We start from the raw sequence: 57,175 nt of genomic DNA on the forward strand, positions 1-57,175 counted from the left end.
CAACCGCGCTCTGTACCGGCAAAAATTTGATGCTGTGCTGGACATTCTCGGTGGCCCCCTTAAGGTATCCGCCCCGGCAGCGGGCTTCTATCTGTGGCCCAAAACGCCTATCAGTGATGAAGAATTCGCCAAACGCCTTCAGGCCGAGCAGAACGTCACCGTCCTCCCCGGCCGCTACCTGTCGCGAACTGTGGACGGCAAGAACCCAGGCGAAAAACGGATAAGAATGGCGCTGGTGGCACCGCTGGAAGAATGTATTGAAGGTGCACAGCGGATCAAGGCGTTGCTGGATACGTTGTGACATCACCGTAGGAGCGTCGCTCGCGGCGCGATTCAAAACCAGGACCAAGTACAATTTCACCACAGAGCACACAGAGGCACAGAGAAAACCCATTGTTTTATCTCAGTGAACTCTGTGGCCTCTGTGGTAAAACCGCTTTTAAATAACGGGTTATCGCGCCGCGAGCGACGCTCCTACGGAAAGATTTCGAAAGGAAAGAACATGGACCTGACAATCTTCGGTATCAAGAACTGCGATACCATGAAGAAAGCCATGAAATGGCTGGATGACAACGGCATTGCCTACCACTTCCACGACTACAAGAAGGAAGGCGTGCCGGAAGCGTCGCTCAAGCAGTGGCTGGATGCGCTGGGCTGGGAAACCGTGATCAACAAGCGCGGCACCACCTGGAAAAAACTGGACGACACTACAAAAGAGACCATGGATGCCAGCAAGGCTGTCACCGTGGCCCTGGAGAATCCGTCTATCATAAAGCGGCCGATTCTGCAGAACGACACCATTCTCACCGCCGGCTTCAAAGCCGATGAGTGGCAAGAGCTTTTGAAATAAGCGCTCAGAAGCGCAATTTGATTTCACCAGAGAGGATCTCATGAGCAACTATTTCGCCATCGCACTGGGCTGCGGCACCAAGAACCGCAACGACAACTGGCTGGAAGTGTACTACCCGGATCCGGCCATCAACCCGGACAACAAGCTGGTTGAAGTCATTCGTGAAGAGCTGGGTTATGAAGGCGGTAACGCGGCAATCGAACTGACGCATCGACAGATCCAGCACATTGCCCGCGAATGGCGTGAAGCCGGCTTCGAGCACGAAGCCAGCTACGCTGTGGCGTTCCAGGAATCCGAAAGCCCGGTAGTACTGACCGTACTGGAAACCGATGCCGAACCCGCTTCCACCCCCGAGGCCTACCTGAAGCTGCACCTGATTTCCCACCGCCTGGTGAAGCCCCATGGCGTCAATCTGTCCGGCATGTTCCCGCTACTGCCCAACGTGGCCTGGACCAACGAAGGCGCCGTTGATCTGGAAGAACTGCAGGAACGTCAGCTGATGGCGCGTCTGAATGGCAAAGTCCTGTCCGTGAACAGCGTGGACAAGTTCCCCAAGATGACCGACTACGTGGTACCCGCCGGCGTGCGCATCGCCGACACCTCCCGTGTGCGTCTGGGCGCCTACGTGGGCGAAGGCACCACCATCATGCACGAAGGCTTTATCAACTTTAATGCGGGCACCGAAGGCCCGGGCATGATCGAAGGTCGCATCTCTGCCGGCGTTTTCGTGGGCAAGGGTTCCGACATCGGCGGTGGCGCCTCCACCATGGGCACCCTGTCCGGCGGTGGCAACATCATCATCTCCCTGGGTGAAGGCTGCCTGCTTGGCGCCAACGCGGGCACCGGTATTCCGCTGGGTGACCGCTGCACCATCGAAGCCGGCCTTTACATCACTGCCGGCTCCAAGGTCCAGCTCATGGACGACAAGGGCGAGGTTGTCGAAACCGTAAAGGCCCGCGACCTGGCCGGCAAATCCGACCTGCTGTTCCGTCGCAACACCACCAACGGTGCCGTGCAATGCCTCACCAACAAGAGCGCCATTGCACTGAACGAAGAACTGCACAAGCATAATTAACGCAACACGCGGCACGCTTCACGCAACATGCTGGCGTGCCGCCTATTTTCTGTAGGAGCACCTCTTGAGGTGCGAACAAGGCCGGGTTGAACCTCGGGCGGGTTCGCACCTCGAGAGGTGCTCCTGCAGCTGCCCTGAACCACCGCTACTGGAAGATTCATGTCCCGCACTCTCGACTACACCAAGGAACTCATTCGCCGCGCGTCCGTGACTCCCGAGGACGAAGGCTGTCAGGACTGGATGATCGAAAAGCTGGAAGCCCTGGGCTTTCAGTGTGAAACCCTGTGGTTCGAGGAAGTGCGTAACCTGTGGGCCCGACGTGGCACCGAAGGGCCGGTGTTTGCCTTTGCCGGTCACACCGATGTGGTGCCCACTGGAGATATATCTGCCTGGAAGTACGATCCCTTTACTCCCACCGAGGAAGGCGATCTGCTGTACGGCCGCGGCACTGCGGACATGAAAGGTTCCATCGCCGCCATGATGGTGGCCATCGAGGACTTTGTGGCCGCCAACCCGGATCATCCCGGCAGCCTGGCCCTGCTGATCACCGCCGATGAAGAAGGCCCGTCCGTGAACGGTACTGTCAAGGTAGTGGAGACCCTGCAGGCGCGCAACGAGCACATCGACTACTGTCTGGTGGGCGAACCCTCCTCTACCGACACCGTAGGCGACGTGATCAAGAATGGTCGTCGTGGTTCACTGGGCGCCAAGCTGGTGGTCAAGGGGATCCAGGGCCATGTGGCCTACCCCCACCTGGCCCGCAACCCGGTGCACGATGCCGCTCCGGCACTGGCTGAACTGGCCGCTGCTGAATGGGATCAGGGCAACGAATTCTTCCCCGCCACCAGCTTCCAGATCTCCAACATCAACGCCGGCACCGGCGCTACCAACGTGATTCCCGGCACCTGCGAAGTAATTTTCAACTTCCGTTTTTCCACCGAGCTCACTGACGCCATCCTGCGCGAGCGCACCGAGGCGATCCTCCAAAAGCACGGGCTGGATTACGACTTGACCTGGACCCTGTCCGGCCAACCGTTCCTCACCGACCGTGGCGCCCTGGTAGATGCCACCGTGGACGCCATCCGTGACGTCACCGGCAAGGAAACGGAGCTTTCCACTGCCGGGGGTACCAGCGACGGTCGCTTCATTGCGCCCACCGGCAGCCAGGTGGTTGAACTCGGCCCTACCAATGCCACCATCCACAAGGTGGACGAACACACCAGCATCAGCGAACTGGAGACCCTGACGAAGATCTACAGCCGACTGCTGGAAAATTTGATGGGAACAACTCACGCCTGACGCAAGAAAGCCCGCCCGGTGATCCAGGCGACTGCGAGGCAGGAATTTCGAGTTGCGAGAAACGAGTTTCGAAAGGCAAAACCTCAAACCTCGTGCCGGGTTGTTGTTTTGGGATTCTGGAAACTCGTGACTCGCAACTCGCTTCTGTAATCCTTACCTCGCCAAGGCTCGGATCGCGAGCAGGCTCGTTATTCGCTTCGCTCACCCTTCGGGCCAGCCTTCGGCTGTTACCTCCGTTACACTCCGGTTCCTACAGCCACATCCAAATATCCGCTACCATGTCTGGACGTTATTAACCGGGAACTACAATGTGGCTCCATGAAATTCCCGTTGGCGGGTTGCTGGTCAGTCCCATGGTGCTGTTTGTGCTGGTGGCTCTGACATGCACGGCGGCCAGCGGGTTGCTGCTGCGGCAACTGGGCTGGCATCGGGCCATCTGGAAAGGCCCCTGGTTTTATCTCTCACTTTTTGTCTGCTACCTGGCCCTGACGCTGGGCCTGATGAGCTGAGGACCCACGGACCATGTCACAACCCCTTCGCATTCTGCTCACCGTAGCCGTAGTGGTACTGGCCATCATCGCTGGCAACTGGATCTGGAATTACTATCTCTACGCACCCTGGACCCGCGACGGCAAGGTGCGCGCGCAGATCATTACCCTGTCGCCGGATGTCTCTGGCTGGATTTCCGAACTGCCGGTCCACGACAATCAGGCCGTAAGCAGTGACAGCCTGTTGCTGCGAATCGACCCACAGCGCTATCAGGCCGCGGCGTCCCAGGCCCGTGCCAGATTGGAAGTAGCCCAGACCCGCCTCGCCATGGCAGAACTGCAGCGTGAAAAGGCTTCCGGCGAAACCCGGCAGCAAGCTTCGCTGGAAGTAAAACTGGCCAGCGCCGATCTGGACATGGCCCGCGCCGAACTCACCACCGCAGAACTGGATTTGCAGCGCACGGAAGTGCGTGCCCCGGCCGACGGTACGGTGGTCAATCTAACACTCCAGAAGGGCAATTTTGCCGAGCGTGGCATCCCGGTACTCTCCATGGTCAAGGCAGGGAGCTTCTACGTTACCGGCTATTTTGAAGAAACCAAGCTGCCGTTGGTGCACATCGGCCAACGCGCTACCGTGGTACTGATGAACGGCGCCCATAGCCTGCAGGGGAAGGTCACCAGCGTGGGCCAGGCTATCGCCAACGCCAACACCCGGACTGATCAGCAGTTGCTCCCGGAAGTGCAGCAGACTTTCAACTGGGTGCGGCTGGCACAGCGCATCCCCGTGCATATCGAGCTGGACAGTATTCCGGATGACATTCTTCTGGCCGCCGGCATGACTGCCACCGTCCGCCTGCATGACGATTAACCCGAAACTCGCCGCTATCCTGACCCCGGACAGACGTTCGGTAATCTTCGCCTGCAAGGGTATTCTCAGCATGGCGCTGGCCCTGTTTCTGGCCATGCATCTGCAGCTGGAACGCCCCTACTGGGCCTTGATTTCAGCGGTATTCCTGCAGATACGTCCGGAAACCGGACTGGTGATTGAAAAAGGAATTTGCCAGATCGGTGGCACCCTCATCGGGGGGGCTGTCGGCCTGCTTATTCTGGCCTGGCTTCTCCCCTACCCGGTGCTGGCCATTGCCGCCCTGACACTGTGGATCGGCCTGAACGCCGGTGCCTCAGCCTGGGTACGGCAGGCCAATTTTATCTATGGCTTCGCCATGGCCGGGGTCACCGCCACATTGATTGTGGTGATCCCTATTGCCAACCCTGATGCAACTTCCAGCATCGGCATTTTTCATGTGGCCACGGCACGGGTCAGTGAAATCATCCTCGGCGCCGTGTGCGCTACCCTGGTCAGCAATCTGCTCTGGCCTGCTCGTGTCGAAGGCCTGCTGCGCAGCCATGCCCGTAATGCGCTCAATCAGACCCTCGCCTATCTGGAACTGGAGCTGGACCCTACCGGCACCCATCACCGCCGACACAGTCAGGTGGACAGCCTGCTTCAGGACATCTTCGCTCTCAGCGATGACAGCTCCGCCGTGACCTACGAAGGGAGCCAGGGGCCTGGCCGCGCCCGCGCAGCCACCCTGATTTGCCACAAGACCCTGTCACTGGTGGCGCGCATCAGAGTGATCGGCCGGCTGATGCGCTACCACGATGACCTGATGACCGATGAAATGCGCAAATTGTTGGCGGTATTGCGCACTGCCTTCACTGCCATGCGCGAGACCACTTCCGCCGAGCAGGCCATGCAGGAAGCCCAGGCCCTGCGCCGCTACCTGAAACAGGCACGCCAGGAACAGTCCGAGGATGCAGCGCCGCTGCAACGGCGCCTCTTCCTTGTCGCCCGCAATCTCACCAGTGATCTGATTCTCGCCCTGGAGGCCAACCGGGCGCTTTATTCCGTAGAGGAGATGCAGCTGCGAGCCCCCACCCTGAAGCCCTATCGAGACTGGCAGGTGGCCACCGCCGTGGGCCTTCGCAGCGCCCTGGTATTTGTCATCGCCAGCACCCTCTGGATTGGCACCGCCAGCCCGATGGCGATCATGCTGATGGTCATGCCGGTGATCTTTACCATCATGTTTGCCCGGCTTGCGGAGCCGGATAAAGTGCTCAAACGCGCCACCATCACCTCGACACTGGCGGGCCCGGTGGCGCTGTTTCTGACTTTGCCGCTGCTTTCCATGGCCAACCACAATTTTCTGTTGCTGATTCTCGGACTAGCCGGGCCCATCTTTGTGGCACTGCTGGCCATCAGCAAGCGAGAAACGCTGCCCTATGGTCTTGGCTTCTGCACGCCATTCATCATTCTGGTTCAACCAGGCACCCAGATGGACTTCGACATCACCCGGGTGGCCAGCAATGCCCTTGCCATCACCCTCGGGCTCTTCCTGGCCTTCATGATGTTCCGTCTGATCACGCCTCCCAACGGCCCCGGCCTTCGGCGCCGGCTGGTGCGCGACACCGCCATCGACCTGCATACCCTGCTGGGCCGACCTGCCAACCTTCGCGAAGAATGGCTCAACTCGCGCATGGCGGACCGGCTGCGCTGGCTCACGGTCTGTGACAAGGCTTTGCCTGAATCACGCCGCCACTACACGGATCTTGGGCTTACCGGCCTGAATCTGGGGCAGGTGTCGCTGTGGATACACAGTCGTATTCCGGCCCAGCCCACGGATGCCTTGCGCTCTGCCGCTGCAGACTGGCAGCACGCCCTGGCCTCGGCTTATCAATTGTCTGCCTTCGGCGCCACGGACCTGCGCTTTGAGCAGGCATCCAACGCCCTGCTCGCCGCCATGGAAGGCACCCCTTCCATCACTTACCGTCAACGCCAACAAATCGCCGGTGCACTGGAACGCATCAACCTGACCTTCCCGCGGCTGGCGGAACGCCTGGGTGCTGACTGGCAGCCCGAAGAAGTGCCCACAGCTTCGGACCTGACCTCCTGAGCGGTTCGCACCTCAAGAGGGACTTCCCGGCTTGCCCAAGTGACGCCCGAAACGGCCCAAACAGCCCTAGCCATAGTGTCTACTCTATGGTCTTCTAGGTGCATTCCGGGCGACAGCCCGACCCGATCCCCCCCAACAGGCCACTGAGTGGCCTGTCGTTATGGAGCCAACCCCCATGACTGTTCAGGAACAGATTCAGACTGGTGTCGTCGTGGACACCAACCCGGCCACAGGATCCGCCGTGGCAGAATTGAGCGAGACCGATCTCAACCAGTTACCCGGAATTTTCGAGCAGGCCCGTCAGGCGCAAGCCGTCTGGGCGGCGAAATCATTCAAGGAGCGGGCCCGTCATATCCAGCTCATGCGTGAGTACATCGTAGATCGTGCCGATGACCTGGCTCGCACTGTGAGCGAGAGCAATGGCAAGACCCTCACCGATGCCCTGGCGACCGAAGTGCTGCCCTGCGCACTGGCCTGCAAGTGGTACGCGTCGAATGCCGAAAAATACCTGAAAGGACACAACCGTCCCGGTGGAAGTATCCTGTTCTTCAACAAACGCACCCATGTGATGCGCGTGCCGTTGGGCGTGGTGGGCATCATCAGCCCCTGGAACTACCCCCTGTCGATTCCCTTTGGGGAGATTGTCATGGGCCTGATGGCCGGCAATGCCATCATCCTGAAAGTGGCTGCCGCGACACCTGCGGTTGGCCGCGCCATCGAAAACATTCTTGCTGCCGGCGAATTACCGGAAGGCCTGTTTCATCATGTGGTGGGCTCCGGTGCCAAAGTGGCCACTGGCATGTTTGAAAACGGCGTGGACAAGCTGTTCTTCACCGGTAGCGTGCCCGCAGGCAAAACGCTCATGGCGCAGGCCGCAGAGACCCTGACACCGGTTTCCCTGGAGCTGGGCGGCAACGACCCCATGCTGGTGCTGGAAGATGCGGACCTTGAGCGGGCCACGAACGGCGCTGCCTGGGCAGGTTTCCAGAATGCCGGGCAAAGCTGTGGCGGCGTTGAACGTATCTACGTGGTGGATGCGGTCTATGATGAATTCGTCGATTTGCTGGCCCGCAAGACCCGTCAACTACGCCACGGCGTGGGCTGCAAGGGCTTCGATGTGGATATCGGCAGCCTGACCACCGCCGGCCAGCTACGCACCGTACAACAGCACGTGGAAGATGCCCTCAACAAGGGTGCCCGTATAGAAGCGCAATCCCGCCCGGTGGGTGATGTTGAGAGCGGTTTTTTCTTCCCCGCCACGGTGCTGACCCAGGTCACCGAAGACATGCTCACTGTCTGCGACGAGACCTTTGGCCCTGTTGTCGCCGTGCAGCGCGTTGCCAACGAGGAAGAAGCCATCCAGAAAGCCAACGCTTCGCACCTGGCACTGACGTCTTCCGTCTGGACCCGCAACAACAAGCGTGGCCGCGCCATTGCAGCCCGACTGCAGTCCGGCGTCACCACCGTCAACGATCACCTTTACACCCACGGCCTCTCAGAGACCCCATGGGGCGGCGGGAAGCAATCCGGTATCGGCCGAACCCACGGCCCTGAAGGCCTGGAAGAGATGACCCAGGCCAAGGCCATCAACTGGGATATCCTGCCCTCCAAACGCAATATCTTCTGGTACCCGTTCGACGAAGCCACCTATAACGGCCTCAAGAACGCCCTGCATTTCGTGTTCCCGAAAGGCATCGGCCAGATGCTGAGTGCATCCCTGAAACTTACGCCTTTCCTGCTGAAGAAAATGTTTACCCGCTGGAAGACAGACTGAAGAGGCAGTTGATAGTGAACAGTGACAGCGCACGAGCTTCGCTCGGGTCCGCTGAACGAATAGAGGCCGCGCCCATGTGATGGGCGCGGTCTCTTTGGTTTGAAAGGCGAATTACTTCTGGTTGCCGGGTTCTTCGTCGTTGGCGGCATCCAGCCAGATGAAGAGGGCGAAACAGCCGGCAAAAAGAAAAACCCCGCCAATTACTGCCAAGCTGGCAATCACCATTGTATCGGTATACATCACTGTCCCTCCTCTATCCTGATACCCCCAGAATAGGCCTACCGGCAAGCTGAGTCATGACCTGCATCAAGGTCGAGGATAGAAGATGCGATTTTGCCTGCAGGCAGGCTCCCAAAGTTCAATCCTGGTATTCTTGAACGCAAGAGGCCGCACCCAATGACTGGGCGCGGCCTCTTGTCTTCCAGCAAGCGCGAACGAGACCCGCGCGCTGCCACTGTCCACTATCAACTGTTAACTGATGCTGTCGAGCCAGTCCTGCGTCGGCACATACCACCACGAGCTCATCACCGGGCGGGAAAACTCCAGCAAGCGATCCTTGATGGAGTCATCTGCAATTCCGTACATGCGTCGCAGCAGGTAATCGTGACGGTCAAGCTCGCAGGCAAAGGACACGAAATAGAGGCCGTGCTCAGTGGTGTCACCGAACGGTACGGAACGTCGCCACATCTTCTGGGGGACGCCATCCCGGTCCACATCCGTGCGGCCCACATGTGAATTCGGCGGCATCTTGTCCTCATCAAACTCAATCGCATCCGCCTTGGTGCGGCCAAACACCCTCTCCTGCTCATCCACCGGCAACGCATTGAATGCCTTGAGGTCATGCACCCATTTCTGGGTCAGCAACCAGCTGCCGCCCGCACCGGGGTGCGAATCCGGAATGAAAGTGGCCAGTTCCGCCTTTTCGCCGGTGGGGTTGCCAATACCATCCACGAATCCGGTCAGGTCACGCATGTCATGATAGACAAAGCCGCTGAGCTCCAGCTGCACAGCCAGATCATCCCCCACGGCATCCCGCACCTGCATGGCCGTATCGAACACATCGCTACGACTCTTGCCCTGGACCCAGATCCACAGGTCGCCCTGGGTCGCGGGAACGTGGCCTTCCAGCGAAAATGGCGGGAACGAAAAACGCTTGTCCAGGCGCGCCCACAGATTGGGGCCAAACGCCAACATCACTGGCGTTCCAGCCTGTTTCAGTGCATTTACCCGGTGTACCAGATCGCACACCGCACTATCTGACAGGCCACTGGTCAGGCAAAACTCGAAAAAGAGGTGATACTGAAAACTGCGGTCAAAGATTCCCGCTTGCGGTGTCGACACCTGCAACTCCTTATTCGTCTGATCCCTGGTTCAAGTGTAGCAGCCCAAAACACGATTGCCCTGCAATTATATCCGGTATTTGACCGGCTCCTGCCAAGCTGGATCAACAGGGAATGTAAATTCCTGCTCTCTTGAAACAAAATGAAATATCCATTGGTGTCCTGCCAGCGGTGCATCCGATAAGATTGGCACACATTGGTTAACTGATACCCGATATGAATCCCTGGTTTGGTTTGGATCGTCTGGCCTTCTTCCTGATCCGTATTTTTCTTCGGCTGTGTACACGTGCTAACGCTCTGCCCGGCAATCCGGCGGATCTGCAGCTCAAGCCCAACACGCCGGTCGTCTATGTGTTGCGCGATCGTTCCGCCTCGGATGCAGCGGCCGCGGACCAATCCGCCCGGCAACTTGGCCTGTCATCTGCTCTGGGCGGACTGACATTGGGTAAAACCCGGCTCAGACACAGCTACTTTCAGCTGTATCGTCGTCAGTTCAGTAACCGCCGGGAGAGTGCACCGATCTCCCCGCCGCGGCTTGAGAAGATGGTCAGCGCTCTGCGTGAAAACCCGGATGCCGATGTGCAGCTGGTCCCGGTATCCGTGTTCTGGGGACGACGCCCGGAAAAGGAAAGTTCTTTCTGGCGGATTCTGTTCTCTGATAACTGGTCCCCGGCCGGCTTCATCAAGAAGTTTTTCATTATTGTCACCCAGGGCCGTCAGCTTTATGTGAAGTTCAATCAGCCCATGTCCCTGCGCACTCTGGTAGACCAGTGCCAGACTGACGAGCAGGCTGTGCGCAAGGCGTCGCGCATACTTCGAGTCCACTTCCGACGCCAGCGCGAAGCCGCCATTGGCCCCGACCTCTCACATCGCAGGACATTGGCCACCACGGTGGTGGAATCCCCGTCTGTTCAGGAAACCATCCGTGAGGAGGCCAAACGCCAGGAAACCAGCCCGGAAAAACTGGAAGCCAAGGCGCGCAGCTATGTCATGGAGATTGCGGCGGACTACTCGCACACAGTGATCCGTTTCCTGGAACTGTTCCTGAACTGGGTGTGGAACCGTCTGTATGGCGGGCTACGGATCTACAACATGGATAACCTCACCAGCGTAGCTGAGGATCATGAGGTGATCTATGTACCCTGCCACCGCAGCCATATCGACTATCTGCTACTGTCATTCCTGGTATATCGCAACGGTCTTGTGCCGCCTCATATTGCCGCCGGCATCAACCTGAACCTGCCGGTGGTGGGCACCATCCTGCGCCGCGGTGGGGCCTTCTTCATGCGCCGAAGCTTCCGCGACAATCCTCTCTACGCCAGTGTTTTCAGCGAATACCTGCACACCATCACCGCCCGCGGATTCTCCATTGAGTATTTTGTTGAAGGTGGCCGTAGTCGCAGTGGCCGCATGCTCAAGCCCCGTACCGGCATGCTAGCCATGACGCTACGCAGCTTCCTGCGCGATTCCCGCAAGCCTATTGCCTTTGTGCCGGTGTATATCGGCTATGAAAAGGTTATTGAAGCCGGATCGTATATCGGCGAGTTGCACGGCGAGAAAAAACAGAAGGAATCCGTTGGCGGGCTGATGAAATCCCTGGCCGTGCTGCGCAGTTATTTCGGCCAGGTACATGTAAATTTCGGTGAGCCTATCAAGCTGGTGGATTTCCTTGATGAGCACCACAACAATTGGCGCCAGGAAGCCCCGATTGCCGGTGAAACGCCGCCGTGGTTCAAGCATGTTGTCGATGAACTGGGCCAGCAGGTGGTGGAATCCATCAATGCCGCGGCCGTTGCAAACCCGGTTAACCTGCTTAGCCTGGCGCTGCTGGCATCGCCCAAGCACACCATGGATATCGCCCAGTTGCGGGAACAGCTTAACCTGTACATCTCTCTGCTGAAGAAAGCGCCCTACAGCCGCTGTGCTGCCATCGCCAATGAAGACGCTCAGGCCCTGATCGATTATGGCCTGGAAAACGATTTCCTTGATCGTATCCAGCACAAGCTCGGTGACGTCGTCACAACCGATGAAAAGACCGCACTGCAGATGGCCTATGTGCGCAACAACAGCGTCCACCTGTTCATTCTGCCAGGCTTGATCTGTTCTCTGGTGATGAATGCCAGGGCTATACCCCTGCAAGCCTTGAAAAGCATGGTGCAGTTGATCTATCCCTTCCTGCGCAATGAATATTTCCTGCACTGGCGGGAGGGAGAAGAACTGGCAAAGGCCGTGGATGAAATGGTTGCCGTGCTTGAAGAAAAGCAGCTGATCAGCCGTGAAGGTGACAACCTGGTCGGTGCGGCTCTGCATACCCATGAAGCGGACATGCTGGAACATCTGGGCCAGACAGTGATGCCTTCTCTGGAGCGTTACTACCTGACGATCCGGCTATTGGTCCAGTACGGTTCCGGCATGCTCAGCGCCGAACAGCTTGGTGAGCTGGCGCATCAGACCGCCCAACGCCTGTCCCTGCTGTACGAATTCAACTCACCGGAATTCTTCGACAAGGTCGTGCTCAAGAACTTCATCAGTCAGCTGTTTAGTACTGGCCTGGTCACCACTGACGGTGCGGGTGCTCTGGTGTTTGACCGTAAACTGGAATCTCTGGACGATGAAGCCAATCGGATTCTCAGCCCCGATATCAGTGACGCCATTCAACGCGTTACCCGCGTTGCCAGTCACATCTGATCTCTGACACAGCTCCGGGCCAGCCAGGCCCGGAAGCCCCTCGACAATATGCTCAGAACTGATACAACAAAGCCAGCCCGTAATTAAAGCTTTCCAGATCCAGGTCCATCCCTTCGGCAAACGGCACCGAAACGCCTTTCAGAAACGCCCGGTCTTCTGTGGTCACCGACCCGGCGTCGGTATAGGCAATGGACAGATCGGCACTCAGGTTGTCAGTCACCCAGTACATTAACCCGCCACCCAGCTTGAACGCCCAGTCGGTATCATCACTGTCGTTAATGGTGGCACTGGTGGTTGGAATCCGGCTGCTCACACTCTCAAAGCGGTTCACCGCAAGACCAATGCCGCCACCCATGTAGGGGTCAAACCGACCTGCGCCCCGCTCACCATTGAAATGAAAATAGCCATTGACCATAAAAAGCCGGCTATAGGCTTCCGCAGTCACTTCACCTGTCACGGAAGTCCCGCGGCTGTAGGTAACACGGTCGGTATTTTCACCAGCCAGCCCCATATCCAGCGCAAGTTCCACGCGAAAATGCGGGCTGACAAAATACCCCGCGCTGAACAACACCTGATCCGCCGAACCGGGATCGTAGTTGCTCAAGGTAATTTCAGGATAACCGTCGTGCTTGATCGACATGTCCTGACTTCGAAAATCAGAATAGCCATAGCCCAGACGAATGAAAGGTCCGGCGATCAACTGACCGGACAGTATCAACAAGCCGCACATCAACGCAAAAGCCTTCATTTCCCGCTCCTTGAGAAAAGTGACGCCGTTAACAAAACAAAGCCCCATTCAAACTATGGGAATGCACGGAAAGCCTGAACATTAGCCAATGGAAGGTTTTTGCTAGAGAGGCATACTAACCAAGTGGGTAGACATCAAAGCGAACCGCCTTACCTTTTTGGCTAAATCCCGGGGTCTGCCCCCCCAGATAAGGCGCCTTGGCGGGGCGTTTTACCACTATACGGTGTGGAGATTGAGCCCTCGCCCAATCCAGCATGGCCTGTTCTTCCTCCCGCTCCGGATAGTCATTCAGCCACTGCAACCAAAGCAGGTCTTTCTTAACGGCCGCACTTTTCTCACGGGAGGGGAACATGGGGTCCAGATAGACCGCATGCAAATCGACTTCTCTTGTTTCACGGCTGTCCTGGCAGGGCAACAGACACATACGCCCAGCCAGTGCGGCAGGCGCCCGGGAAAGGCCATCAGCAAGCAGGGCATGGACCAGTGGTGAGCGCTCGATAAGCAGCACCTGAAAACCCGCCTGGGCGATCAATGCTGCATCGCGACCCAGACCCGCTGTGGCATCCAGTACGCGCCAACGATCATCACGGGGTTTGCCCAGCGCCTTGATCAGGCGCTCATGACGGACCCGCTCAGGATCCAGGCGATAGCCTTGCTTGCCATGGTTGAAATCCACCGACAGCGGCGTCTCAGGCCCTTGCGGTATCCAAATACTCAGGCGCTCCTCATGGAACCCCATGACCAGCTTGCAGCCCGCCGCTTGTGCCTGGGCTTCACTCCCTACCGGATGCCCCGGCAAGCCCGCCGGGCAATCAGGAAGCAGCCCCACCACGGCACTCATGGTTCAGGCCATCCACGCCAGCAGAGCCACACCCAGTACCAGGCGGTAAATCACGAAAGGCAGCATGCCCAGACGCTCAAGCAAACGAATAAAGAACACGATAGTCAGGTAGGCTGTAACCGCACTCACCACGGCGCCCAGTGCCATCAATCCCCAATCCACAGGGACCTGAAGCTCAAGAAGGTCTTTGGTTTTCAGTAGACCGGCGCCAAGAATCACCGGGATCGACATCAGAAAGGAAAAACGGGCGGCCTCGTCTCGCCGAAATCCCAGCGCCAACGCGGCGGTAATGGTAATACCACTGCGGGAGGTCCCGGGAATCAATGCTACTGCCTGGGCAAAGCCAACCAGCAAGGCACCGGCAAAGCCCAGCTGGGCCAATGTCCGGGAACGGGAACCGAAGGCGTCTGCCAGCCACAACAGTCCGCCAAACACCAGTGTGGTGATGGCAATGACCAGGGCGGAGCGCAACTCGCGCTCAATGAAATCATCACCCCAAAAGCCGAACACCACAGCAGGAATAGTAGCCAATACCACCAGCAAACCCAGCCGAAGATCTTCATTCATACGGCGCTGCACCACCGCTTGCCCTGCTCCGCCAATCATGGCGCCAATATCCCTGCGGTAATAAGCCATGACCGCCATCAAGGTGCCCAGATGCACAGCCACATCAAAGGCCAGCCCCTGGTCAGGCCAACCGAGCACTTCCGACGGCAGAATAAGGTGTGCCGAGCTGGAGATCGGCAGGAATTCTGTGAGTCCCTGAATCAGCGCCAGTATGAGCGCCTGAAACCAGTCCATGGGTGTTCCTTGCAGCTAGAGATGAAAACGGGCTACGCCTCGGAGGCGGTTACCTGATAACCCTTGATGAATTCCGCAGGCATGCGCCTGGGCTTGCCGGAATCCAGCGCCACGCAAACCCAGTGGGTACGCCCGCGCAACAATGTCAGGCCATCCGACTCGCGGATGATTTGGTAGCGACGGGTAATACTGATCCGCTCGTCGTTCTCCACGATCCAGGTACCGATGAGTAACTTCTCACCCTCAAATGCCGGCGCCAGATAATCGACTTCGGTGCGACGGGCCACCATGGCGCGGTTGAGCTTCTGGTAAAGATCCCACCCCAATCCAAGCTCGGTGGTGTGATGCCAGGCAATCTGCTCCATGAAGCGCAAATATTCGGTGTTGTTCACATGCCCCATCACATCGATGGATTCGGCAGGAACAGTCACTTCCAGCACATGGACGTTGGCAAGGTCCCAGTTCATCGCACAGCTCCCTGAATCACTTGGTCGCGAAGATAGACAGGCTGCGCCTGCTCGGCACTGACAGCCTCTCCACGCTGGAATGCCAATAATGCCAGCTGGGCCACCGCATGCGCATGGGGGTGGGCGTCAGGCACACAGGCGCTTGCGTCATAGACTGCGGTAAGTGCTTCCTGATACACCAGCCCGGAACCGGCAATCAGCCACTGGCCATCCAGCGCCGGCAGTGCATCTGGCTTGAACAGGCCATCCGCCAGCGCTGTATCCAGCTGGTTGCCATGCACCCGATAGGCTCCCAGGTAAACTTCGCCCATGCGGGCATCAAAGCAGGCAATCACCTGCCCCGATGACTCCGGCAAAGGAACGCTGAGCGCGCAGGCCGCCAGTGTCGATACTCCCACCACTGGGAGATCGGCAGAAAAGGCCAACCCCTGGGCCACCGCTGCGGCAACACGGACACCGGTGAACGCACCAGGCCCATGACCGAAAGCGATACAGTCCATATCTTTTAGCGTAAGACCTGCCTCGCCCAGCATCGACTCCACCATCGGCAATGCCAATTCGGTTTGCTTGCGCGGCGCGATTTCAAAAGTTTCCCGGATTTGTTGCCCGGTTGGCAGGCTATCATCCAGCAACGCCACCGAGCAGGATTCACCTGCCGTTTCCAGTGCGAGAATTCTGGTCATGCTTCGCGTTGTCCTGTTGACGATCCTGTGGAGATTTCAGCGTGGGAGTCTGCCGCAGAACGCTGTTCGGGCTGTTGCTGTTCACTGCCCTGCCGGGCCAGATAGGCAAAAAACCGTTGTACCACATCCAGCTTCCGCGTACGCGTCATATTGGGCAGACTGTTTACAAACAGCTTGCCATAGCTCTTGGTCAGTAATCGCGGATCCGCCACCACCAACAAACCGGTATCCTGCGGATCCCGGATCAGACGCCCGGCTCCCTGGCGAAGGGCCAACACCGCCTGAGGTAACTGATAATCACGAAAGGCATTACCGCCATTACGGTTAATATGCTCGATGCGGGCCGCCGCCACAGGGTCACCCGGTGAGCCAAATGGCAGCTTGTCGATGATGACACAGCTCAGCGCTTCCCCACGCACATCAATACCTTCCCAAAAACTGCTGGTGCCCAACAGCACTGCATTGCCTTTGTCCCTGAAACTGTCCAGGAGTTCACGACGGCCCGACTCTCCCTGCACCAGCAATGGATAATCCACCGCAGTGCGTAGTATTTTGGCGGCCTCACGGAGCGCCCGGTGACTGGTAAACAGAAAAAAGGTGCGCCCCCCAGCCGCTTCAATGACAGGCACCATCTGTTCAGTCAACTGACGGGTGTAATCGGGATCATTTGGCTGCGGCAGACCTTCTGGGGCGTAAAAGACAGCCTGCTTCTTGAAATCGAACGGGCTTTCCAGGCGCAAGGTATCTGAACTGTCCAGGCCAAGACGCTTCTGGATATGTTCAAAACGACCGCCCACGGACAAGGTGGCAGAGGTCAGAATCCAGCTGCAGGGATTGCGCTCGCGCTGAGCGCGAAGCTGTGCGGACACCGACAGCGGTGTACTGTGCAGCACCACCGTGCGCTTGAAGGTTTCAAACCAGTACACCCGGTTTGGCTGATCGCCCTTCAGGTAGGCCGCCAGGCAATCGACATGTTCGCTGGCTCGGCGGGAACAGGCTTCCATGCCACGGCTGGCCTTGCCCAATGGGCCAAGGAAAATATCCAGCTGGCGAAGGGCCTCCAGCAGGTCGTCGCCGGCCTTCATCACCGCCTCGTTGTCACACACTTCCGACCAGGGTGCACGTCGCTCCATCTCGCCGAGGCTGAGGCGAAAATCCATGCAGCCTTTCTCGACGCTGGCAATCAGCTGATTGAGCGTGGCCAGATCAGCGGTGGTCTGCCCGGCCTCAGACAAGCTGTCGCGTCCCAGTTCCTGAACCTGCCGGGTACTCAAAGTGTCACCGAAAAACGCGGCAGCAATCTCGGGGAGTTGATGAGCCTCGTCGAAGATCACCGTGTTGGCGCTGGGAAGCAGTTCCATACCGGCACCACTGCCCCGCAAGGCGGCATCGGCAAAGAAGAGATGATGGTTCACCACCACCAGATCCGCTTCCTGAGCTTCCTTGCGGGCGTTCATGAGCGGACATTCCTGATAGCTGGGGCAATCCGTACCCAGGCAGTTATCCGCTGTGCTGGTCACCCAGGGCCAGACCGGCGCATCTTCAGGTAGCTGTTGGAGTTCTGCGATATCACCGGTGCGAGTGCGCCCGGCCCAGTGGGCCACGATCTGCATCTGCTCCGCGGTCTCCCGGGTCAGAAACCGGGCCTCTTCCTGATGCAATTCCAGCCGGTAGGGGCATAGATAGTTGGCGCGGCCTTTGAGCAGGGCTACCTTGCGCGGCAGACCGAGAGCCTTGCGCACCATGGGCAGATCCTTGAAAAAAAGCTGGTCCTGCAGGCTCTTGGTACCGGTGGAGACCAGTGTTGGCCCTTCTGACAATAGCGCCGGCACCAGATAAGCCAGGGTCTTGCCGGTGCCAGTTTCAGCTTCCACCATGAGCGTGCCGCCACTACGTATGGCCTTTTCCACGGCATCCGCCATTTCCAGCTGGGGCTCACGGGGCTGGTAGCCTGGCAGCAGCGGCGCAAAGCGCGTCAAGTCGGTAAGATGGGATCGGGCACTGGTCACAACATATCCTGAATCAATAAACGCCGTCTTGCGGCGCCGGAGAGGATAGCCCATTCACTGCAGGAACCCAACGCAAGCAGGCATCCAATGAACGACTATACCCTGATCATTCTGGCCGGCGGCAAAGGCTCCAGGATGGGTGGCGCCGACAAAGGGCTCACCGAACTGGACGGGAAAGCACTGGTGGCGCATCTGCTGGATCACCTTCACCCCCGCCCCGCCCGTATTGTCATCAGCGCCAATCGCAACCAGACGACCTACCGCCACTGGGCAGATCGGGTGATTGAGGATCAGCGACCCGGGTTTCCCGGCCCCATGGCCGGTCTTGAGGCAGCCCTGTCTGTTTCGTCAGGTCTTTGCGTCTGCCTTCCCTGCGATCTTGTTCAGCCACCGTCTACCCTGGTGACCGATCTGCTGCACAAATCCTCCCCAGAGCACATTACCGTTGCCCGCGACCCCATTCGCCGCCAACCGCTGTGCCTGGCCTTGCATGCCGAGTCCTGGCTGGCCAGCCTCACTAACTATCTGGACAACAAAGGCCGCAGCGCTTACGGCTGGCTCGAGCAGACAACTGTACAGGAAGTTGCCGTCGCCACCCCGATCCAGAATCTGAACCACGCCGAGCATTAAGCGCTGGACACAAAAAAAGCCCGCCAGGAAATCCGGGCGGGCTTTTTTGTGTCCAGACAGTCAAAGCGTCGGGCTTCGAACATCCAGCACCAGGCCTACTACTCTCAGGCAGTCAGTTCCTGGATCTGCTTCATCAGGGCAACCTGATCAGCAGATGGCTGTGCAGTCTGCAGCACCATCAGCTTGCTCATGTCACCTTCGATGCGGATCTGGCCGCTCATGAAACCCTGCATACCGGCAGACTGGTCACCTTCAATGAAGATGCGCTTGGCCAGATCAGCAGGAAGGATCATGGTGGTTTCAGCATCACCGTGATGACCTTCTTCGATCATGCCGGCAACCAGCGCGAGCTGCTTTTCGCCGTCGTCACCGGAAACGGTGATATTGATTACCAGGTCAGCCAGGGCAGCTGGTGCCTCGATGTTACCTGCTGCATCACGCAGTTCCTTAACCTTCGCAAACCACTCGCCAGACAGAAATTCCAGACTCATTATTATCTCCTTAACTATCGTTATGGCTTCGACGCCCCCTCGCAGGAGGCCATGGGGCCAATTCAAACGAGCGTTCGAAACATACCCGTACCTTATAGAAACCCCCCGAGGGTGGCAATAGTGTGAAACGGGTCGCTCACGGACAAAAAACCCGGCACCAGGCCGGGTCTTTGCTAACGCTTCAGATTCCAGGATTAGAGGTCGTAGCCTCGCTCCTCATGCAGGGCAATATCCAGCCCCTGCGTCTCTTCATCGCCATCCACACGCAAAGTGGCGAACAGGCCAACCAGTTTGAGCAGCACCCAGGTAATCAGGGCGGTGTAGATAAAGGTGGAGACCACACCCAACGCCTGAACACCCAACTGGTCCAGCATGGTGTATTCCGGTTTGGCGAAGCCGTAGCCGGAAAACAGGCCAAGTTCTGTGGATGCGAAAATGCCAGCGAACAAGGTGCCGAGAATACCGCCCACCCCGTGTACCGGGAATACATCCAGAGAATCGTCAATCTGCAGCTTGTGCTTAATGAAGATCACCGCATAGAAGCACACCACACCCGCAGTCAGACCAATCACCAGCGCAGCCGCCGGACCGACAAACCCGGAAGCCGGAGTGATGGTACCCAGGCCCGCCACCATGCCCGTGGCGATGCCCAGCGCAGAAGGCTTACCGAACTTCTTCCACTCCATGGTGATCCACGCCAGTGACCCTGCCGCCGCAGAAATGTGCGTCACCAGCATGGCCATGGCAGCATCCCCGTTCGCAGCCAGCGCTGAACCACCATTAAAACCGAACCAGCCAACCCACAGCATGCCCGCCCCTGTCACGGTCATGGTCATGTTGTGCGGCATCATCCCCTGGGTCGGGAACCCCTTGCGGTTACCCAGCACCTTGGCCGCCACCAGCGCAGCCACACCGGCCGTGATGTGCACCACGATACCGCCTGCAAAGTCATACACACCCAGCTGCGCCAACCAGCCGCCACCCCACACCCAGTGACACACCGGAATGTAGACCGCCAGCAACCAGAGCACAGAGAACGCCAGCATGGGGCCAAAGCGCATACGCTCGGCAAAAGCACCGATGATCAGTGCCGGCGTGATAATCGCGAACGTCATCTGGAACAGGCCATGCAGGCTTTTCGGCAAAGTGCCTTCCAGGGTTTCACGGGTGATACCGTCAAAGAACACATGCTGCAGACCGCCGATCCAGGCATTCATGCTGCCCCCATCGGAGAAGGCCAGTGAATAACCGGCAATCAGCCAAACCAGAGATACCGCGCAGGTAATAGCAAAACACTGCATCAGCACGGACAGAACATTCTTGCTCCGCACCAGGCCTCCGTAGAACAGGCTCAAACCCGGCAGGGTCATGAACAGTACCAACGCGGTGGCGGTAAGAATCCAGGCGCTGTCACCGGTATCCAGACCGTCCGCCAGCGCCAGGGAAGGCAACATCAACAATGCAACAAGAAACTTTTTCATGAACATGCCCCTTAGATGGCTTCCTGCCCGGTTTCACCGGTGCGAATACGAATGACCTGCTCCAGGTCGTGAACAAAGATCTTGCCGTCACCAATTTTGCCGTTACCGGCAGACAGCATGATCGCCTCAATGGCCTGGTCCAGCTGGTCGTCCCGAACCGCCAGCTCCAGCTTGACCTTGGGGACAAAATCCACCACGTACTCGGCTCCCCGGTACAACTCGGTGTGGCCTTTCTGGCGGCCAAAACCCTTTACTTCGGTAAGGGTGAGTCCCTGAACCCCGATCTGGGCCAGTGCATCTCTCACTTCGTCTGCCTTGAACGGTTTGATTACCGCAGTCAGCATTTTCATGGATATCTCCTGATCCTCAACAATTCGCACCAACACAAAGCCGTGCCGGTAAATTTGCACCGCACAAGTGCATACAAGAATCAGGCCAGACTTTTAACCCATATAGATCAAGGCGTTATCGCACCATAAAGGCACAGCTGCACCACTAAAAAACACCAATGCACCATATATGCACTCTTTAAGTGCATTTTTAGGCCTGATTTAGCGCCTCCCCACGGAACATAGTGGTGCAGCAAAAAAGAGAGAAGGACATCAGCACAGAGCCACCCAAACAGGCGCACCAACTAATGGCAGACAGCTGCCCGTCGGGTTTGCGGTTCAGGGCGGGCACTCGCGAAATGCTGAATGGGCAGAATCAGGAAAACGAAACACCAAAAGAGGTGCCTGACATTCCCGATGGGGAATCAGGCACCAGTCGCGAAGCAGGAAAAGGCGGGGAAATTCAGTAGAGGTAATTAAACATCTTGCGACGGTATTCGCTGGCCAGGGGCTCGCCCTTGGGCAGGCATTCAAACACTTCCAACAAAGCGCTGCGGGCTACGCCTTCTTTGTAATCACGGTGATCACGGAGCAGCACCAGCAGGGATTCCAGCCCTTCCCGGAACTGGCCCGCGGCGGCCGCCTGGAGCCCGTGGGCGTAAAGATCTTCGGGGGTCGGTGACTCGCTGATACGAGACTCCAGCTCTTTGAGGCTCTGCCCTGCCCCCTCCAGTTTATCCAGCAAGGCAAAACGGGCACGGAACGGACGCAGGGGTTCTGCATCCTCAGTCACTTCCGCCAGCACCGATTGCGCTTCGTCCAATTGCCCCTGTCCCAGCAAGTACTCCACCAGAACGGCGCGAATGGCATGTTTATCCGGGCTTTGCTGCAAGGTCTGGCGAAGTGCAGCTTCTGCCTGTTCACCATGGCCTGCCTCGATGGCCATGCGCACCTGTTCGATAAACCCCTCTTCCTGCTGGGCCTCGGCGGCTTCAGGATCAACAACGGGCGCGAGCCACTGTCTTAGACTGGCCTCTGTCTGGGGACCATCAAGCTCATTGGCCAGCTGCCCCTGCACCACCAGTTTAAGACTGGGTAACGCTTGTAGACCAAACTGGCTGGCCAGCATTTGTTGCTCATCGGCATTGACCCTGGCCAGCAACAGCTTGCCCTGATACTCATTCACCAGGCGCGCAAGCACCGGGGCCATGTCCAGGCTGGCCTGACTCCGGCTGGACCAGAACTCCACCAGCACAGGGATCTGCCGGGATTGTTCCAGCACCTGTTGGATGTTTTGCTCGGTGGCTTCAATGATGTAGCTGTTCGGTTGCACTGACGCACTCCTGACTGTTTGTCTTTGCGCGCAATTGTAAGGCATGCAGTGAACAAAATCCGATGCAGACGTGTCTCAGGGATCGCCTGTCCGCATTTACCGGTTTGTGTGCAAGCCGGTGAACAGACAGGTTAGACTGAAACCGCGCCCTCACAGCAGCAATCTGTCATGCAGACCGGTTTCACGCTGTCTGCATGGCCGCTGAGTACGCTGGATAAAGTATTCATTCAGGCAAAGGAGACCGCCATGCTTAGCCTTCTGGCTATTGTAGTGTTGATTGCCACCCTCATGACCCTGTTCTATCAACAGGTCTCTCGAGGTATCGGTAGTGTTGTATTCGTCGTCATCTGGCTATTGAGCGCTTTTCTCGCGCCTTGGCTGATCAACCCCCTCGCCCTTATTGTGCTGGCTGCAGGTGTCACACTGCTTAACCACGTGGATCTTCGTCAGAAGTTCATCTCCCGGCCGGTCTACGGTGCCCTTGGCAAAGTGATGCCCGCTATCGGTGACACGGAGCGAGAAGCGATTGAAGCCGGTACCACCTGGTTCGAGGCAGACCTTTTCTCGGGCCGCCCGGACTGGGAAAACTTTTCCCATATTCAGTTTTCCACGCTCTCCGATGAAGAGCAGGCGTTTCTGGACAATGAAGTCCAGGAGCTGTGTGACATGCTGGACGAGTGGAAAATCTTCCACGATCTGAAGGATCTTCCTCCGGAAGTCTGGGACTTTCTCAAACACAAAGGCTTTTTCAGCCTGATCATCCCGAAAGAATACGGCGGCAAGGCATTCACGCCCTATGCGCAGAGCCGCATCATGAGCAAGATTGCCACCCGGTCACTCACCGCAGCGGTTACCGCCATGGTGCCCAACTCACTGGGGCCAGGTGAATTGCTGGCCGAATACGGTACCGATGAACAAAAAGATCGCTGGCTACCCGGGCTCGCCAAAGGGGATGAAATTCCCTGCTTTGGCCTCACGGGTCCCGAAGCTGGCTCCGACGCCGGCGCCATTCCTGATACCGGTGTGATCTGCAAAGGCAAGATTGATGGCAAGGAAGTGCTGGGCATGCGCCTCAACTTCGCCAAACGCTGGATCACCCTGGCCCCTGTTGCCACCGTTGTTGGCCTGGCATTCAAGCTGTACGACCCGGATCACCTGCTTGGTGATGAGGAAGAGCTGGGCATCACCTGTGCGCTGATTCCCGCGGACACCAAGGGGGTGGAAATTGGCCGTCGCCATTATCCCGGCTCCCCGTTCATGAATGGCCCCATCAACGGCAAGGATGTGTTCGTGCCGCTGGACGCCATCATTGGTGGTCCCGACATGGCCGGCAAGGGCTGGCGCATGCTGATCGAATGTCTCGGCGCTGGGCGCGGTGTATCCCTTCCGGCGCTGGCCACGGCCAGTGGCGAAATGGGTTACCGCATGACCGGCGCCTTCGGTCGTATTCGTCGCCAGTTCAATACCGCAGTCGGTGATTTCGAAGGCGTGCAGGAAGCCTCTGCCGAAGTGGCGGCCATTGCCTACACGCTGGAAGCCTATCGTCATCTGGTTACCCGCTCTCTGGAAGATGGCGCGCCCTCCGTGGTGACTGCCATGGCCAAGTACCATTCCACTGAAATGATGCGCGAGCTGATCAACCACGGTATGGACATTGCGGGTGGTCGCGGTATCCAGCTGGGTCCGCGTAACTTCCTCGCCCTGCCCTATCAGTCCACCCCCATTGCCATCACGGTGGAAGGCGCCAATATTCTCACCCGTTCCCTGATGATCTTTGGTCAAGGGGCCATGCGCTGTCACCCGTATCTCTATGAGGAGCTCCAGGCAATCCAGGCAGAGGACAAGGAAAAAGGCCTGCAGGACTTCGATGCTCTGTTCTTCACTCATGCCGGCCATACCCTGGGTAACGTGAGTAGTGCCATCGCCCAGGCGCTGGCGGGGCCCTATCTGTCTGATGCCCCGGCCAATGCGGACGCGTTCAGTGCACCCTGGTACCGGCTTGCAAGCCGCTACAGCGCGGTACTGGCAAGCACCTCTGACATGGCCCTGGCTTTGCTCGGCGGTGACCTGAAGCGACGTGAGCTGCTTTCAGCTCGACTGGGCGATGTACACAGTCAATTGTTGATTGCCTGTGCCATCCTCAAGTATCACGCCACATTGCCACGGGATGAAGCTAACGACGCCCATGCCAGTTACGCTCTGCGGCGTGCGTTCAGCCGTGCCCATGACTCGCTGGAGGCGTTCTACCGCAACTTTGGCTTCTATGGCATCGGCCATCTGCTCAAGGGCCTGTTCTTCCCGTTCGGGCGCCCGTGCAATGCTCAGGCCCCCAGTGATGACCAGATCCGCCAGCTGGGCGAAATGATCATGCAGCCCAGCTCGGTGCGTGACGCCCTGGCAGAACCGGCCTATATCTCCCAGGATCCCGAGGATGCCATTGGGCGCGTGGAAGCCACCTATAACAAGCTGCTGGAGGTGGAGCCTGCCTGGCTGGCGTTCCTGAAAGCCGATGGCAAGGGTCAGCTGGAAGGCAAGAGCGTACTCGACAAGCTCAAGGATGCGGCTGCCAAGGGCATCATCAGCGAATCCCAGGTGGATGCCGTCAACGAGTACGACGCCATGCGCTACGACTGCCTGCTCACCGACGCTTTCGACAAGAATCTGAAGAAGGTGAAAGTGCACGCAGAACGTCCGGTGATGTAGCCTCGATTTTGGCGGAGCACGGTAGTGCTCCGCCTCAGCTTTTCTAGCTCACAAGTTTCGAGTAGCGAGAAGCGAGTTTCGAAGAGCAATACCTTTGGCCCCTCAGGCTTTCTAGATTTAGCAACTCGAAACTCGTCCCTCGCGACTTCAATGCTCGAATTCCAGCCAGCTCACAGTTCAACAAAAAGAAAAAATGATCGTTTTTTAATCAAATGCTGTTTTTTCCAGCAGTTGAATCAACGTCACTCCCCGCACATGAAGATTTAACATTTTTATCACCCTTTTGGCGCTTTCCCGCGCCCTCTCTTTGGTCTACGCTTTGCCAAAATTCTGCCCCTCCGGGTTTTTCCCGCGCTCGCAGCGCCTCGCCCAGCTACACAGGTCAGGAATGACAGCAGTCGTAGAAGAAAAATCTGTACTCGAATTCAAGGGCCGCATGCTGATGATGACGGTCCTGCAGCTCAATACTCTCGATGCGCACCAGCTACATCTGGAAATCAGCCAGCGGCTGGAGGACGCAGCGGAATGGCTGCAGCATGCCCCCGTGGTAATCGACATTCCCGATACTGTGGAGATCGACACCGCCGACCTGATGCCCGCCGTGGATACCCTGCGCAATCTGGGTGTGAATCTGGTGGCTCTGGCTCGCAACGAGCGTATCGATGAAGCCACAGCCTCCATGGTCGGCCTTGGCACGCTGAGCCTTAGCGGCGGGCGCGATATCCCCCGCCGTGCGGAAGCCCCCCGCCAGGAAAATACCGCGGACAATACCCCCAGCCCTGCCGAGCAGGTGGAAACCCTGGTGGTAGAACAGCCAGTGCGTTCCGGCCAGCAGGTCTACAGCCGCGGGGACATGATTGTGCTTGCTCCGGTCAGTACCGGCGCGGAACTCATGGCAGAAGGTAACATCCATGTTTATAGCAACCTGCGCGGCCGTGCCATGGCCGGCGTGCGGGGCGATACCGGTGCCCGGATTTTCTGTCAGCAGCTCAATGCCGAGCTGGTGTCGATCGCCGGGCATTATCGGGTGGCTGAAGATCTTCCCGAGGCACACCGAAACCAGCCTGTGCACCTGTCCCTGCAGGGCGAGGCAATGCATTTTACCGCGCTTAAATAGCGCTCAGGGACTGAGAAGGTAAGGAGAAGAGCGTGACAAAGATCGTGGTCGTGACATCCGGCAAGGGTGGCGTCGGCAAAACCACAACCAGTGCAGCACTGGCGACGGGACTTGCCCTGCGCGGTTTTAAAACCACCGTTATTGATTTTGATGTGGGCCTGCGCAACCTGGATTTGATCATGGGCTGTGAACGCCGTGTGGTCTACGACCTGGTGAATGTGATCAATGGCGATGCCAACATCAAACAGGCGCTGATCAAGGACAAGAAGGTGGACAACCTGTTCATCCTCCCGGCCTCCCAGACCCGCGACAAGGACGCCCTCACCCAGGAAGGGGTGGAAGGCGTGTTCAACGCCCTGCGGAATGACATGCAGATGGATTACATCATCTGTGACAGTCCGGCCGGTATCGAAAAAGGTGCACTGATGGCGGCCTACTTTGCCGACGAAGCCGTGGTTGTCACCAACCCGGAAGTGTCCAGTGTTCGCGATTCCGACCGCATGATCGGCATCCTGGCCAGCAAGACACGTCATGCCGAACAGGGCGAAGGCGATATTCCCGCCCGCCTGCTACTGACCCGCTACTCCCCGGAACGGGTGGAAAAGGGCGAAATGCTGTCAGTGGAAGATGTGCAGGAAATCCTCGCTATCGAACTGCTTGGCGTCGTCCCGGAATCCCAGGCCGTATTGAACGCCAGCAACGCTGGTAGCCCGGTTATTCTGGATATCGACTCTGATGCCGGCCAGGCCTACAGCGACGCCGTTGCCCGCTTCCTTGGCGACAATATCCCCCATCGTTTCACCACCGTTAACAAGAAAGGTCTACTGGGCCGGCTGTTTGGAGGCTAAGGATGAGCATCTTCAGTTATCTGCTGCCGAAAAAGCAGTCTACTGCCTCTGTTGCCAAGGAAAGGCTGCAGATCATTGTCGCCCGGGAACGCTCCACCCGTGGCGGCCCGGATTATCTGCCCCAGCTGCAGGAAGAACTATTGCAGGTGGTCCGCAAGTACGTCCCGGTTGACCAGGACGCCGTTAACATTCAGCTGGATCGTGAATCCGGTTGTGAGATCCTGGAGCTCAACATTACCCTCCCCGAGGGCTGACTCCTGCTGTTGCAGAGGGCTTCGGCCCTCTCTTCAGTTCACCGCCCTACCCGTAATGCCCAGATCATTCCGTCACGACACCTGATTCCCAATACCGCCTGACAACACCAGTGCCCGTTCGGTAGATTGGCTTTGCCTGTGCCAGTATTCGGGACTATTCTGAACAAGGATCTCACGTCTCGCCGGCTGCAAATTCAGTCATATAACGAGATCAGAAAGCAAACAACAATAACGAAATCAGCCGCTGATCCATGCGATGTTGTTACCTGGACAACAACACTTCGCAACCATGATCCGGACCAGATTTGGCAAAGGGAGATGCCGATGCCCGCCAGAGCAATGTTGCAGTCTCTGCTTATGGCAAACCTGCTATTGCTTGCGTCATCCTTAATGGCACAGGACGCGCTACCCCTGTCACTGCAGGAACCGGTTGAAACCCTTCAGCTTGGCCCGTCCATGCAAATCTGGTGTGATGATGACGGTTCTGCGACCCTTGACCAGGCCAGAACCGCAGACTTCCAGCCCCTTGTTCGCAAGCAGATAAACCTGGGCTATCGCAAGGACGCCTGCTGGTTTCGTGTCAACCTTGAGAACACCTCAACACAAACACTGCCTCTTTGGTTGCAGGTCGACTACGCCATCCTTGATGAAGTCGACTTTTTTCTGGTTGATGAACAGGGGGTCGAAGCCTGGCACATGGGCGACACCCAGCCTTTCTCCGATCGACCGGTCCATCTTCGCAACTTCATCGTTCCCTTTACCCTGAAACCGACCAGCGAAAGAACGCTTTACCTGCGGGTATTTTCCCTCAGCAGTTCCATGACCGTGCCCGTAAGCCTCAGCGGCCGCGACGCCTTTATTGAGCAGCAGAGTAACAACGAATGGTTAATGGGCGGCTTTTACGGCATTGCACTGGGATTGTTCTTCTATCACCTGGTGCTATGGTTGCGCGGCCGGGAAAAAACCAGCCGCTTCTATGTCCTTAACGTGGCATCCGCCACCCTCTATGTCGCCAGCCTTCAGGGGCTGGTACAGCGTTACTGGTTTGAAGACTATATTCTGCCGCAAAGCGCCAATCATCTTTTCGGTTACCTCGCCCTGCTATCCGGCCTCCTTTTCGCCAGGGATTATCTTCGTACTCGCCAGTGGCCATGGCTGGATAGATTGCTGGCCGGCGTCGCAGCCATTCAAGGCATCATTATTACCACCCTTATTCTCACCCCCCCAGGCACCATTGCTTCACTGCAGGGAGTGGTTGCCCTAGTCTCGCTGGCATTACTGCTAATCTCGGGCCTGTTCTGTCTGTTTCAGGGACGCCCGGAAGCGAGAATATTTGTCCTGGCCTGGAGTATGTTCCTGCTAACCGTCACCCTGCTGGCGCTCAGCGCTTATGGGCTTATCACTCTTCCCGGCACCATGAACGTTGTGGGTGTACAACTTGGGCTTGTGATGCAGCAGGTGCTGTTGTCATTTGGGCTTGCTGGCAGATTGCGGCATCTCAAGCGACAAACCCTTCATAAAGAGCAGGAAGTGGCCCGGGCCAAAGCCGAGAATGAAGCCAAGAGCGATTTCCTTGCCAAGATGAGTCACGAGATCCGCACCCCCATGAATGCCGTGCTGGGACTCGCAGAATTGATGCGCGGCACGCCACTCGACGGCACCCAGCGCAACTATGTGGATACTATCTATCGTGCTGGTGAAAGCCTCTTGAACGTCATCAACGACATTCTCGACTTTTCCAAGATTAGTTCCGGCAAGCTGCAGCTGGAAGTCAGTAGCTTTAACCTGCAACGTCTGCTGGAAGACTGTCTGATGATCTTCCATGCCAACGCCGAGCAGAAAGATATCCGGTTGGTGAGTGACTGGAAGGAAAGCCTGCCGGAATGGGTCGAAGGAGATCAGACCCGTCTGCGCCAAATTCTGCTCAATTTGCTTTCCAATGCAGTCAAGTTTACAGAGCACGGCACTGTCACATTGAAGGTCGAGGCGTTTCAGACGCGAGAACCGGACGTTTTACTGCTGCGCTGCCAGGTCATTGATCAGGGCATCGGCATGAACGCCGACGAAATGGGCATGCTGTTCCAGTCTTTTCAGCAAGCCGACAGCTCAACCTCACGGAAGTATGGAGGATCCGGCCTGGGCCTTGCGATTTCGCGGCAGCTTGCCGAACTGATGAACGGGCGACTGGAAGCCAGTAGCGAACCAGGTGCAGGTTCCGTTTTCACGCTCGATATTCCCCTGCAGCGCAGTAAAGCCGCGCCAGACAGCGAGGCCAGGCCTACCCAGCTAGGCACCGAGTCACTAAACGTGCTGGTCGTCGAAGACAACGCGGTGAACCAGATGGTCATCGGCGCCCTACTCAAGAAACTGTCGATCACAACCACTCTGACAAGTAGCGGCACCGAAGCCTTGGCACTGCTGGACTCAGCGCAAGACAGGCCCGACATTATCCTGATGGATTGTGAAATGCCGGACATCGACGGCTACCAGACCACCCGCATGATTCGTGAGCTGGAAAAGCGACGGCAGCTACCGCGGATACCGATCCTCGCCCTGACGGCCCATGCATCCACTGAATATCGGAAACGCTGTATCGCAAGCGGGATGGATGATCACGTGCCCAAGCCGGTGACGCTGGATCAGCTCAGGGAAAAACTGCTAGCCTGGGCGCCCCGCTAGCGCGGGGGCAGTACCTGCCATTCTGGCTCGTCATACTCTCCAATCACCGTTACGGACACCACTTCAGCATGCCTTGCGAGAATCGAGCGGACTTTTTCACTGCGGGAATCATCCTTGGCATCCCGATGTGCCTTGCTATCCCAGTGAGCAATGGCCAGCACCGTATCCCGACACCCTATCTTGCGATGTAAAAAAGTACCGCGTGCCCCTGCAGACTGCTGGATGATTTCACTGGCTTCCAGCCAGCCGCTGGCGTACTCCTCCACTGTAAAACCCGGCTTCATGGTCACCTCGAAAATATATTTCATGGCGTCCTTTCTCCCTGTCGATAGAACCGGGCCAGCAACAGATACAGGTCCGGCCAGTCATGAAACAGTTGATCCGGAGATTCAAAGAAAGCCTCACTGCAAACCGCAAAGAATTCTCCAGGGCCGGTCAGCGCATAGGCATCCACAGGCATATGACGATGGCGTCGATAATCTTCCTGCAAGTCGCTAAAAGCCTGCGAGAAGGTGTCATGCCACTGCTGCGGGCTCATCCCCTGATGCAATGGTGGTGCACCGTTGGCACCTTGATATCGCATATCCAGCTTGTGAGACATCTCGTGTATCACCACATTGCTGGCACCGCCGGACTTGCACACAGCGTCCCAGGACAGTATTACGGGCCCATTCTGCCAGGCCTCACCGGCCAGCAACGGCCCTCGCGCATGGACAACCCCATCGGCGGTGCGATGCGCCCGGTTGGGAATAAAAGCCTCTTCATACAGGATCACGGTATACCAGCCGTTGTACCAATCGATTCCCAACTTCAGGATCGGCACACAAGCCATGGTCGCCACTCTCAGGCACATGGCATCGGTGATCGCAAATCCGCCCCCTGGCACCATGCTCTTGCGGGCCAGAAAGCGGAATGTCAGCGCCATTAACGCCTTTCGCTCAGCACCTTGATAGCGGGACATCACCGGCCAGTCTGCCACCGCCGACTCCCATTGACTGGCAGTAAAGCCCATCTTTTTGACACGGCGCCTATCACGCCAATTCCTCCAAGCTGCCAGCATGCAATCTCCCTGAAATGGTCTTCATTAGCGGCCTTGGTCGGCCGGTTTTGCCCCTAGGAAGCCCCATGGCGGGATTCGCCATGGTTATGGCGCCGATAGAATCCTGCCACTCACAGGCCCCATGCTACCATTCGCTCCAATTTCCCATGGAAGCGTCTCGCAGTGCCCATCCGTCAAGCGCACAAAGCCGATTTACTGCTACTGCTCGTCACTTTACTGGCGGCTATCAGCTGGATGTTCTCCCGAGAGGCAGTGCTGGCGATGCCCCCGCTGTTATTCATGTCGCTGCGATTTCTACTCGCATCATTTTTGCTGAGTCTGCTGGCATTTCCCCAGCTGGCACGGCTGGATAGCACTCAGCTTTGGCGCTGCATCCGGGTAGGCCTGGTGTTTGGCATCGCCATGAGCTTCTGGGTACTCGGACTGGCCTTTGCCAGCCATGTCGGCGAAGGTGCCTTTCTCACCAGCCTGGGTGTGGTACTGGTCCCTGTTATCGCCCGCGTGGTGTTCCGCGAATCGGTACCCGGCAGCACCTGGCTGGCACTACCTGTGGCCGTGGCCGGCCTTGCGCTATTGTCGCTGGAGCAGGGGTTGCATCTGGAAGCCGGGCAACTCCTGTTCATGACGGCTGCTGCCATTTTCGCACTGTACTTCAACCTCAATACCCGTGCTGCCAATACCCTCGCCATTCGCCGGAGCAATGGCGAAATGGTGCAACAGCCCCGGATTCCCGCGCTGGCCCTCACCACCGTGGTGCTGGCCGTGGTGGGAGCGGTAACCGGGGCCTTGTCGCTGTGGTTTGAACCCTGGCAAACAACCCTTGCCAACATGTCCGGAACGCTGGTTATGTGGATTGTGCTCAGTGCCACCGTGGGTACCGCCATGCGCTTTCTGGTCCAGACCTACGCGCAGAGCCTGTCATTGCAGAGCCACGGTGTGGTTATCATGGTACTCGAGCCCATGTGGACAGCCCTGATGGCTGCCGTCTGGTTTGGCGAGAAGATGAGCCTTTTACAAGTCTGTGGCTGTGGCCTGATTTTCCTGTCGTTGCTGGTCAATCGCTGGCGGGCAGTGCGCAAAATCATTCGTCTCGGATAAGCGCATTACCGGGCATCTAAGCCTATTACCCCAGAGAAAAAAGTTGTTCACAGCAGTTGGAACCAGGTTTCTCATCGCCGGCCACCTACCCAGGTAGCAATATTCAAAACGCTGTACATCACGGGGCAAACAATGTGATCCAGTTCCTTTTCTTGGCCATGACATAGCGCACCATCAGCAAATCAAAAACCACAATAAAATTGCTGAGCCATGGATGCGAAAAGACTGCCAATCAAAAGTCTGATAACCGCCCTGCTGGTGACCATAAGCTATAGCCACGCCAGCACCTGCGAAGACGGCACACAGACCTCCGTGATGCTCCCCAATGCCGACCGGAATCTGGTCAGTCTGCTTGATCAGCCCGCTACTGACCGGCAAGCCCCGATGCTCCTGGAGTACAACAGCCAAGCCCAGAGCATCAACAAGCCGATTCTGGGGAACTATGCCCGGTTACGCCTTGCTGCTCTCGCTTTGCAGGACGGTGATACCCATTTTGCGCGGCAGCAACTCAGCCAGATTGAACAAAACAGTCCTGCAGCGGTAGATGCGGCCCTGTTACTGGCCGAGAGCTACCGCAAGGATGGCGACCGGGAACGGGCTCGAGCCTGGTTCCTGCGCATCGCCGCACGCTTTCCTGGTAATCCCAGAGCGGTATCGGGCCTGGTTCTGGCCGGTGACGACTGGCGAAAACAGGGCGCGGTTGAACAGGCCTTGCCGGTCTACAACCTGGCACTGACCAAGGCCTCGGAAAACATGAAGGCTCTGGAAGAGCTGGAGAATAACCCCGATCGACTCTATCGCGCCCTGACCAACAGTGTTGCGGGCAACAGCACCACCGTGATGGACCAGCTGGTTCTGGCTCTGGTTCGTGACAGTGACAGCCGGGTACTGGATTCAACCCGGCAATTGATTGCCGCGAAGAATCAGATGCGCTGCCTGCAGGCAGCGCAAAAGACCCTCGACAATGCCATCGAGCACGCGTCTGCTCGCGACCTGTCCAACGGAGCATTCCGTCAGGCAGCGAAAATGGAGAAGAAAGCGACGGAGCAGGAAATTGCCGATCTGGAACGTATTCTGGTCAATGCTCCGAAGATGGTAGAGCTGCAACAACGACTCGACGATGCGCAAGGCAGGCTCACACGGCTTGAGCAACGGCTCGACTCACTGGGATCAACCGCATTGCCCCCTGAACTGGAGCAGCGAAAACAGCAAATGGATGCGAACAAGGCCGCCCTCAATCAAGCGATTCTTGTTGCCCGGGACCAAGTGCGATCGGCCCTTGAAGAGGAATTGCCCGTGCTCAAGCGTTTCTATCGCAACCTGGCCGGGGAAGCGCAACTGGGCATCGCCCAGTTGCTGCAGAACAGTGAAGGCCGAGCGCAATCATCCCTTGTGGGATACAATTAGCGCGTCGACTTTCTCGATATATTTCTGCTTGGCGGCATCTGCCCCCATCCCTTTCAATTTTGCCCAGGCGTCATACTTGGCACGCTTCACCATATCCAGCATGCCTGGACGCTTGCCGCTCACATCCCCTTCGCTGCCCTGTTTGAAATGGGCATACAGGAACAGTAGATCATCATTGGAAGGCTTGCGGTCCAGGGTCTGAACGTCTTTTTGGGCTTGTTCAAAACGAGCGGTATCAGTCATGGTGATTCCTGTTATTGTCTGTCATCGGGATCATCGGCATTCACGATGGTCGTGCCTGCCTTTTGCAGAAATAGTGCGCGGTGTCTTGCCTATAATCAACTTGCAGAAAAAAACACCACACATCCTTAACGCTTCCGCTACGGATGGTGCATGGTCTTGAACGGCGCAGACAGCAATTCGGGGTGGCGCGGAACAATATCCCCTAGCATTTCCACCATCTTTGCAAGATCGGCGTCCATGTCACCACTGGGCGTGACGCTGCCCATCACCCGAACCTGACGCCGCCGGTAACAGAAGCCCAGCACCACAATGGGAATACTCTGCGCCTCGGCAATTCTGTAGAACCCCGTTTTCCAACGATCAGCTCCCTTCCGGGTTCCTTCCGGCGCAATTCCGAGCCAGCAGGGCGCCTGCTGCATGGCATGGGCGGTCTGCTCCACAAGATCATGGGCGTTATCACGGTTCACGGGAATGCCACCCAGCCAGAACATGAACCGGCCGAGGCGTCCTTCAAAAAGGGTGTGTTTGGCCATGAAACGCACATGAACCCTTAGCGCCTGAATAGCACTAAGGCCGATGACACCATCAATGTTGGACGTATGGGGGGCCACCGCAAGCACCGCTCGATCCACATTGGGCAAGGTGCCGACGATGCGCCAGCCCATCATTTTCAGGATCAAACGCCCTAGCCCTGCCAGAAACCAGTGGCCTCGGCGGGGCACTGCGGGCCCCGGCGTTGCAGGTGTAATTGCCGGCAATTCCCGTTTCATGCAAATACCGTAAAGGTCTGGCGGCTCAGAGCCACTGCCTTTCCCTCCGCATCCCAGATTGTCGCCTGACTCTGGCCATAGCCATCGCTGCACTGATCCGTATGAACCTGATAACGCCACAGGGTATCGGCAGGACGGCTGGCAGGGTCATTCAGCAGCTCCATGGTCCAGGTCAGCGAGCTGGCCGGGGCCGGCGTCTTGAGCATGGATAGCACCGAAGGTGGCCAGGTATCCACCAGCGCGATCAAGGCGGCCGTGCTCATGGTTGAAGGAGGCTCCCGGAAGCCCATGTAACCGGTAAAGTTGGCATCATCACTGCCACAGTAAGGAGGCTTGCCCTCGGCATAGCGCAAATCAAAGAACTCAAGAAAATCCGGGGTGACACCCTTGATAGTAGGTAGCACCAGACTGTCTTGCGGTGCCTTCATGCCTGGCATGTTCGGCGCAGGTACTGTTACCGACGATTCCCTGGCGGCCCCCATGCTCGCCAGCATGGCAGCCACCACCTGCCCCTCCTGACGCGCCGTCACCATGGCCTGCATGACCGATTTGCCTTCCCGAAAGACCTCACTGGTCAGAGATACGGGCCCCGGCACCGCCGGAGCCACAAAAGACAGCGAGAAACTGCGCAACACCCGACCTGGCGCCACACTCTTTTGAAGATGATCAAAAAGCACCGCGCCCACCAGACCACCAAACAGGGCACGGCCCTGCCCCCAACCCTCGGGCAGCAGACCATTTCCCTTGCCATCTACGGTGGATAGTATTTCATCAAATGTCATCGCTCGATCCAACTGCTTGATTGTGCAAGATTAATAGCATTACGAAGGGCAACGATAAAGGCGTAATCGGGACAAACCCGAGGCAATCTGCGACGTATTGCCTGCCACCGTGATTTTGCCATGCGCAGCGTCCCGCTAAACGGTAGCATAGGCGCCAATTTTACTGATTCGCCAGCTGGAGACAAAAATGACCTGGTTGAAATCCCGCCGCTTGCAGTACCTGTTGGCCATCACCGCCTTGTTTTTCGGGCTGATGGTTATACTGCGCGCGACCTTTTACTTTGGCTTTTCTGAAGTTCCCTCCTCGCCTGAAGTGGATCAGGAAGCCGTAAACGCGGCCCTTGGAGTAGGCCTTCGCTTCGACCTTCGCCTCGCCTTGCTGATGATGCTGCCGTTGGCTGCACTGGCTTATCTGCCTCGCATAAACCTGCTGACCAGCGGCTTCATGCGCTTCCTGGCACACAGCTATCTGATCATTGCGCTGGTGCTGCTGGGACTCAGCTATATTTTCGATTTTGGCCACTACGCCTACCTGGGTGAACGCCTGAATGTCACGGCGTTGCGCTTCCTGCAGGACACCCGCGATTCCACCCTGATGGTATGGGAAAGTTATCCTGTCATCTGGATCACTCTGGGGCTGATACTGACGGTTGCGCTGAGTGTCTGGCTTGCCCGGGTGATCGAGCGAAAGACGCTGCTACGCGCCCCCGCTGGCATTTCCCTGCTTCAGACCACCATCGGTTTTGTGGTTTGCTTTGCCCTGTTTTTCTTTGCCATTCTGGGCCGGGTCACCAACATCAACATCCTGAACCCAATCCCCCTGCGCTGGAGCGAAGCCTTCGTTTCCGGCGACCGGGCCATCGGTGCACTGGGCCTGAACCCGGTACTTTATTTCCGCGACACCCTCCTGATTCCGGTCTCACCCTTTGACAAGCAACAGGTCGCCAACTATTACCCGCTCATGGCCGAGCACCTGGGCATTCCCGACGATCAACAACGGGATCTTAACTTTGTCCGCACGGTGGATGAGCAGGGCCACAAACTGGACTACGATCGCGCACCCAATGTGGTAGTGGTCATGCTGGAGTCCCTCGGCGCCAGCCGGGTCAGCAGCTACGGACTCCCCATCGAAAGCACCCCCAATCTGGATCGTCTCGGTCGTGAAGGCTGGTTCTTCAGGAATTTCTATGTACCAGTCACCGGCACCGCCAAAACCATCTGGGCAACCTTTACCGGTATCCCCGATGTTGCACCCACGGAAAGCGCAAGCCGCAACCCGTTGACCAGCCATCAGCGCATGGTCCTCAACGAATTTGAAGGCTACCGCAAGTTCTACTTCATTGGTGGTAACGCCGGCTGGGCCAACCTGGATGGTCTGGTGCAACAGAGCATCGATGGCCTTGATCTACGCCAGGAAGGCGACTGGCAGTCTCCGGATGTGGATGTCTGGGGCATCTCCGATCTAAACCTTTTCCGCGAGAGCAATCAGATCCTTAATGATCTGGACAATGACAAACCCTTTTTTGCCTTTATCCAGACTGCCGGCAACCACCGGCCGTTCACGATTCCGGACAACAACGGCGATTTCACGCCGCGTAACGACCTTTCAGAGGAAGAGCTGGCAAAACACGGCTTCCGGAGTAACGCCCAGTACAACGCGGTGCGTCTGCTGGACTACAACGTGGGCGAATACATGAAATGGGCCAGGGAAAGCGATTACTTCGACAACACGATTTTCGTGTTCTTTGGCGATCACAACAATCGCATCACCTCACTGCCCCATATGCCGGCCATGGACGCCCTTGGCCTGGAAAGCAACCATGTGCCACATATCATCTATAGTCCCCACTACCTCAAGCCACGGGTGATTGATGACGCGGTTGGCCTGGTAGATGTGATGCCCACCGTAGCTGGCCTGCTGGGCCTCAACTACCGCAACACGACCCTGGGCCGGGATATACAGATGTCTGCACCGGAAGGTGAGCGCGCCAACTTTGTGGTGTTACTGGAAGGCCCTCACCCGGTCTATGGCATGGTCACCAAGGATTACTTTGTCCGCATGAACGACGACGGCAGCAATGCTACCCTGCATGACCTGCATAGCAAGACGCCCAAACAGGACGTGTCAGAGCAGCACCCTGACGTCTTTAAGCAGTTGTTCGATCTGGCGCGCGCCCAATACGAAACAGCTCGTTACATGATGTACGACAACGTGGATGATTGATTCATCGCACCTGCCAGTTCACTTGATGCAACAACGCAGATAACGTTCTCCTTCGAGACAGCCCATAAGGCCGCACCCAGACTTTGGATGCGGCCTTTTCATTGAGCCTTGACGGACTAGCAGTAAAGCCATATCGCTTTCGGAGCACAGAGGAGACACTAATCCCGCCAAGGAGACGAGACATGTTGAAACGCTTTCTCGCCTCTTCCATTTTCCTTCAAGGCACTGTTTCAGGGGAGTAGATTTGGGAACGCGATTCCGGCGTGATCTGACGGTGCGTGTAGAGACTCAATCTCCGTCGAAAGAATAGGTTCCCGTTCAACGGAGGTATGACGTTACGGGTAATGCCCACAGTGTTTTTTTACCATTCAACATCGGGTAACTGTGCGAATGCATCACGCAACCCCTTGGACCAGGCGTCTCCCAAAGCACGGAAATTTGTGTCTTCATTGGTCACATCATGGTGGTTGGACAGATCAAAACTATTACTGCGGTAGATCAATACATCCAGCGGCAGGCCAACCGAAAGATTGGAACGGATCGTGGAGTCCAGACTGATCAAGGCACATTTCGCTGCATCCTTGAGAGGCAACTGGTAATCCACTACCCGGTCCAGAATGGGCTTGCCGTATTTGATTTCACCAATCTGGAAGTACGGTGTGTCCGGGGTGCTCTCGATGAAATTACCTTCCGGATAAATTTGGAAAAGACGGTGGCTCTCACCATGAAGTTGTCCGCCAACAATAAAGCTGCTGCCAAAGTCCACATTACCCTGGCTCTGACCCGCATCGCGGCGAATGACTTCGCGGCAGGTACTGCCCACGATCGTGGCAACCTCATACATGGAACGAGCCCCGAACAAATTGGGCTGGTCACTATTGAGACGCATGTTAAGCAGACTGATCACACTCTGGGTAGTCGCCAGATTCCCTGCACTGAGAATGACGATCGCTCGCTCGCCGTCAATCATGAACTTGTGCAATTTCCGGAAGGTAGCAATCTGGTCTACTCCGGCATTGGTGCGCGAGTCCGCCGCAAATACCACCCCTTTTTCCAGGGACATGGCGACGCAATAGGTCATTCCTGGCTACTCCTGTGATTATCCATGCCGATCACTGCATGCGTTCGGACACAGTACGGTTGACCTGTGCCACTGCCTCCAGCGACTCGACGCCACCGCCGAAGCGTACACCACGGACCGGACAGGCATCCATATAATCCATCCCCACCGCCAGCTTCAAATGGTGCCGAGGGCGACAGGTCTGATTGGTGATATCGAAGGTCTTCCAGCTGTCATCCTGCCAGACTTCCGCCCAGGCATGACTGGCCACATGTTCGGAGTCCTTGCTGTACAGATAACCACTCACATAGCGGGCTGGCATGCCCAGCGCCCGGCAGCAAGCCAGGAACACATGGGTATGGTCCTGACATACCCCCTTACCCAGTTTCCAGGCTTCCCGAGCGTTACTGGCTACACTGGTGATTCCTGGCGTATAGGGCATTCCCTGCAGGATAGACTCACTCAGGCGTTCCAGTTGCATCCCGCCGGCCCCATCATGTCGATGGGCCAGCTCATCCAGGGATTCATTGGACTCGGTGAGAACGGTCGGCCGCGTGAACACCAGCGGCGACAAACGATGATCGCTGTCCTCACCGTCTTCATCGGTGATTTCCACAACTCCCCTCACTGTAAGAGCAATCTGCTGATGAGGCTTGTCCAGCGTCAGAACGTGAAGGATGTTGTTGTAGCCATCCGATCCCTCATCTGCTTGTTCCGGCAAATCCAGTTCCCAGCTTAGTACCCGTTGCCGAGCAGAAGGTCGTGGCGTAAGTCGCAGATACTGGGTGCTATGTTTTACCCGCTCTGAATAGCGGTATTCCGTGCTGTGTTCGATGGACAGTTTCATACCAGCTCCAGATATTCGCTTTGAATGGTGTCCGCCAGCTCATTGATGCGGCGGAGGAAGTCCGTCAGATAATCGTGCAGACCAATATCGAGAATATGCTCCATGTCGCCGTACTGGAGTCGGGCCAGCTGTACGGCAGCCAGCCGCTTCGACTGCAACCCCGCATCGCCCTCAATGGCCGGTAACAACTCACACAGCATTTGCAGACAGGACAACAGCGAGCGCGGTACTTCTGGACGCAGGATCAGCATTTCTGCCACGCGCTCGCCATTGATGGTTTCACTGAACATTTCCCGGAATGCTTCATAGGCCCCCACCGAACGCAACAGCGCATGCCAGCGGTAATAGTCCAGCGTGGTATTGGATTCGAGCTGGCCCTCGCTGTGCTTCACATCCAGAATCCGCGCAGTGTTGTCGGCCCTTTCAATAAAAGTTCCCAGACGCAGAAAACGGAAGGTATCGCTTCGCATCAGCGTACCGTAGGTGGCCCCCCGGAAAAGATGCGAGCGATTCTTTACCCACTCGAAGAACGCGGTTTCCCCGTAGGCCTGAAGCCCGGTCTGGCTAATTTCCTTTAGTTCCAGCCAGGTGCTATTGATGCTTTCCCACATCTCGCCGGTGATCTTGCCACGCACCGCATGGGCGCTGGCGCGGGCCTGACGCAGGCAGGAATAGATGCTTGCAGGACTGTCCGGGTCCAGCGTAAAGAAGAAAAGTACATTCTGAACGGTGACCTTTCCGTAGCGAGAACCGTAGTGATCGCCGGTACCGGTAATGGCCAGCGGTGCCGCAATTTCCGCCTGAATATCCACTGCAAAGCGGATCAGCGACAGGTTCCATACCACGTCCAGCATTCGCGCTGTGTTTTCCGCGCGTTCGAAATTACGGGATAGCCAGTAAAGGTCAGAAGCGGTACGACTCAGCATGGACAGTCCTCCCCGCTTTCCAGCACCCAGGTATCCTTGGTGCCACCACCCTGGGAAGAGTTCACCACCAGGGACCCGGATTTCATGGCCACCCGCGTCAGTCCGCCGGGCACCACTCTGGTATCGTTGCCGCTCAACACAAAGGGCCGCAGATCAATGTGACGGGGCGCAATGCCCTCTTCTACAAAGATCGGGCAGGAGGACAGGGAAAGCGTGGGTTGGGCGATATAATTACCCGGATTCGCCAGCAGGCGAGCCCGGAACATGTCGATCTCCGCCTGACTGGCCGCAGGTCCCACCAGCATGCCGTAACCTCCAGCACCGTGAACCTCCTTGACCACCAGCTTCGGCAATTGATTCAGCACCTCTTTCAGGTCATCAGGCTTTCGGCATTGCCAGGTGGGCACGTTATGCAGAATGGGCTCTTCATCGAGATAGAAACGGATCATGTCCGGCACATAGGGATAGATGGACTTGTCATCGCCCACCCCGGTGCCCACCGCGTTGGCCAGCACAACATTACCCTGCCGATACACTGACAAGAGCCCTGGCACGCCGAGCATGGAATCGGAACGGAACGCCAGCGGATCGAGAAAATCATCATCAATACGCCGATAGATCACATCCACACGCTGCGGCCCGGCCGTGGTTCGCATATAAACGAAGCCGTCTTTCACAAACAGGTCTGCCCCTTCCACCAGTTCAATACCCATCTGCTGGGCCAGGAAGGCATGCTCGAAGTAGGCACTGTTGAACTGTCCCGGCGTCAGCAACACTACCGTGGGGTTGGCGTAACTGGCGCTCTGCTGCAAGGTTTCCAGCAGCAGGCTGGGATAATGCTCCACCGGCGCCACGGTCTGTTCCGCAAATAGCTCCGGGAAAAGCCGCATCATCATTCGCCGATTTTCGATCATGTAACTCACCCCGGAGGGGGTGCGAAGATTATCTTCCAGTACATACCAGTCGCCCTCTCCGTCACGGATCAGATCCACGCCACTGATATGGGAATACACCTGATTGTGCAGATCCACATCCTGCATACAGGGCTGATACTGGCTGTTGCCGAAGATCTGTTCGGCGGGGATGCGACCATCACGGATGATATTCTGGTCGTGGTAGATATCGTGGAGAAAAAGATTGAGCGCGTTGACGCGCTGGATTGTGCCACGTTCCAGCAAGTCCCATTCGCTGGCAGGGATCACCCGAGGCAGGGTATCAAACGGAATCAGCCGCTCGGTGCCGCTGTCTTCACCGTAAACATTAAAGGTGATTCCTACCCGATGAAACTGTAGTTCTGCTTCCTTTCGCTTGCGTTGTAACAGGCTTCGGTCCTGTCGCAGCAACCAGTCATGATAACTCCTGTAGTGAGGCCGCACCCCACCGCCGGGCGCTATCATTTCGTCGAAACCGGACACCGCCGGCAACTTTAATGACCGCATGGCGTATTCCTTGGTCCTGAAGCACACTACAGGCATGCCCCTGTAAGCACTTCAGCAAGTCCTGTGCCAGAATGAGCATAGCGACAATGCCATTTGAGCCGTGGCACGAACCGCAAAGTTCCAAAACAGGGCATAACCAGATACATGGGGCTGAATACGCCCAAATCCGGGCAGAGAAATGGAATCCGTCGAGACTGTAATCATTGGCGCCGGTGTGGTCGGCCTGGCACTGGCCAGGGCACTCTCCCCCACCCGTTCGGTGGTGGTGCTGGAACAGGAGGCCCACACCGGCACACACCTCTCTTCACGAAACAGCGAAGTCATTCATGCCGGCCTGTATTACCCGCCAGGCTCGCTCAAGGCCCGCCTGTGCCTGCAAGGCAGTCAAATACTGTATCGCTACTGTGAAAAGACAGGAGTCCCATTTCGACGCTGCGGCAAACTGCTGGTCGCCCAGGCAGGACAGGAAGCACAACTTGAGGCGCTGCATCTCAACGCAAATGCGAACGGTGTGGAAGGTCTTGCCTGGTTGCCCCGCACACAATGGCAGCAGGATGAGCCGTGGCTGAATGCCAGCCAAGTGCTGCACAGCCCCCATACCGGTATCATCGACAGCCATGGTCTGATGGTGCAACTGCAACGGGACGCGGAACAGAACGGCGCAGTGATCAGCCTGCGGCATCGCGTTAGCACCATTCACTGCGAACCCCGCCGCTTTACCCTCACTGTAATAGACAGTGAGGGCCAATCCTTTCCGCTGCGTAGTCAACAGCTGATCCTTGCCGGAGATCCACGGCCTCGGCATCCATCTCACCGTGGATCTTGCAGGTCAGGCCCGCTTCGGCCCGGATGTGGAATGGATCAGCCACACTCTCCCTCCGGACTATCAGAGCAACAGAGATCGCAAGGCCGACTTCCTGGACGCTATCCGCCAGTACTGGCCCGATGTGGACGCCACACGCTTACACCCCAGCTACGCAGGCATAAGGCCCAAGCTTTATTACAATGGCAACCCGTTATCGGATTTCCTGATCCAGGGAGAAGACCATCATGGCCTCAAGGGGATGATCAATCTACTCGGCATAGAGTCGCCGGGACTCACCGCAGCACTTGCCATTGCAGAAGACCTGCGGGCGCAATGAGGTTAAAGAAATGTCTGTTGCGGTAGATGCTCATGCTTGCATGGACGATTAACGGCTTGAGCAAAAAATTGAAAGCGCAAACGCCCAGAGTTCGGGGCAAAATACTTGCAGGCTGCGCCAACCTTTCGTCGAGTTAAACGTTGAGCTTTCCCATTTTCCTATCTGTGGCGCCCCATCACCGCACCCGCCAGGCGAACCACCCAGGTGTCAGGAAGACAGCGCGTCAGCCCTGTCATGAAGCGGTATAGCATTCCAGGAACAACCACAGACTGTCCTCTGGCCAGCCCCAGCAAACCGGCCCGCGCCACCGGCTCCACCGGCATCATGGCCTTCTCCAGCGAGGGGTCCATCTTTCCGCGGGCCTTGCAGGAGAACTCGGTACGGGTGCCTCCCGGACTCAGCGTGGTCACCGTGATGCCGGCGGGCTTGAGTTCTTCGTGCAAGGCCCGACTGAGGGTCTGCACAAAGGCCTTGCTAGCCGCATAGGTGGCCATGCCGGGAATGGGAAACCACGCCGACACGGAACTGACATTGAGAATCCAGCCCTCCCCACGCTCCACCATGGGCTGCGCAAACAGTCGAGTCAGAGCCAACAAGGCGCGATCATTCACATCCACCATACCCAGCTGCTCTTCCAGACTCATTGCCAGCAAGGGTTTCTGGAAGCCGAAGCCGGCGTTATTGATCAGTACATCCACCTTCAGGCCACGGCGGGCCACCTCATCAAACAGCCTTTGCGGCGCAAGGGGATCTGATAGATCCAAGGTGATCACCTGCACAGACACCTTTGATAGTTCTTCTGCCAACGCATCCAACCGTTCGGTCCGTCGTGCCACCAAAATCAGCTGGCAGCCCAGCGCAGCCAGCTGGCGCGCCATTTCTGCGCCAATGCCACTGGAGGCCCCGGTAATCAGTGCCGTTTTTCCTGAAAACATGTTTTCTCCGTTTCAACAACGCCGCAGCAGGAACGTAGCGTAGCGCAGTAACGCCCAAAGTGCGGCCCTGAAAGGGTGAGCGAAGCGAATAACGTGCCTGCACGGGATCCGAGCCTTGGCGAGGAGAAGAAGTTTCGAGTTGCGAGAGCCCAAACCTCGCGGCCTCCCCTCGTTTTTGATCTTCGAAGCTCGCTTCTGGAACCCTTACCTCGCTTAGGCTCGGATCGCTTGCAGGCAAGCTCCTACAGCGGCTTCGTAGAAATCACGTGACACGCGGAGCTTTTCGGCCCCTGCCATTCCAATCAAGCTTGCAGCTTGTAGCTCGTAGCTCAAAAACAAAAAAACCCGGCACAAGGCCGGGTTTTTTATGGTGCGGAAAGCAGGCTTTTTACAGCTTGCCGTCCAGCTCCGGTACTGCTTCAAACAGGTCAGCAACCAGACCGTAATCCGCCACCTGGAAGATCGGGGCTTCTTCGTCCTTGTTGATTGCAACGATGACCTTGGAGTCTTTCATACCGGCCAGATGCTGGATGGCACCGGAGATGCCCACAGCAACGTACAGGTTCGGGGCAACGATCTTGCCAGTCTGACCCACCTGCATGTCGTTCGGTACGAAGCCTGCATCAACGGCAGCACGGGATGCACCCACGCCAGCGCCCAGCTTGTCAGCCAGTTTGTACAGGATTTCGAAGTTCTCGCCGTTACCCATGCCACGACCACCGGAGATCACGATCTCGGCAGACGTCAGCTCAGGACGGTCGGACTTGGCCAGCTCTTCGCCCACGAAGGAGGAAGTGCCAGCGTCCTTGGCCACGTCGATGTTCTCAACGGCAGCAGAACCACCTTCAGCGGCAACGCCGTCGAAGGAAGTACCACGCACGGTGATCACTTTCTTGGCATCGGAGCTCTTCACGGTAGCGATGGCGTTACCGGCGTAGATCGGACGCTTGAATGTATCTGCGTCGATCACTTCAGAAATCTCGGAAACCTGGGCTACGTCCAGCAGCGCAGCAGCGCGCGGAGCGAAGTTCTTGCCAGTAGTCGTGGCGGCAGCCAGAACGTGGGTGTAATCGGCAGCCACTTCGGCAACCAGATCACCAACGTTTTCAGCCAGCTGATGCTCGTAGGCATCGTTGTCAGCGCACAGTACCTTGGAAACGCCATCGATCTTGGCAGCTTCTTCAGCAACGGCGCCACAGCCCTTACCAGCAACCAGGACGGTGATATCACCACCGATAGCCTTGGCAGCAGCAACTACGCTCAGGGTGACCTTGTTGAGCGCGGCGTTATCGTGTTCGGCGTAAACTAATACACTCATCAGATCACCTTCGCTTCGTTCTTCAGTTTCTCGACCAGCTCGTCAACGGAGCCAACGATGATGCCAGCCTGACGCTCGGCCGGTGCTTCAACACTTACAGTGGTCACACGCGGAGTCAGGTCAACGCCCAGATCAGCTGCGGTCTTGGTGTCCAGCGGCTTCTTCTTGGCTTTCATGATGTTCGGCAGAGACGCGTACCGCGGCTCGTTCAGACGCAGGTCAGTGGTCACCACCGCCGGCAGGGTCAGCTCTACAGTCTGCAGACCGCCGTCGATTTCACGGGTCACTTTCACTTTGCCATCGGCAACATTCACTTCAGAAGCGAAGGTACCCTGCGGCATACCGGTCAGAGCAGCCAGCATCTGGCCAGTCTGGTTGTTGTCACCGTCGATGGCCTGCTTACCCAGAATAACCAGCTCAGGCTTCTCTTCATCAACGATGGCCTTCAGCGCCTTGGCAATGCCCAGCGGCTGAACGTCTTCGTCGGTTTCTACCAGGATGGAGCGATCAGCGCCCAGTGCCATGGCAGTACGCAGCTGTTCCTGAGCGGTCTTGGGACCGATGGAAACGGCAACGATTTCGGTAACCACACCCTTTTCTTTCAGACGCACCGCTTCTTCTACAGCGATTTCACAAAAGGGATTCATGGCCATTTTAACATTGGCGAGATCAACACCAGTGTTGTCAGCCTTCACGCGAACCTTGACGTTGTAATCAACGACCCGCTTGATGGGTACAAGAACCTTCATAGGATCCTCGGAATGTTCCATTGGGTGACTTGTAGAAGGAGGCGACATGACGCCGTTGCCGGGTCCACCCCCGCGAAAGAGCCGCTATCTTGAACGCTCGGCCACAGCAGGTCAATAGGCCGAAAATCTGTAAGCAGATGATTTTGCTGCAAATAGGTCACTACCGGCGTGACTTCCCGGTCGGCCATTTTCTTGAAAATCAAGCATCTAGCAAGAGATAATCCAAACGGTTGTTTGAAAACGTCTCTGATCACGACGCTGTGACACCGGCTTCTGCTATATAGAAGCTACCCATCCTGACAGAATCAGCGGTCAGCAGGGTCAATCAGAGAAACCCTGACAGTGGTGCGGATACTTCTATCTCTATATACTCCGCGCCACCCCAAGTCTGGCCACGGTCGGCTGCTGAGAAAGATTTTCTGCCAGCAAAGAGGTTTCTCCTCTCCAGAACGTCTTTCTCAGTGGCTTCCGGGCCGAAACGCAATCCGATAGCGAGGAGAAGGCTGTGGAACGCGAATCTATGGAAGTCGACGTAGTCATCGTCGGCGCCGGTCCTTCCGGTCTGGCAACTGCTTGCCGTCTGGGCCAGATCGCCCAGGAAACCGGTCAGGAAATCAGTGTTGTTGTTGTAGAGAAAGGCTCTGAAGTTGGCGCCCATATTCTCTCTGGTGCGGTCCTCGAGCCGCGCGCCCTGAACGAACTGTTCCCCAACTGGGAAGAGATGGGCGCCCCGGTGAACACCAAGGTAACCGGTGACGAGATCTTCTACCTGACAGGCCCGGAAAAAGCACAGAAAGTGCCCAACCTGTTCGTTCCCAAGACCATGCACAACGAAGGGAACTACATTATTTCCCTGGGTAACCTGTGCCGCTGGCTGGGCGAACAGGCTGAAGGTCTTGGCATCGAGATCTTCCCCGGCTTCGCTGCCAACGAGATCCTCTACAACGAAGACGGTTCCGTTAAGGGTATCGCTACCGGTGATTTCGGTATCGGCCACGATGGCGAGAAGAAAGATAGCTACATGCCGGGCATGGAGCTTCACGCCAAGTACACCATCTTCTCTGAAGGCTGCCGTGGTCAGCTCGGTAAAGAGCTGATGGAAAAGTACAGCCTGCGTGACGGCACCGATCCGCAGCATTACGGTATCGGCATCAAGGAACTGTGGGACATCGATCCGGCCAAGCACCAGGAAGGTCTGGTGGTACACACCGCTGGCTGGCCGCTGAGCGAGTCCGGCTCCCCGGGTGGTGCTTTCCTGTACCACATCGAGAACAACCAGGTTGCCCTGGGTCTGATCACCGATCTGGCCTACTCCAACCCGCACGTGTCTCCCTTTGACGAGATGCAGCGCTGGAAAACCAACCCGGAAATCAAGAAGCATCTGGAAGGCGGCAAGCGCGTTTCCTACGGCGCCCGTGCCATCGCCAAGGGCGGCCTGCAGTCCCTGCCGAAGATGACCTTCCCGGGTGGTCTGCTGGTAGGCTGTAACGCCGGCACCCTGAACTTCGCCAAGATCAAGGGCACACACACCGCCATGAAGTCCGGCATGATCGCCGCCGAGATTCTGGCTGAAGCCCTGAAAGGCGGCCGCGGCAGCGATGAGCTGACCGAGTACAAGGAAGCCTTCGACAAGAGCTGGGTTTACGAAGAGCTGCACGCGCAGCGTAACTTTGGTCCTGCCCAGCACAAGTTCGGCAACTTCATCGGCTCTGCCTTTGCCTTCGTGGACATCAACCTGTTCAACGGCAAGCTGCCGATCACCATGCACGACACCACCCCGGACCATGACACCCTGAAGCCGGCGGACCAGTGCAAGAAGATCGACTACCCGAAGCCGGACGGCAAGATCACCTTCGCCAAGCTGGACAGCGTATTCCTGTCCAACACCAACCACGAAGAAGATCAGCCCTGTCACCTGACGCTGAAGGACCCGAGCGTACCGCTGCAGGTGAACCTGCCCAAGTGGGACGAGCCGGCCCAGCGTTACTGCCCGGCAGGCGTGTACGAAGTGGTCGAGGACGAGAACACTGGCGACAAGCGTTTCCAGATCAACGCCCAGAACTGCGTACACTGCAAGACCTGTGACATCAAGGACCCAACCCAGAACATCAACTGGGTGGCGCCGGAAGGTACTGGTGGCCCGAATTACCCGAACATGTAATTCGAACCAACCTTCGTGTCACTGAAAAGGCGTCCTCCGGGACGCCTTTTTTATGATTGATGATTTAGCGGGATACAGACTGCTCCGAGATCTGACGTCACCCGCAGGAATATTGTCGCAGGAGAGTGCCTGCACGCGAAAAACGCCCCATTTCAATACTGACCTCTTAAACCTTTTTGCCAGAGCCCCGCGAATCCAGGCCACACGTCAAAGCCGCTTCCCTCCCTGCCCTTACACTCCACGCTAAACCCGACTGACGAACAAGTTGCTGATACCAGCCCCATGCAATCAGCAAAATTCATGCACAATCGAACCAAATAGGCACACTTTCCTGTTCTTTCACTGATTTTTTGTCATGGGAAACAAATGATTTAATTTGTCTCATTGTGTAATGGCGCCTTGCTGGATAGCATAAATGAAACGAGCGTATGACCGGCAGTTTGCCGGCCTTCGAGGAAGACCAATAATGACTGCACAAGCCACTGCTTTCGATAACAAAACCCGGCTTGAGCATCAGTGGCCAACACCGCTGACTGCCAAAGAGCTGGACAAGAAATTCCCGGGCATCATGGATCTCACTGTGATCCTGTCGGCTGGTGCCAATATCATCATGCAGCTCGCCCTGCCCCAGGTTGGGTATGGTGTTGCGGAGAGCCGCGTGAAAAGTGGCTCCATCATGCATCACCCGCTCAAGCGCACCCGTACCACCTTCACCTATCTGGCGGTTGCCATGATGGGCACCAGCGATGAAAAGCTGGCCTATCGCCGTGCGGTAAACGGCGCACATAAACATGTGCATTCCACCTCGGAATCTCCGGTGCAATACAATGCCTTCAATCCGGAGCTGCAACTGTGGGTCGCCGCTTGCCTGTATTGGGGGTTTGTGGATACCTACGAAAAAGTACATCGGCCTCTGAGCCGCGCCGAACAGGAAGAGCTATATCAACTGTCGCATCCGCTGGGCACCACGCTGCAAGTGCGTCAGGACATGTGGCCAAAAGACCTTGAAGCCTTTGAGGAATACTGGGAAAACGGCTTGAAGCAGCTGCATATTGACGACCGTATCCGTGAGTTTCTGATGGTCATTGCGGACCTGAAGTTTCTCAGCCCAATTACCCGGAAACTGATGGGCAATTTTAACCGGCTGATGACTGCCGGCTTCCTCCCCCCGGAGGTCCGCGAACAGATGCAGCTGGAATGGGATGACGACAAGCAGCGCAAGTTCGACCGTAACCTGCGTTTCTTTGGCAAAAGCATGAAGTTTCTACCCCGTCCCATTCGACAGGCGGCCTATATCCTGCCATTGCGCGACTTCCGTCGTCGCCTTGCCAAGGGCAAACCCCTGATCTAATCGGCGATGGTTTTCACCTCATGTTCCGTCAGCGCCCGGCATTCGCCGGGCGCGAGCGTTTCATCCAGCCTTACATTCCCCACCGCCAGCCGGTGCAAGGTTTTTACCTTGTTTCCCCGATGCGCGAACATGCGCCGAACCTGGTGGTAACGCCCCTCCTGCAGCCACACATCCGCCTGGTTCGAGCCGCGAATCACCAGCCGGGCTGGCCGCGTCACCAGGCCCTCGAATTCAAATCGCATACCTGCCGCGAAGGCCGCCACATCGCGCTGATCCAGAGCCTCTTCCAGCGTCACCCGGTAATGCTTCCAGACTCCGGTTTCCGGCTGACTGAGACGTCGTGACCAGGCACCGTCGTTGGTCAAAATCACCAGGCCAGTGCTGTTGAAATCCAGCCTGCCCGCCAGATGCAGTTCGTCATTAAGCTCCGGCGGCACCAGATCCAGCACCGTGGTGTGCCTGTCGTCGCGGGTGGCACTGACCACCCCGGGCGGCTTGTTCAACATCAGATAACGGGGCTCCCGGTCCTGAAGAAGCCGCTCCCCCAGCTCGATACGGTCAAACGGTCCCACACGGCGCTGACGATCCATCACCACCTCACCATTCACGCGCACGTTCCCCGCTGCCAGCAAAGGACGCAATGACTGGCGGCTTTGTTGCAGGGCGGCACTGAGAAAACGATCGAGTCGGCCATAGCGGGATGTCATGGGCTCATCATACCTGAGAGCAACTCATCAATAATGCCTATGAAACAGTCGTCATTGCCTATTACAAATATTATCGATACTGCCTTTCATTACGAATCGTATATTTATAATCATCTTCCCTGTTTCCTTGAGAGCCCCTCATGATGTCCCAGCTGCCTTTCCGTCTTGCCGCCCTCACCTTCCCTTCGCCTGCCTCTCGGCCTCGGTGACCCCGGCCGAATCACCCGGCACTGTTAACGAGCTGGAAACCATTACCGTTCAAAACAGCGCGGATGCCTCCAAAGAAGGCCTTAGGGAAGCTTAATCGGGGGTCAGGTCGCAGAAGGTGGCTCCCTGGGCATTCTCGGCAAACAGGATGTCATGAGTACCCCCTACAACACCCCACAACAGGAGGAGCATTATGGGCCGCATTTTCGCCCCGCCCCTGCTTATTGGCCTTACCAGCACTGCGGGGCTGCTGGGCGATGGTATCTACGACGGTCTATCGTGGCTAGGCTTGGGCATCCTGTGGCCGCCGTGATTTACGCCTGCGCCAAACGACACTGAACGGCGCTCAATACGTTTGATTACGAAACCCCGGCTCACCCGAAGACTGATGGTTAACCCACGCCCCTTGAGGGTGGGCCACATTAAATGGCACCAGCAGAACACGTCCCGCCAACCGGATACCACAAAACCCCACCCATCAGGTAAGCGTCACATCGAAGGTGACAAAGTCTCTTTTCGGCAGGTTGGCATCATCCCGATCACGCACCCGCCAGGCATCGACCTTGAGGTTAACATCGCCCTGGCCATTGCGCTGGAACGCTGCTGTCATGAAATGCTCAGTGGTGCGGTCCCTGGGATACGCCGACAGCAGCCAACCCTTGCGGATACTCACCGCCGCGGATTCAGAGCATTTCACTTCAGAGGGTGTCCAGCCGGGAATGGGGATGGATGAATGCGGGAATGGTCCGGGCTCCAACTCCGCCGTTGAGGTGGCCACCCCGTCCAGGTAGGTCAGGTTAGACAGTGGTGAAGCAATTACCTCTACCAGCTTGCCACCCTTTGGGCCGAGCATGGTGGTGGCGATCCTGCCAAAATGCACATCGCCGCTCATTACCACGATGTCATGGCCGGTGCTGCCCAGTGCCTCGAGCAGGCGTTTGTACTGACCCCGGTAACTCAGCAGATTTCGCTCCAGTGGATTGGGAGCCACGATCAGGGGCTGTGGAATTACTAACACACCCGGACCATTTAACCCCCGCGCCCAATCCGTCAGTTTCTTGAAATCAGCATCAGGGAGAAAGCGCTCATCGTCCCGATAGGAACGAAGATCCGCCATACAGAATGACAGCTCATCAATACTGAAGGTCTCAACCCGTGGGCTTTGCTGAATACGGCGAACACCATCTTCGGACGCCTTGGTCCAGGTTTCACGGACATCATCGATTTTCAAGGCAAGCAAGGTGGGAATAAGGGAATCGTAGAAGGGGTAATCGTTCCAGTACTCATGATCATCCGGCAACATCCAGGTGGCACCACGGCTGAGGACACTGCCCAGCAACTGCCAATGCTGGGCATAATCATCGGCCACCCGCTCACGAATTTCGCTGCGCACAAAAGACAGGGAGTCAAAACCAATATCCAGATACACCTGGTCCCCAGTCAGGAAAGTCACATGGGGCCGGGCGTATTCAGGTCCTCGCTCATACAGTGCACGGTAAGAACCCGCCGCCTGCCCACCGTCACGGTGCGCATAAAAACAGCTGCCGAGCGCCACAGTGAAGGGGCGCTCTCCCGCCACGGGCAAGCTGGCAGGCAACGTATCAAATTGCCCATGCCGAAGCACCTGCCACTCCTCAATATCACGGTAGATAGAATCCGTTCGGCGGATAAATTCCACTTCGTAGTGAGTACCTGGCTCAAGATCCTCGAACTCAATGGTGGTGTAAAAGCGCTGATAGACGTACCGGAAGGGACGCTGCCAATCCTTGCTGCCGATATCCTTGCGGATACGTGTACCGTCTGGATGAATCAGCTCGACACAAGCCTGCTCCGGTTTCCTCAACGTATGGAACAGTGTCCCGACCCACACCTTTGCCGTGGTTTGTGAAACCCGCAGCACCGCTAAGGACCACATCCCCTTACTGGTATTCAAACTCAGTGTCATTCCCCACCTCTTCCCTGAAACGAACTTCATTTTTTATGTTTTATCAGGGAACAAGATTGCCCTGATCCCCAACAAGCTACAAGCAACCTGCTTGCAGGTTTAAAGGATATGGATATCACCCTCCAATCAGGCAACCACAAGGCATGCGTTTTGCCAATTTTCTACTACTCCCGCAGGAGCATGCCTGCAGGCGATCCGAGCCTAGACGGGACCAAAAGAAGCGAGCTTCGAAAGGCCAGGCTCTTACGACGAAGGGTGTTGGCCGCAGAACGACATAAAAAGGGGCCGAAGCCCCTTGATAAGTACCACTGTATTTTCTCAACAACACTCAGGCAGAAACCGCTTCTTTTTCTGTTTCCTCCACATGCACAAATTCATAATCGGTACTGCGCACCTGCCGTGTCTTCAGCCAGTAGCGCCAGGTGGAGCCAGGCCACAGGGCAAAGTTCTTGCCATCTTCCTGCTGGTACCAGCTGGTGCACCCTGACGTCCAGGTGGTGCCCTGAAGCCGACGTTGCACATCATCATTAAACGCCTGCTGGGCGGCCGGTTTCACATCCAGATAGTCTGCCCCTTCCGCTTTCAACAGATTCAGGCACTGCATGATGTAGTTCACCTGACACTCGATCATGAACACGATGGAGTTGTGACCCAACCCGGTGTTTGGGCCCACCAGCATGTACAGGTTCGGATAACCACTCACTGTCATACCATAGTAGGCCTCGGAAGAATCCGCCCAGTCCTTGTGCAGATCGCGTCCCGGCAACCCGGTCATCGGGAAATCTTTCATGTAGATACGCGGATCGACCACAAAGCCGGTGCCAAGAATGATGCAGTCTGCCTCATGCTCGACGCCGTCGTCCGTCACCACACTATTGGCTTTCACTTCCCGGATACCCGCGGTGACCAGTTCCACGTTGTCACGATTGAACATGGGGTACCACTTGTTGGAAATCAGCACGCGCTTGCAGCCAAAGGCATAGTCCGGCGTCAGTTTTTTGACCAGCGCCTTGTCTTTTACCTGAAAGCGGATGAACTGCTTGCAAAGAGTGCCCAGCAGCCTGGCAGCCCGAGTGCTGGACGCCGGAGCCACACGGGATTCGTTGGTCCAGTACAATCGTGCGCGGTGGAGTTTTCGCAGCGCCGGGAATCGCTTGAACAAGCGCTGCTGTACTGCCGGGTAGCCCCGCTCATCACGGGGAATCACCCAGGCCGCCGAGCGCTGGAAGACCGACAGTTTTTTCACCTTGGGCGCAATCTCGGGACAATACTGAATGGCACTCCCGCCCGTCCCGATGGAGACCACCTTCTTGCCCACCAGATCATAGCCATGATCCCACTCCGCAGAATGCATCACCTTGCCCTTGAACTGGCTCAACCCTTTGATGTTCGGCTTGTTGGGCACATGCAAAGGGCCGGATGCCAGCACAAAATGTCGGCACTCGATGGTGGAGCCTGCAGCCGTTCGCACCGTCCATTTGCCGTTGGTGTGGTCGAAGTGGGCTTCATTCACTTCTTCCTGAAAGCGAATAAAACGGCGCAGGTCATACTTCTCTACGGTATCGAGAATGTAGTTCTCGATTTCATCCCGCGGCGCGTATCGCTTGCTCCAGTCCGCCTTCCCGGAAAATGAGAACGAATAGAGATGGGACTGCACATCACAGGCGGCACCGGGGTAACCGTTGAAATACCAGGCACCACCGACTTCGCTGGCCTTTTCCAGAATCACGAAGTCTTCATTACCCGCTTCCAGTAACTTGATGGCCATACACAGGCCACCAAAACCCGCGCCCACAATAGCCACTTCCTTCTTCAGCGTTTTGGTCGCAATTTTCACTTTGCTATTCATGTCTCGCTCCCTGCTCAGGCGACCTTGGCCTGATTCACGTCAAAATTGGCCACTTCATCCATCAGCGCATCGGCCTGGGCAAGAAAGTGACGGTTATCGTGCATCCAGGGGTGAAAACCTGGACGGAAGAAATCCAGCCAGTCAGGCACAGCCCGGCGCAGCACGCCAGGGCGGCCAAATGTCAGATTCAGAACCTTGCCCCAGCCTTTCAGATTCAGCAGGCCACCACCCTTGATCACCATGGCGGTGTAGAACGGCACATACAGACTCCAGAACAACACATTGGCGATGATAAAAGCTGCCACACGCAAGCCGTAGGCCTGAACGCCCTTGCCCATGACCTGCTCATAGGCATCGAAACAGACCGCCTTGTGTTCAGTTTCCTCAATGGCATGCCAACGCCAGACGGCGGAGAAATGTGGCTCGACCTCCTCCAGCAGTGAATCGTTGCGAAGCAATACGTCACCCAGCACCGCGGTGAGATGCTCTAGGGCCACGGTGGCGGCCAGCTGGAATGAGCGAGGGGTCTTCTTGACCAGCTCCAGCAGCTTCACCACCAGGGAATCCATTGCCTCAACGGGCATCCCCGCTGCCACTAGCGCCTCGTTGTATTCCTCGTGCTCACGGGTATGGAAACCTTCCTGACCAATGAACGCGGAGATCTGTTCCTTGAGCTCGTCTCCCACAATCTCCTTGCGGTAATTGCGTACGCTTTGGATGAAAAAACGCTCACCGGCCGGGAAGAAAATCGACAGCGTGTTAAAGAATTGAGTGACATGCAGCCCTGCTGGATTCCAGCTGATGGCTTTGTCTTTGGGTAGGCCGAACTTGAGGTTTCGGCGGATGGGATCAACCTGAATTGTCATTATCATGCCCCTTCGCAAAATCGGAATAACCCGATCCTAGAGCGGCATTAGTGACACCATCAATGGTTACATTGCGCAATGTAATCGTTTCTTGATTCAGATCAATCAGGCACAACCCGCAGGCTCTAATACTCCGACAAACCGACCGCTAAACGCTTTGTCATTGACCGGATAACGGCAGCCTGACATCGTCAGGGCACGTCTCAATGCAGAGGGAAACAACAAGATGCGTTTGATTGGGTTACTGATCGCCTTGCTGGCCGTAGGCTGGCTGGTGATGACACAACTGCAAAGCACGCCCCCAGCGGCAGTGACCACCGTTGATCAAAATGGCGATACCAGCACTATACGCGCCCCACAGAATGCAGAGCAGTTGAAAACGTTCGAGGCACAGGTGAACAGCTTGGCAGAGCAGCAAAATAGCAAAAGCCAGGAAGCGCTTGAACAGATCCAGTGAAAGTGGCCGCTCGACGCTTGCGCACCGTTAACGGGCTGCCAGACGAGACAGCCGCCCTACTCTGCCCCGAATTGGGCGAAAAGTTCTTCACCAGTGAGGTTACGGGTCTTCTCGGCGAACGAGTAATAGCCAGGCTTGCTGTCGATAAAGACCTGCTCGGCGAGCTGCCAATGGCTATCCCCATCCAGCACGCCCACCGGCACCGCATAGAGCCCGCCCTCTTTCAGGCGGTAAAACAGGTGAGTACCACACTGCTTGCAAAAGCCCCGTTCAGCCCAATCCGATGAGGCGTAAATCCCCACGCTGTCATCGCCGCTAACCTCCACATTCTCACAGTCCACCACTAATAGAGGGCCGCCACCCCACCTACGACACATATCACAGTGGCATGCGCCAAGATGTTGGCTTTTCGGTGTGGCGGTCAGGCAAACCTTGCCGCAAAGGCAGTGGCCGTTCACAGGGGAAAGTTCACTCATGATCATGCTCCATCCATGGCAAAAATGATGCGAAGAATTACCTGGCTTGCCCCCACCTGTTAGCGAAAAAGGCCATTCAGGCGAACAGCGCCGCTAGCAAGATAAATACTGCTGCGCCAATCAAACCCACTATCTGAAGGATAGCAGCCATCATCGCTGCCGGGCGAGTCCAGCCTTGACGATCCAGCAATAACAATAAAACCCCGATACCAAGACTCAAACCACCCAGCATCGAGCTGTCGTCACCCCGTTCGCCTCCCACATTGCTGGCAAACAGAATCACAGCGCCCATGAACAGATCCAGCACTGCAATAACGGTGACACCCCAGCGCTCGATCATACCGACAAAATTCATCTACTCAGGGTTGCGTGTCGAACGTTTGCACCCCGTCAGGGATGGGGAACCAGGCCTGCTTCTCACTCACCCACACATGCGCCTGTGGCTGGATGATACTGGTGTCTGAAAGGTTTGCGGGTTTAAGCTTGATCTTGTCCGGTTCGTCAGGGTTAAAGTGATAGATACGATTGCCGCAACCGGGACAGAACTTGGCACCATTCATGTTGCCGCTCTCCGCCGTGCGCCGCCATTCCTTCATTTCTCCCTGAAATTCAATATCCTCGGTACGGACTACGGCGGTCAGGCTGAAAGCACTGGTGGACAGTTTTTGGCATTCCTTGCAGTGACAGGCCACTACCATCAAGGGCTCAGCCAGCAAACGGTACCGCACCCCACCGCACTGGCAGGCTCCGTCAATGGGATAGGTTGCCATGCTGAATCTCCTCAATTATTCCATCGTGCTCGCTGTGTCATCTTGCGGCGCATAGCGGTAGTGCCCGGTGATCGGGTAATCGAACAACATGTCTTCGTGCCGAGGGCCGGCGCCGATGTTATGCACAATGCCCGGATGGCCCGTGTCGGTAAAGATCGTGTCCGTGACGATACCAATATGCGGCAGATTGTCGGGCAGCATCCAGGTCACCATATCGCCAGGCCGATAGTCTTCCGGATCATCAGTAATGGGCAGCGACACTCCGTGACGAGTGAAGAAGGTCTGCAGGTTGGGCACCCGACGATGGTCGATATTACGGTCGGTGCGGGTCAGTCCCCAGATGCGGCGGGAAGGATAAGCATCAAAGTGGGCGGCCATGTCTTCGTGGACCTTCACTTGCAGGTCGATATCCAAAGCCCGGTAAGAACGAATCACCACATCAGTACAGACGCCAATGTTCGCAGGTACATCACCGTTCGGATACGCCAGGCGGTAATAGGCTCC

General features: G+C 57.0%; 54 protein-coding genes and 1 pseudogene (2 of these 55 cut by a window edge). 23 read left to right on the forward strand and 32 right to left on the reverse strand.

Annotated features, from left to right (window positions below):
• The 8 genes from dapC to GQF00_RS03540 form a co-directional block, all read left to right on the forward strand.
• Window positions 1–301 carry the 3' end of a succinyldiaminopimelate transaminase gene (dapC, locus tag GQF00_RS03505; protein ID WP_161317747.1) on the forward strand. 881 nt of this gene lie to the left of the window's left edge, so the window shows 301 of its 1,182 coding nt (coding positions 882–1,182); its start codon lies off the left edge, out of view; its stop codon occupies window positions 299–301.
• A gap of 201 nt (window positions 302–502) precedes the next feature.
• On the forward strand, window positions 503–850 hold the full coding sequence (locus GQF00_RS03510; protein WP_161317748.1) for an ArsC family reductase: 348 nt from the start codon (window positions 503–505) through the stop codon (window positions 848–850).
• Window positions 851–890: 40 nt separating this feature from the next.
• Window positions 891–1,925, forward strand: coding sequence for a 2,3,4,5-tetrahydropyridine-2,6-dicarboxylate N-succinyltransferase (gene dapD, locus GQF00_RS03515; protein WP_161317749.1), 1,035 nt, complete (start codon window positions 891–893; stop codon window positions 1,923–1,925).
• Between the two features lie 159 nt (window positions 1,926–2,084).
• Window positions 2,085–3,224, forward strand: coding sequence for a succinyl-diaminopimelate desuccinylase (dapE, locus tag GQF00_RS03520; RefSeq protein WP_161317750.1), 1,140 nt, complete (start codon window positions 2,085–2,087; stop codon window positions 3,222–3,224).
• 308 nt (window positions 3,225–3,532) lie between these two features.
• Window positions 3,533–3,733: a DUF1656 domain-containing protein gene (locus GQF00_RS03525; protein WP_161317751.1), complete on the forward strand. Its 201-nt coding sequence runs from the start codon at window positions 3,533–3,535 to the stop codon at window positions 3,731–3,733.
• 13 nt (window positions 3,734–3,746) lie between these two features.
• Window positions 3,747–4,580 (forward strand): HlyD family secretion protein, encoded by an 834-nt coding sequence (locus tag GQF00_RS03530; RefSeq protein ID WP_161317752.1) that lies wholly within the window; start codon window positions 3,747–3,749, stop codon window positions 4,578–4,580.
• Entirely contained in the window at window positions 4,570–6,666 is a 2,097-nt protein-coding gene (locus tag GQF00_RS03535) for an FUSC family protein (RefSeq protein WP_161317753.1), read from the forward strand. Before GQF00_RS03530 ends, GQF00_RS03535 begins: the two co-directional genes overlap by 11 nt.
• Window positions 6,667–6,841: 175 nt before the next feature.
• The gene (locus tag GQF00_RS03540; protein WP_161317754.1) at window positions 6,842–8,440 is read left to right on the forward strand and encodes an aldehyde dehydrogenase family protein; all 1,599 of its coding nucleotides are present in this window, start codon (window positions 6,842–6,844) and stop codon (window positions 8,438–8,440) included.
• 111 nt (window positions 8,441–8,551) lie between these two features.
• On the opposite strand, the gene ccoM is transcribed toward GQF00_RS03540, so the two are convergent.
• Window positions 8,552–8,680 carry a cytochrome c oxidase subunit CcoM gene (gene ccoM / locus GQF00_RS16725; RefSeq protein ID WP_161317755.1) on the reverse strand — a complete coding sequence of 43 codons (129 nt, stop codon included), beginning with the start codon at window positions 8,678–8,680 and terminating at the stop codon, window positions 8,552–8,554.
• A gap of 231 nt (window positions 8,681–8,911) precedes the next feature.
• Window positions 8,912–9,781 (reverse strand): Dyp-type peroxidase, encoded by an 870-nt coding sequence (locus tag GQF00_RS03550; protein ID WP_161317756.1) that lies wholly within the window; start codon window positions 9,779–9,781, stop codon window positions 8,912–8,914.
• 215 nt (window positions 9,782–9,996) lie between these two features.
• Here GQF00_RS03550 and plsB point away from each other — a divergent pair, with 215 nt between their 5' ends.
• The gene (gene plsB, locus GQF00_RS03555) at window positions 9,997–12,468 is read left to right on the forward strand and encodes a glycerol-3-phosphate 1-O-acyltransferase PlsB (protein WP_161317757.1); all 2,472 of its coding nucleotides are present in this window, start codon (window positions 9,997–9,999) and stop codon (window positions 12,466–12,468) included.
• Between the two features lie 52 nt (window positions 12,469–12,520).
• On the opposite strand, the gene GQF00_RS03560 is transcribed toward plsB, so the two are convergent.
• The 6 genes from GQF00_RS03560 to GQF00_RS03585 all read right to left on the reverse strand — a co-directional run bounded on the left by GQF00_RS03560 (window position 12,521) and on the right by GQF00_RS03585 (window position 18,017).
• Entirely contained in the window at window positions 12,521–13,216 is a 696-nt protein-coding gene (locus tag GQF00_RS03560) for an outer membrane protein (RefSeq protein WP_161317758.1), read from the reverse strand.
• A gap of 115 nt (window positions 13,217–13,331) precedes the next feature.
• Window positions 13,332–14,057, reverse strand: coding sequence for a class I SAM-dependent methyltransferase (locus tag GQF00_RS03565; protein ID WP_161317759.1), 726 nt, complete (start codon window positions 14,055–14,057; stop codon window positions 13,332–13,334).
• A gap of 3 nt (window positions 14,058–14,060) precedes the next feature.
• Entirely contained in the window at window positions 14,061–14,858 is a 798-nt protein-coding gene (locus GQF00_RS03570) for an undecaprenyl-diphosphate phosphatase (RefSeq protein ID WP_161317760.1), read from the reverse strand.
• A 32-nt stretch (window positions 14,859–14,890) separates the two neighbouring features.
• The gene (locus tag GQF00_RS03575; protein WP_161317761.1) at window positions 14,891–15,325 is read right to left on the reverse strand and encodes a thioesterase family protein; all 435 of its coding nucleotides are present in this window, start codon (window positions 15,323–15,325) and stop codon (window positions 14,891–14,893) included.
• The gene (tsaB, locus tag GQF00_RS03580) at window positions 15,322–16,008 is read right to left on the reverse strand and encodes a tRNA (adenosine(37)-N6)-threonylcarbamoyltransferase complex dimerization subunit type 1 TsaB (RefSeq protein WP_161317762.1); all 687 of its coding nucleotides are present in this window, start codon (window positions 16,006–16,008) and stop codon (window positions 15,322–15,324) included. The genes GQF00_RS03575 and tsaB overlap by 4 nt, the downstream gene beginning before the upstream one ends.
• The gene (locus GQF00_RS03585; RefSeq protein WP_370519458.1) at window positions 16,005–18,017 is read right to left on the reverse strand and encodes an ATP-dependent DNA helicase; all 2,013 of its coding nucleotides are present in this window, start codon (window positions 18,015–18,017) and stop codon (window positions 16,005–16,007) included. The genes tsaB and GQF00_RS03585 overlap by 4 nt, the downstream gene beginning before the upstream one ends.
• 87 nt (window positions 18,018–18,104) lie before the next feature.
• Between GQF00_RS03585 and GQF00_RS03590 the strand changes: the two genes are divergently transcribed.
• Entirely contained in the window at window positions 18,105–18,647 is a 543-nt protein-coding gene (locus GQF00_RS03590; RefSeq protein WP_161317764.1) for a molybdenum cofactor guanylyltransferase, read from the forward strand.
• Between the two features lie 104 nt (window positions 18,648–18,751).
• Here GQF00_RS03590 and GQF00_RS03595 read toward each other — a convergent pair whose 3' ends face one another.
• From GQF00_RS03595 to GQF00_RS03610, 4 genes are all read right to left on the reverse strand, one after another.
• Window positions 18,752–19,138, reverse strand: a complete 387-nt coding sequence (locus GQF00_RS03595) for an SCP2 sterol-binding domain-containing protein (RefSeq protein WP_161317765.1) — start codon at window positions 19,136–19,138, stop codon at window positions 18,752–18,754.
• Between the two features lie 194 nt (window positions 19,139–19,332).
• Entirely contained in the window at window positions 19,333–20,619 is a 1,287-nt protein-coding gene (locus tag GQF00_RS03600; RefSeq protein ID WP_161317766.1) for an ammonium transporter, read from the reverse strand.
• Between the two features lie 11 nt (window positions 20,620–20,630).
• Window positions 20,631–20,969 carry a P-II family nitrogen regulator gene (locus GQF00_RS03605; protein WP_161317767.1) on the reverse strand — a complete coding sequence of 113 codons (339 nt, stop codon included), beginning with the start codon at window positions 20,967–20,969 and terminating at the stop codon, window positions 20,631–20,633.
• 442 nt (window positions 20,970–21,411) lie between these two features.
• Entirely contained in the window at window positions 21,412–22,281 is an 870-nt protein-coding gene (locus GQF00_RS03610; RefSeq protein WP_161317768.1) for a tetratricopeptide repeat protein, read from the reverse strand.
• A 246-nt stretch (window positions 22,282–22,527) separates the two neighbouring features.
• On the opposite strand from GQF00_RS03610, the gene GQF00_RS03615 reads away from it, so the two are divergent.
• From GQF00_RS03615 to GQF00_RS03635, 5 genes are all read left to right on the forward strand, one after another.
• Window positions 22,528–24,984 carry an acyl-CoA dehydrogenase gene (locus GQF00_RS03615; RefSeq protein WP_161317769.1) on the forward strand — a complete coding sequence of 819 codons (2,457 nt, stop codon included), beginning with the start codon at window positions 22,528–22,530 and terminating at the stop codon, window positions 24,982–24,984.
• Window positions 24,985–25,372: 388 nt separating this feature from the next.
• Window positions 25,373–26,101 (forward strand): septum site-determining protein MinC, encoded by a 729-nt coding sequence (gene minC / locus GQF00_RS03620; protein ID WP_161317770.1) that lies wholly within the window; start codon window positions 25,373–25,375, stop codon window positions 26,099–26,101.
• Between the two features lie 32 nt (window positions 26,102–26,133).
• The gene (gene minD, locus GQF00_RS03625) at window positions 26,134–26,949 is read left to right on the forward strand and encodes a septum site-determining protein MinD (RefSeq protein ID WP_161317771.1); all 816 of its coding nucleotides are present in this window, start codon (window positions 26,134–26,136) and stop codon (window positions 26,947–26,949) included.
• 2 nt (window positions 26,950–26,951) lie between these two features.
• Window positions 26,952–27,203 carry a cell division topological specificity factor MinE gene (minE, locus tag GQF00_RS03630; RefSeq protein WP_161317772.1) on the forward strand — a complete coding sequence of 84 codons (252 nt, stop codon included), beginning with the start codon at window positions 26,952–26,954 and terminating at the stop codon, window positions 27,201–27,203.
• A gap of 324 nt (window positions 27,204–27,527) precedes the next feature.
• Window positions 27,528–29,882: a hybrid sensor histidine kinase/response regulator gene (locus GQF00_RS03635; RefSeq protein ID WP_161317773.1), complete on the forward strand. Its 2,355-nt coding sequence runs from the start codon at window positions 27,528–27,530 to the stop codon at window positions 29,880–29,882.
• Here the strand turns inward: GQF00_RS03635 and GQF00_RS03640 are convergent.
• On the reverse strand, window positions 29,879–30,190 hold the full coding sequence (locus tag GQF00_RS03640) for an antibiotic biosynthesis monooxygenase (RefSeq protein WP_161317774.1): 312 nt from the start codon (window positions 30,188–30,190) through the stop codon (window positions 29,879–29,881). The genes GQF00_RS03635 and GQF00_RS03640 overlap by 4 nt on opposite strands.
• The gene (locus GQF00_RS03645; protein WP_161317775.1) at window positions 30,187–30,942 is read right to left on the reverse strand and encodes a zinc-dependent peptidase; all 756 of its coding nucleotides are present in this window, start codon (window positions 30,940–30,942) and stop codon (window positions 30,187–30,189) included. The genes GQF00_RS03640 and GQF00_RS03645 overlap by 4 nt, the downstream gene beginning before the upstream one ends.
• A 162-nt stretch (window positions 30,943–31,104) precedes the next feature.
• Here GQF00_RS03645 and GQF00_RS03650 point away from each other — a divergent pair, with 162 nt between their 5' ends.
• Window positions 31,105–32,040 carry a DMT family transporter gene (locus GQF00_RS03650; protein WP_287962183.1) on the forward strand — a complete coding sequence of 312 codons (936 nt, stop codon included), beginning with the start codon at window positions 31,105–31,107 and terminating at the stop codon, window positions 32,038–32,040.
• A 210-nt stretch (window positions 32,041–32,250) separates the two neighbouring features.
• Window positions 32,251–33,447, forward strand: coding sequence for a lipopolysaccharide assembly protein LapB (locus GQF00_RS03655; protein ID WP_202560332.1), 1,197 nt, complete (start codon window positions 32,251–32,253; stop codon window positions 33,445–33,447).
• Here the strand turns inward: GQF00_RS03655 and GQF00_RS03660 are convergent.
• The 3 genes from GQF00_RS03660 to GQF00_RS03670 all read right to left on the reverse strand — a co-directional run bounded on the left by GQF00_RS03660 (window position 33,424) and on the right by GQF00_RS03670 (window position 35,242).
• Complete coding sequence (locus tag GQF00_RS03660; RefSeq protein WP_161317776.1) at window positions 33,424–33,690, reverse strand: acyl-CoA-binding protein; 267 nt, start codon at window positions 33,688–33,690, stop codon at window positions 33,424–33,426. The genes GQF00_RS03655 and GQF00_RS03660 overlap by 24 nt on opposite strands.
• A 137-nt stretch (window positions 33,691–33,827) precedes the next feature.
• A complete protein-coding gene (locus tag GQF00_RS03665; protein ID WP_161317777.1) occupies window positions 33,828–34,460 on the reverse strand; it encodes a 1-acyl-sn-glycerol-3-phosphate acyltransferase in 633 nt (210 codons plus the stop codon).
• Window positions 34,457–35,242, reverse strand: a complete 786-nt coding sequence (locus GQF00_RS03670; protein ID WP_161317778.1) for a thioesterase family protein — start codon at window positions 35,240–35,242, stop codon at window positions 34,457–34,459. Before GQF00_RS03670 ends, GQF00_RS03665 begins: the two co-directional genes overlap by 4 nt.
• 187 nt (window positions 35,243–35,429) lie before the next feature.
• Here GQF00_RS03670 and GQF00_RS03675 point away from each other — a divergent pair, with 187 nt between their 5' ends.
• On the forward strand, window positions 35,430–37,466 hold the full coding sequence (locus tag GQF00_RS03675; RefSeq protein ID WP_161317779.1) for an LTA synthase family protein: 2,037 nt from the start codon (window positions 35,430–35,432) through the stop codon (window positions 37,464–37,466).
• A 361-nt stretch (window positions 37,467–37,827) separates the two neighbouring features.
• Here GQF00_RS03675 and GQF00_RS03680 read toward each other — a convergent pair whose 3' ends face one another.
• The 4 genes from GQF00_RS03680 to GQF00_RS03695 are packed head-to-tail and all read right to left on the reverse strand — an operon-like array spanning window position 37,828 to window position 41,738.
• The gene (locus GQF00_RS03680) at window positions 37,828–38,547 is read right to left on the reverse strand and encodes a peptidase (protein ID WP_161317780.1); all 720 of its coding nucleotides are present in this window, start codon (window positions 38,545–38,547) and stop codon (window positions 37,828–37,830) included.
• Window positions 38,548–38,578: 31 nt separating this feature from the next.
• A complete protein-coding gene (locus tag GQF00_RS03685) occupies window positions 38,579–39,373 on the reverse strand; it encodes a transglutaminase family protein (protein WP_161317781.1) in 795 nt (264 codons plus the stop codon).
• A complete protein-coding gene (locus GQF00_RS03690; protein WP_161317782.1) occupies window positions 39,370–40,299 on the reverse strand; it encodes an alpha-E domain-containing protein in 930 nt (309 codons plus the stop codon). The genes GQF00_RS03685 and GQF00_RS03690 overlap by 4 nt, the downstream gene beginning before the upstream one ends.
• Entirely contained in the window at window positions 40,293–41,738 is a 1,446-nt protein-coding gene (locus GQF00_RS03695) for a circularly permuted type 2 ATP-grasp protein (RefSeq protein WP_161317783.1), read from the reverse strand. The genes GQF00_RS03690 and GQF00_RS03695 overlap by 7 nt, the downstream gene beginning before the upstream one ends.
• A 178-nt stretch (window positions 41,739–41,916) precedes the next feature.
• Here GQF00_RS03695 and GQF00_RS16805 point away from each other — a divergent pair.
• Window positions 41,917–42,411 (forward strand): annotated as a pseudogene (locus GQF00_RS16805) (NAD(P)/FAD-dependent oxidoreductase); the annotation flags it as partial.
• Window positions 42,412–42,517: 106 nt separating this feature from the next.
• A complete protein-coding gene (locus GQF00_RS16810) occupies window positions 42,518–42,880 on the forward strand; it encodes an FAD-dependent oxidoreductase (protein ID WP_370519459.1) in 363 nt (120 codons plus the stop codon).
• Window positions 42,881–43,038: 158 nt separating this feature from the next.
• Here GQF00_RS16810 and GQF00_RS03705 read toward each other — a convergent pair whose 3' ends face one another.
• From GQF00_RS03705 to GQF00_RS03715, 3 genes are all read right to left on the reverse strand, one after another.
• Window positions 43,039–43,815, reverse strand: a complete 777-nt coding sequence (locus tag GQF00_RS03705) for an SDR family oxidoreductase (RefSeq protein ID WP_161317784.1) — start codon at window positions 43,813–43,815, stop codon at window positions 43,039–43,041.
• Between the two features lie 388 nt (window positions 43,816–44,203).
• On the reverse strand, window positions 44,204–45,133 hold the full coding sequence (locus GQF00_RS03710; RefSeq protein ID WP_161317785.1) for an electron transfer flavoprotein subunit alpha/FixB family protein: 930 nt from the start codon (window positions 45,131–45,133) through the stop codon (window positions 44,204–44,206).
• Window positions 45,133–45,882, reverse strand: a complete 750-nt coding sequence (locus GQF00_RS03715) for an electron transfer flavoprotein subunit beta/FixA family protein (protein WP_035230762.1) — start codon at window positions 45,880–45,882, stop codon at window positions 45,133–45,135. Before GQF00_RS03715 ends, GQF00_RS03710 begins: the two co-directional genes overlap by 1 nt.
• A 505-nt stretch (window positions 45,883–46,387) precedes the next feature.
• Here GQF00_RS03715 and GQF00_RS03720 point away from each other — a divergent pair.
• Window positions 46,388–48,043, forward strand: coding sequence for an electron transfer flavoprotein-ubiquinone oxidoreductase (locus tag GQF00_RS03720; RefSeq protein WP_161317786.1), 1,656 nt, complete (start codon window positions 46,388–46,390; stop codon window positions 48,041–48,043).
• Window positions 48,044–48,509: 466 nt separating this feature from the next.
• The gene (locus GQF00_RS03725) at window positions 48,510–49,394 is read left to right on the forward strand and encodes an oxygenase MpaB family protein (protein ID WP_161317787.1); all 885 of its coding nucleotides are present in this window, start codon (window positions 48,510–48,512) and stop codon (window positions 49,392–49,394) included.
• Here the strand turns inward: GQF00_RS03725 and GQF00_RS03730 are convergent.
• The 4 genes from GQF00_RS03730 to GQF00_RS03745 all read right to left on the reverse strand — a co-directional run bounded on the left by GQF00_RS03730 (window position 49,391) and on the right by GQF00_RS03745 (window position 54,968).
• Window positions 49,391–50,101, reverse strand: a complete 711-nt coding sequence (locus GQF00_RS03730) for a pseudouridine synthase (RefSeq protein WP_161317788.1) — start codon at window positions 50,099–50,101, stop codon at window positions 49,391–49,393. The two genes, GQF00_RS03725 and GQF00_RS03730, sit on opposite strands and share 4 nt — an antisense overlap.
• Window positions 50,102–50,786: 685 nt before the next feature.
• Entirely contained in the window at window positions 50,787–52,253 is a 1,467-nt protein-coding gene (locus tag GQF00_RS03735; protein WP_161317789.1) for a hypothetical protein, read from the reverse strand.
• A gap of 328 nt (window positions 52,254–52,581) precedes the next feature.
• Entirely contained in the window at window positions 52,582–54,102 is a 1,521-nt protein-coding gene (locus GQF00_RS03740) for an NAD(P)/FAD-dependent oxidoreductase (protein WP_161317790.1), read from the reverse strand.
• Window positions 54,103–54,116: 14 nt separating this feature from the next.
• On the reverse strand, window positions 54,117–54,968 hold the full coding sequence (locus tag GQF00_RS03745; protein WP_161317791.1) for a metal-dependent hydrolase: 852 nt from the start codon (window positions 54,966–54,968) through the stop codon (window positions 54,117–54,119).
• A gap of 226 nt (window positions 54,969–55,194) precedes the next feature.
• On the opposite strand from GQF00_RS03745, the gene GQF00_RS03750 reads away from it, so the two are divergent.
• Window positions 55,195–55,425, forward strand: a complete 231-nt coding sequence (locus tag GQF00_RS03750) for a hypothetical protein (protein WP_161317792.1) — start codon at window positions 55,195–55,197, stop codon at window positions 55,423–55,425.
• Between the two features lie 56 nt (window positions 55,426–55,481).
• On the opposite strand, the gene GQF00_RS03755 is transcribed toward GQF00_RS03750, so the two are convergent.
• The 4 genes from GQF00_RS03755 to GQF00_RS03770 all read right to left on the reverse strand — a co-directional run.
• Window positions 55,482–55,901, reverse strand: a complete 420-nt coding sequence (locus tag GQF00_RS03755; protein ID WP_161317793.1) for a GFA family protein — start codon at window positions 55,899–55,901, stop codon at window positions 55,482–55,484.
• Between the two features lie 76 nt (window positions 55,902–55,977).
• Window positions 55,978–56,256 (reverse strand): hypothetical protein, encoded by a 279-nt coding sequence (locus tag GQF00_RS03760; protein WP_161317794.1) that lies wholly within the window; start codon window positions 56,254–56,256, stop codon window positions 55,978–55,980.
• A 4-nt stretch (window positions 56,257–56,260) separates the two neighbouring features.
• Window positions 56,261–56,671 carry a GFA family protein gene (locus GQF00_RS03765; protein WP_161317795.1) on the reverse strand — a complete coding sequence of 137 codons (411 nt, stop codon included), beginning with the start codon at window positions 56,669–56,671 and terminating at the stop codon, window positions 56,261–56,263.
• Between the two features lie 15 nt (window positions 56,672–56,686).
• A protein-coding gene (locus GQF00_RS03770) for a DUF1287 domain-containing protein (protein ID WP_237440363.1) crosses the window boundary here: on the reverse strand, window positions 56,687–57,175 show its 3' portion. 138 nt of this gene lie beyond the right edge of the window; 489 of the gene's 627 nt are visible here — the last part of the coding sequence; its start codon lies beyond the right edge, outside the window — the gene reads right to left on this strand; its stop codon occupies window positions 56,687–56,689.

The sequence above is a fragment of the Alcanivorax sp. DP30 genome, assembly GCF_009882945.1.
Lineage (GTDB): Bacteria > Pseudomonadota > Gammaproteobacteria > Pseudomonadales > Alcanivoracaceae > Alcanivorax.

Excerpts from the sequence above, each read along its gene's own strand:
- GQF00_RS03540 (WP_161317754.1), top strand. The coding sequence starts at position 6,842 with ATGACTGTTCAGGAACAGATTCAGACTGGTGTCGTCGTGGACACCAAC.
- GQF00_RS03705 (WP_161317784.1), bottom strand. The coding sequence starts at position 43,815 with ATGTTTTCAGGAAAAACGGCACTGATTACCGGGGCCTCCAGTGGCATT.
- GQF00_RS03685 (WP_161317781.1), bottom strand. The coding sequence starts at position 39,373 with ATGAAACTGTCCATCGAACACAGCACGGAATACCGCTATTCAGAGCGG.
- GQF00_RS03760 (WP_161317794.1), bottom strand. The coding sequence starts at position 56,256 with ATGAATTTTGTCGGTATGATCGAGCGCTGGGGTGTCACCGTTATTGCA.
- GQF00_RS03635 (WP_161317773.1), top strand. The coding sequence starts at position 27,528 with ATGCCCGCCAGAGCAATGTTGCAGTCTCTGCTTATGGCAAACCTGCTA.
- GQF00_RS03725 (WP_161317787.1), top strand. The coding sequence starts at position 48,510 with ATGACTGCACAAGCCACTGCTTTCGATAACAAAACCCGGCTTGAGCAT.
- GQF00_RS03565 (WP_161317759.1), bottom strand. The coding sequence starts at position 14,057 with ATGAGTGCCGTGGTGGGGCTGCTTCCTGATTGCCCGGCGGGCTTGCCG.
- GQF00_RS03570 (WP_161317760.1), bottom strand. The coding sequence starts at position 14,858 with ATGGACTGGTTTCAGGCGCTCATACTGGCGCTGATTCAGGGACTCACA.
- GQF00_RS03755 (WP_161317793.1), bottom strand. The coding sequence starts at position 55,901 with ATGAGTGAACTTTCCCCTGTGAACGGCCACTGCCTTTGCGGCAAGGTT.
- GQF00_RS03735 (WP_161317789.1), bottom strand. The coding sequence starts at position 52,253 with ATGACACTGAGTTTGAATACCAGTAAGGGGATGTGGTCCTTAGCGGTG.
- GQF00_RS03675 (WP_161317779.1), top strand. The coding sequence starts at position 35,430 with ATGACCTGGTTGAAATCCCGCCGCTTGCAGTACCTGTTGGCCATCACC.
- GQF00_RS03595 (WP_161317765.1), bottom strand. The coding sequence starts at position 19,138 with ATGAGTCTGGAATTTCTGTCTGGCGAGTGGTTTGCGAAGGTTAAGGAA.
- minE (WP_161317772.1), top strand. The coding sequence starts at position 26,952 with ATGAGCATCTTCAGTTATCTGCTGCCGAAAAAGCAGTCTACTGCCTCT.
- GQF00_RS03510 (WP_161317748.1), top strand. The coding sequence starts at position 503 with ATGGACCTGACAATCTTCGGTATCAAGAACTGCGATACCATGAAGAAA.
- dapD (WP_161317749.1), top strand. The coding sequence starts at position 891 with ATGAGCAACTATTTCGCCATCGCACTGGGCTGCGGCACCAAGAACCGC.
- GQF00_RS03670 (WP_161317778.1), bottom strand. The coding sequence starts at position 35,242 with ATGACATTTGATGAAATACTATCCACCGTAGATGGCAAGGGAAATGGT.
- GQF00_RS03695 (WP_161317783.1), bottom strand. The coding sequence starts at position 41,738 with ATGCGGTCATTAAAGTTGCCGGCGGTGTCCGGTTTCGACGAAATGATA.
- GQF00_RS03710 (WP_161317785.1), bottom strand. The coding sequence starts at position 45,133 with ATGAGTGTATTAGTTTACGCCGAACACGATAACGCCGCGCTCAACAAG.
- GQF00_RS03665 (WP_161317777.1), bottom strand. The coding sequence starts at position 34,460 with ATGAAACGGGAATTGCCGGCAATTACACCTGCAACGCCGGGGCCCGCA.
- GQF00_RS03605 (WP_161317767.1), bottom strand. The coding sequence starts at position 20,969 with ATGAAAATGCTGACTGCGGTAATCAAACCGTTCAAGGCAGACGAAGTG.
- GQF00_RS03715 (WP_035230762.1), bottom strand. The coding sequence starts at position 45,882 with ATGAAGGTTCTTGTACCCATCAAGCGGGTCGTTGATTACAACGTCAAG.
- GQF00_RS03560 (WP_161317758.1), bottom strand. The coding sequence starts at position 13,216 with ATGAAGGCTTTTGCGTTGATGTGCGGCTTGTTGATACTGTCCGGTCAG.
- GQF00_RS03530 (WP_161317752.1), top strand. The coding sequence starts at position 3,747 with ATGTCACAACCCCTTCGCATTCTGCTCACCGTAGCCGTAGTGGTACTG.
- minC (WP_161317770.1), top strand. The coding sequence starts at position 25,373 with ATGACAGCAGTCGTAGAAGAAAAATCTGTACTCGAATTCAAGGGCCGC.
- GQF00_RS03730 (WP_161317788.1), bottom strand. The coding sequence starts at position 50,101 with ATGACATCCCGCTATGGCCGACTCGATCGTTTTCTCAGTGCCGCCCTG.
- GQF00_RS03740 (WP_161317790.1), bottom strand. The coding sequence starts at position 54,102 with ATGAATAGCAAAGTGAAAATTGCGACCAAAACGCTGAAGAAGGAAGTG.
- GQF00_RS03680 (WP_161317780.1), bottom strand. The coding sequence starts at position 38,547 with ATGACCTATTGCGTCGCCATGTCCCTGGAAAAAGGGGTGGTATTTGCG.
- GQF00_RS03525 (WP_161317751.1), top strand. The coding sequence starts at position 3,533 with ATGTGGCTCCATGAAATTCCCGTTGGCGGGTTGCTGGTCAGTCCCATG.
- GQF00_RS03640 (WP_161317774.1), bottom strand. The coding sequence starts at position 30,190 with ATGAAATATATTTTCGAGGTGACCATGAAGCCGGGTTTTACAGTGGAG.
- GQF00_RS03765 (WP_161317795.1), bottom strand. The coding sequence starts at position 56,671 with ATGGCAACCTATCCCATTGACGGAGCCTGCCAGTGCGGTGGGGTGCGG.
- GQF00_RS03575 (WP_161317761.1), bottom strand. The coding sequence starts at position 15,325 with ATGAACTGGGACCTTGCCAACGTCCATGTGCTGGAAGTGACTGTTCCT.
- GQF00_RS03535 (WP_161317753.1), top strand. The coding sequence starts at position 4,570 with ATGACGATTAACCCGAAACTCGCCGCTATCCTGACCCCGGACAGACGT.
- tsaB (WP_161317762.1), bottom strand. The coding sequence starts at position 16,008 with ATGACCAGAATTCTCGCACTGGAAACGGCAGGTGAATCCTGCTCGGTG.
- ccoM (WP_161317755.1), bottom strand. The coding sequence starts at position 8,680 with ATGTATACCGATACAATGGTGATTGCCAGCTTGGCAGTAATTGGCGGG.
- GQF00_RS03615 (WP_161317769.1), top strand. The coding sequence starts at position 22,528 with ATGCTTAGCCTTCTGGCTATTGTAGTGTTGATTGCCACCCTCATGACC.
- GQF00_RS03655 (WP_202560332.1), top strand. The coding sequence starts at position 32,251 with ATGGATGCGAAAAGACTGCCAATCAAAAGTCTGATAACCGCCCTGCTG.
- GQF00_RS03590 (WP_161317764.1), top strand. The coding sequence starts at position 18,105 with ATGAACGACTATACCCTGATCATTCTGGCCGGCGGCAAAGGCTCCAGG.
- GQF00_RS03690 (WP_161317782.1), bottom strand. The coding sequence starts at position 40,299 with ATGCTGAGTCGTACCGCTTCTGACCTTTACTGGCTATCCCGTAATTTC.
- GQF00_RS03600 (WP_161317766.1), bottom strand. The coding sequence starts at position 20,619 with ATGAAAAAGTTTCTTGTTGCATTGTTGATGTTGCCTTCCCTGGCGCTG.
- GQF00_RS03745 (WP_161317791.1), bottom strand. The coding sequence starts at position 54,968 with ATGACAATTCAGGTTGATCCCATCCGCCGAAACCTCAAGTTCGGCCTA.
- GQF00_RS03660 (WP_161317776.1), bottom strand. The coding sequence starts at position 33,690 with ATGACTGATACCGCTCGTTTTGAACAAGCCCAAAAAGACGTTCAGACC.
- dapE (WP_161317750.1), top strand. The coding sequence starts at position 2,085 with ATGTCCCGCACTCTCGACTACACCAAGGAACTCATTCGCCGCGCGTCC.
- GQF00_RS03750 (WP_161317792.1), top strand. The coding sequence starts at position 55,195 with ATGCGTTTGATTGGGTTACTGATCGCCTTGCTGGCCGTAGGCTGGCTG.
- plsB (WP_161317757.1), top strand. The coding sequence starts at position 9,997 with ATGAATCCCTGGTTTGGTTTGGATCGTCTGGCCTTCTTCCTGATCCGT.
- GQF00_RS03645 (WP_161317775.1), bottom strand. The coding sequence starts at position 30,942 with ATGCTGGCAGCTTGGAGGAATTGGCGTGATAGGCGCCGTGTCAAAAAG.